Genomic DNA, 57,671 nt, shown 5'->3' with positions numbered 1-57,671 from the left:
CAATCGCCTTATTTGATACGTCAATAACTTGACAGTTTATTTTACTTACTACTTTCTCAAAGTGATCAATTTCTTCTTTAATACGATTGATATTTGCATATGTTGCTCCATCACTTAATCCAAGTGACTTTAATCGTTCTTTCCGAATATGATTTAACTTATCCGGTGTAATTTTCAATCCAAAACATTTTTCTTTTGCTACTTGATATAATTCTTCAGGCGGATCCACTTCTGGTACAAGTGGTACATTGGCAACTTTTAAGCGTTTATTATGTGCAAGATATTGTGAAAGTGGTGTTTTAGAAGTACGCGATACACCAATCAATACGATATCAGCTTTCAAAATGCCACGCGCATCTCTACCGTCATCGTATTTAACAGCAAACTCGATTGCTTCAATCTTTTTAAAATATTCTTCATCTAATCTACGTACAACACCAGGTTCATACCTTGGAACTTGCCCTGTAATCTCTTCAATTTGATCGATAAGAGGACCAATAATATCATAGGCCTCTACGCCCTCTTTTGCCGCTTCTGTTAGCATATATTGACGCATTTCTGGTTTTACTAACGTAAAACAAATAAGCGCTTGATTACTCTTTGCAATTGAAATTACTTCTTTTAATGTCCCTGCATCTTCCACATAGGGTACACGTCTAATATCAGGAGCAAATGGAAATTGTCCCATTGCAGCTCGAACAACTAAATCAGCCGTCTCTCCAACAGAATCAGATACGACATATACGATTTTATTATCCATTACATTACCTCACTTTAAACAAATTACACTTATTCATTGTTTACTAAATTGACAAATGCACGCGTAATGTTTGTTTTTGTAATTCGACCAACAACTTCTAACCCTTGTTTCATGTCTTTTACAACTGGCATTGCATCAATCTGTCTTTCTATTAATTCCATCGCAACATCATATAGAGAATCCTCCCTACGGCACATTGCAATATTAGGCATCCTTGTCATGATAATATTAACCGGAAGCGATGTTAAATCCTGCTTTCCTAAGCTTGCACGTAATAAATCTTTACGAGAAACTACCCCAACTAAAAGCGTCGCTTGCTCAACAACAAACAAAGTACCCACATCTTCTAAAAACATAGTACAAATCGCATCGTATACAGAAATATTTTTATCAACTACAACCGGTCTAGATTGATAATCTTGTACTTTAACTTTCTTAACAGCTTCTGATAACAACTGTCCCCCAGTTTTTCCTGTATAAAAATAACCGACACGTGGACGTGCTTCTAAATAACCTGCCATCGTTAAAATCGCTAAGTCTGGTCTTAAAGTTGCACGCGTTAAATTTAATTGTGCCGCAATTGATTCCCCAGTAATAGGACCGTGATCTTTTACAATCTGAATGATATGTTCTTGCCGTTTATTCAGTTCTATGATAATCACCACCTTCAATGCAAAACGAAAAAAGTTATACTATCTCTTAAATATTATATACTAAATATGCTTTTTGAAAAAGAAAGTATGTAAAAAGGACCTATTTATGGTCCTCTTTATATTTGAAACTTATCAAGTTGTTCCAAAAAACGCCTTGTTTTCAAATAAATCCCACAATATTCATCGTAATATGTATTTAATACTGTACGCATTTGCCGCTTCGTTCCATCTTTGACAGAGACATTACCAAGGCGAGCTAAATCAAAATGATAAAAAAGACGCAATAATTTATGAACGGCCTCTCCTACCGGAATACGGTATGGATCTTGCTCTGCATGATGTGAGCACAGAAAACCGCCTTCTCTAACAGAGAAGGCGACAAAATCTGCTTCATGGTGACAAATTGCACATGTATCAAAGTACGGATGCATCCCAAGTACCGGAAGCATCTTCGTTTGATAAATTAAAGACAATACTTCAGGATCAACACCCTCACACATGTAGTGCAACGTTTGATATAACATTTCAAATAAGTACGGATTATGTTTCTTATCTTCAGTTGCTTTATCAGTCAATTCGACGATAAATGATGCATAAGCAGTTAAAAATATATCTTCACGAATTTCTTTCATAGATGAAATTATTTCACCTTGTTGCAAAGTGCCCAGTCCAGACCCCATTTGGATTAAAAAGTGACCATGTGTCATAAGTTGCGAAATAGATGCTAACCTACTTTTTGGTTTTTTCGCTCCTCTTGCCATTGCACTTACTTTCCCAAACTCACGTGAGAATATCGTAACAATTTTATTCGTTTCTCCGTAATCTGTTGTCCGGATAATAATTCCCTCAACTTTTTGAAACATGTTCGTCACCATCCAAGGTTTGAACAAAACGGGTCAAGAAATTGGAGAATCTAGATGTGCTAGCTCCTCTTCATGTTGATCCATCTCATCGTTTACGTCTTTTTCCATTTCCTTCAAAAGCAAATACGTCTCAATGCTTCCTGTCTTGGAGAAAAACTTCCAGGTAAAATCTAGCATAAGAATCCACCTTTCTCAGTAAGCGTAGCATATAAACCAATTTCTTTTGTTGTTATTAAAATGACCCGTTTTGTCCATTTTCATGTGAGAAAAATTTTTCCTAATTTGTATTAATACTCATCTTCACGGAAACCAAGATCGCGAAGCTGTGACATTTTATTACGCCAATCTTTTTGAACTTTTACCCATACTTCTAAGAATACTTTCGAACCGAGAAGTGCTTCAATATCAAAACGAGCGCGCTTTCCAACTTCTTTTAACATCTTCCCTTGTTTCCCGATGATAATTCCTTTTTGTGATGGACGTTCTACAATGATTGTTGCATTTACATAGACGGCTCCACCTTCACGCTTTTGAATCGCATCAATCACAACCGCCACCGAATGTGGTACTTCCTCACGTGTTAAATGAAGCACTTTTTCACGAATCAGTTCCGCAATGATAAATCGCTCTGGATGATCTGTTACCTGGTTCTCGGGATAGTATTGTGGTCCTTCTGGTAAATATTTTTTAATCGCCCCAATTAACGCCTCAACATTATTACCATCCAATGCAGAGATTGGTACAATTTCTGCAAATTCATGTAATTTACGATATTGATCAATTAATTCTAGCAATTGTTCTGGATGAACTTGGTCAATTTTATTGATTACTAAAAATACGGGTTGCTTTGTTTCTTTTAGTTTCTCAATAATAAATTCTTCACCACGACCAAACCCTTCAGCTGCATTGACCATAAATAATACAATGTCAACTTCTTTTAATGTCGTTTGTGCCATCTTCACCATAAAGTCGCCTAGTTTATGCTTCGGCTTATGTATTCCTGGCGTATCAATAAAGATAACTTGTGAATCATTTTCTGTGTATACACCTTGAATTTTATTACGAGTTGTTTGTGGTTTATCACTCATAATAGCAATTTTTTGACCGATAATACGATTTAAAAATGTCGACTTTCCAACATTCGGTCTGCCAATTATAGAGACAAAACCTGATTTATAACCTTTTCTATTCATGTAAATCCTCCGCTAAAAATGCTCCTGGTAACAATTCTCCGACTGTTGTCTCCTGAATGTCACCATGTAAATTTGATAAGTATACTTTCGTATCCTGTTTACATAATTCTATCATAACTTGACGGCACGCTCCACAAGGAGGTACTGGACGGTTTGTATCCGCTACAACCGCTATCGCTACAAATGCTTTATCTCCTTCAGAAATCGCTTTAAATAAAGCCGTTCTTTCTGCACAATTACATAATCCATATGATGCATTTTCAACATTACATCCACGGTATACTTTTCCATCTTCCGTTAATAATGCTGCACCTACTTGAAACTTAGAATATGGTACATACGCCTGTTTACGCGCTTCGATCGCTTCTTGAATTAATTCTTTGCTGTTCATGCCCTCGCATCCTTTCCGCTTTCAATTGTGAAAAGATAAAATGAAACTTTCATTAACGGCGTTCTTACCGCTACCAAAGCATAATAAAAGCTTCGGAATGCAACTATACCATATAAGGTAAAAAGATAATAGCACCAATTATGACAGCTATAACAGTAAATAATAGCACTGCACCAGCAGCAACATCCTTTGCAATTTTCGCAAATGGTTTAAAATCCGTTGTTACTAAATCAACTGTTTTTTCAACCGCCGTATTGACCATTTCCAAACTCATTACAATTCCAATTGTAATGAGTAATATGAGCCACTCTATTATCGTTACATGGAAATAAAAGCCGCAGCATATAACAATAACTGCGGCCAAAAAATGAATTTTCATATTTCGTTCGTGACGAAGACAAAAGTATATACCAGCTATAGCATATCCAAAACTCTTTATAAGTTTTCTTTTTCTCATCTACCTAATCCAAACGCCTCTAAAATTTCCTTTTGCTTTCCAAACATCTCTTTTTCATCTTCATCTGTCATATGATCATAACCAAGTAAATGCAGGAATCCATGTAACGCTAAAAATCCTAGTTCACGGTCAAAGGAATGCCCATATTCTTCAGCCTGTTCTTTCGCTCTTGGAATGGAAATAATAAGATCTCCTAACATACGTGGCATTTCTACCCCAACAATCTCCATCTCGCCTTCTCTCATATCTTCCATCGCAAAAGAAATAACATCTGTTGGTTGATCTTTATCACGATAATCACGATTAATTTCTTGAATACGTTCATTATCAACAAATGTAACAGAAAGCTCCGTTCCGTCTTCTACACTCTCTATTCGCGCAGCTTGCTCTAGCAAATCACGAATCATATTCACATATTCCTCTTTTACTTCTTCTGTTTCGTCAAAAAAATCTATTAATAAACTCATTCTGTCACCTTTTCTTCCGGTGGTTCCGGATATTTAATACGAGAATGGAAAATACCATTTAACGTTTCACATAAAGTTTTCCCAACAATTTGTAATTCTTTAAATGTTAAATTACATTCACTAAATTGTCCGTCCTGCAAACGATCTTTTATTATACTTTGTACTAAATTATTAATTTGATCGGGTGTTGGATGATTCATAGAACGCACTGCCGCTTCGACACTATCCGCAATCCCAACAATTGCAGACTCTTTTGATGTCGCTTTTGATCCTGGATAACGGAACATGTCTTCTGTATATTTCTCTTTATCTTCTTTAATTGCTTTATAGTAAAAATATTTAAGTAATGTCGTTCCATGATGTTGTCCAGCAATATCAATAATTTCTTGGGGAATATGATGTTCCTCTAACATCTTTACTCCATTTGTCACATGCGCAATAATAATGTCTCTGCTCGTTTCAGGATCTAATTTATCATGCGGGTTTTCAATCCCCATTTGGTTTTCTATAAAGAAGTGAGGCTGCAGTGTTTTCCCTATATCATGATAATACGCACCTACACGCGCTAAAACTCCATTTGCTCCAACAGCCTCACAAGCCGCCTCAGAAAGGTTGGCAACCATAACACTGTGATGATACGTTCCTGGCGCTTCTAGTAAAATTTTGCGAAGAAGCGGATGATTTGGGCTAGAGAGTTCCATAAGCTTCATACTTGATACAATTCCAAGCCCACTTTCTAAATACGGTAAAATTCCCATCGCTAAAACGGAAGAGATAATACCAGAGGCTGCCGCCATTAATAGTTGCGAGCCAATTTCAAGCGGTGAAAAATTCCCATTACGTAAAAGTAATAACGCAGCTAATAGAACTACATTTAAAACAGAAACAAGTATCCCCGCTTGCAAAATCATCGTTCGTCGATTTTTCTCTTTCAAAAAGATACTAACCGATAACGAGCTTAATAAAACATAAATACCTACACTATAATTTAGTGTACTTGTTACACCCTCATTAAACATGATACTCCCACATACGGAGAAAATTATACTTGTTATAAAAACAAAACGATCACCAATCATTAGCTTTACCAATATCGTTCCCATCGCAACTGGAACAACATACGCGATTCCTGCGTATTCCAATTTTTGAAACAAACTAATAATCTTCATCAAAACAACTGTAATTGCTACAATTGTTGTATACGCTAAAACATATGGTTTTTCTTCTCTTTTTAACTTTAAAAACGATTCAAATTGTTTATGCATAAAGAATAAGAGTATACCAATAACAATTGCTAATCCTACAAATGGCTGGAATGTATTTCCTTGCTCAAGAAGCCCCACTAATTTCAACTGATCGTATACTTCTCTTGTAATCGTGTCGCCTTCCTTCACAAGAATTTGTCCTTGAAGAATGTACACAGGCGCAACTGCATCTTCTGCTAACTTCTTCCGATCTTTGGTAGCAGTTGAATCATAGAAATAATTGGCTTCAATTGCATATTTCCCAAGCGCATTAAGCGCTTCTTTTAAATCGCTATTTACGTTAACATTGCGTATGTCATTGACGAATCGCTCTCTCGCATCATTTTCTTCATTCATTTTAATGTGTGTACTCATAATATTATTAATCGCTGTTACCATAGCATCTCTTGCCAACGTCAATTGATCTGGTTCAGCATTTACAAGCTGCAATAGCACGGAATCTGATAAACTTTTTGTTAAATCCGTAGGCAACTTCTTTTTTACTTTTTCCAATCGTTCTGCAGCCGAAATCTTTTTCTGTTCATCAGGACCGGCAGCCTTCGTCTCATTTTCCACTTCTTCTATCGCATCAAAGACAGAGTTTACAATATCCACTTTATTTTGCTTATATTCACTTCGATATGTATATTGATCTTCAACCTTTTGGGCAGCTTCTCTCTTCTTTTTATCCGTCGTTACTTTATCTTCGATTTTGATAGGAGAGTGGATTGTTTGTTTCGAAATAGATAGCATTTTAACATCTAGTTGCTCTGGTTTCACATTGTTCATTAGTGCAAAAAACAGTACCGCGCCTAATAAAATATAAGAAATCCAGCTTAGTTTTTTCGAATGTTGTATGTTACGAAACCACCTAGAAATTTCTTGAGATCTTGACATGATTTCAATACCTTCTCCTCTCCAGACATAAAGTGAAACTTTAAACAGCAGGAGTATTCTTTACCCCCACAAATTATTAATCTTTACCAATTCTTTTATGAACAGGTCTCTAAATTCGATTACCTACTTGTCCACCCTTTAATGATAGTAAAAAATAGGCTATTCGCCAACCCCTTCATCTATCCTTATCATACAAAAAGAAATGATCCTTACAAATAGGATCATTCCATTTTATCATATGCCTCGATAATCCGCTGCACAAGTGGATGTCTTACAACGTCAGATTGATCTAATGTAACAAACGAAAGCCCTGATACACCTGATAAAACATGTGCAGCAACTGAAAGTCCTGATTTTACACCCTTCGGCAAGTCAACTTGCGATGGATCACCTGTAACAACCATTTTCGAACTAAAACCGAGGCGAGTTAAAAACATTTTAATTTGAGCACCCGTTGTATTTTGGGCCTCATCTAAAATAACGAAAGAATCATCCAGCGTTCGCCCTCTCATATATGCAAGAGGTGCAATTTCAATCGTTCCCCTCTCCATCATACGCTGCGTATATTCTTGCCCAAGAATATCATGAAGCGCATCGTATAAAGGGCGTAAATAAGGATCTACTTTCTCTTTTAAATCCCCCGGTAAAAACCCTAAACTTTCTCCTGCTTCTACAGCTGGCCTTGTTAAAATAATCTTTTTTACATACCCTTGTTTTAAGGCTCGCACAGCCATTACCACCGCTAAATACGTCTTTCCTGTACCTGCAGGCCCTATTCCAAACACAATATCGTTCTTCTTTAGCGCATGAATATACTGCCTTTGGCCCATTGTCTTCACACGAATTGATTTACCTTTTGCTGTTTTAAAAATTTCCTCTTCATATAGCTCTTCAAATTGAGCTATTTTTCCTTGATGACCAAGCTGAATTGCATATGTAACATCTCGTTCAGAGATTGATACACCTTTGCGAATAACAGCAAGTAATTGCTGTAAGATTTTTTCTACGAGCGCTACAGCCTCATCCGTTCCAGATACACGAACAGCTTCTCCCCTAGTTACAATTGATACACCAAGTTCTCTTTCAATTACTTTTAAATGAGCATCATTTACTCCAAAAAGAGCAATTGCTTCGTTGTGATTTTCCAATTGTTGGTTCATTTCTACTAATTGTTCTGCCATTACTCAGTCTCCTTGAATATCGGATTCAGATATTGGTTGTGGTTCTGCAATATTTTCAATCACTGTATAATGTAATGTGACTTTTAGATGCCCCACCTCAACCTCTTTACGCAAAATCTCATCACTTACAATCATAGCATGTTCATCCAATTTTTTCTTTAGTTCTTTTTCAGCCATTTCTTTTGCAACCTTCATTGCTTGCTTTTCTGTATATTCACGATTCGCCTCTTCTTCTTCTCGGACGATTTCTTTTTCATAAGCAATTGGTAATGTAAATCCAAACAATTTCACATCATGCTTCACACTTTCAGTACGAGAGCGTTTATATTTATCATGTTGAAATCCCCATATTTTTATTTTAACACTTCCAAATCGCAGAAAATGTTCATTGTAAGAATTTCCCGTGTATACTTGAAATCGAGTGTTTAACGGAACGTTCACCTCAGATTTATACCATGTTTCTCCATATACAATTCCTTTAGCAGAAACAATCGTTGGATTATCTTCCTTTCCAAACATCCCCGACACAAGAAGTTGTCCCTTTTGCACATAATCGTTTTTCATTACAACCGGCTTCCCAGTTTCCACAAATGTTTGTTTTATTATCGCTTCTTTTTTCGCAATTAAATTTTGTGGTTTTCGCTCTTGCTCTTTCTCAGGCTCATTTTTTTCAACAATTTTAAAACGGTATGTTGTCCCCTTTATTTCCAAACCAGCCCACGTAATTGCATTAATATTATCTGTTAAATGTCGCTGAACATCCTCGACACTCGGCATTTGAAATTGCAGCCTTCCTTTTTTAATCCCCATTTTGTCCAATTCTTTCATCAAAATATATTCCGTTTCTGGTTTCGCTCCTGTAATCTCAATTTTCCAAACCATATTGGATAAAGCAATCATACCGAAAAAAAAGATAAGAAATCCAATTAGAAAGCCACTGTTTTTGAGCAAACGCTTATTCCAAAACGGAAAACCGAAACGGCCAATAAAATATAGCTTGCATTCATTTTTTCGATAGATTGGTCTTAACCGCTTCACATCGCGAAGCAACATACAAAATACTAATGTATCTTCTGTAATCTTTTTAACATCCCATACAAGCAAATTTCTGCGGACACACTCATTAATAAAGCGTTCCACTCCTCTACCTTCGATTCGAACTTTCACATACCCAACCCACCGTGTAAACCATTGATTTTTCATCGTCCGCCCCACTACCTTTCTCAAAAAGCACAGGTGTTACGTCACTATTCTAATCAGTGCTTTCCTCACCTTTTATCCTACAAATAGCTCGTACGAAACGAAATAAGAAGAAAACTTCACTTATGGAAGTTTCACTTCATGTTTCTTTTTTCTCATTTTCTAAAAATGTTACTTGTTCAATGATTCCTTCAAGTAAAAGTTCTTCTGGAAGAATTGTTTTAATAACAAATGATTGCCCTTTAATTAATAATTGACCATGTTTTAATAACAACCGTACCTCTTTATCTGTAAATACTAATAACCCTCGATGATTTTCTATATAAATATGTACTTGCCCGACAAGGGTAATACGAGGTAGATCCATTAGTACATCCACTGGAAGGTCTATCTGCTTTGTTAGCCAATTTTTCATTTGTAACAATTTCTTCATCTCCAAGACCCCCTCTCATCCCATATGTATGAAAAAAGAGCTTGTAATATCACGTCCAAACAGAAAAAAGCATAAAAAAGCGTCTCATTTTCCATGAGACGCTTTTTTATGCTAATAGCTGTGCAACCAGCTTATTCACTTGTGATCCGTCTGCTTTACCTTTTACTTTCGGCATAACAGCACTCATCACCTTACCCATATCCGCTTTAGAAGCAGCACCAACATCAGCAATCACTTGCTTAATTACGTTCGCAAGCTCTTCCTCTGTTAATTGCTCCGGCAAATACGTGTTTAAAATCTGAATTTCTCTTTGCAGTTTATCAACAAGGTCATCACGACCAGCTTTTTTAAATTCAAGGAGGGAGTCCTTATGCTGTTTTACTTCACGAGCTAAAACTGTTAATTCCTCTTCTTCAGTAAGAGTATGTTGCAGTTTAATACCTTCATTTTGCAAAGCAGCCTTAACCATACGAATGACGGTTAATTTTTCTTTTTGTTTATTCTTCATCGCTTGTTTCATATCATCGTTTAAACGACCGAGAAGACTCATAACTTACACCCTCTCTTAGAATTTACGCTTTCTTGCCGCTTCAGATTTCTTCTTACGTTTTACACTTGGTTTTTCATAAAACTCGCGCTTTCTTGCTTCAGCAAGTGTACCAGTTTTAGAAACCGATCTTTTAAAACGGCGAAGTGCATCCTCCAAAGACTCGTTTTTACGAACGACTGTTTTTGACATTCTCTTTCCCTCCCTCCGAAACATCACACTTACATACTAACTTCAGCATGCAAAAAGAAACACTTCTTCAGCATGTCTTTTACGATTATAATACATTTTATCACTTCAGGTCAACTATTTGACAGAATAAAAGAAGAGTAGATACCCTAGTTCTACAATTCTGATTGTGAATTATAACTGTTGTATATTATATATACGGATTAAAAGACTAATATAAAACCATTCCTTTTAAGTAAAAGAGAGGATCTGCTTATGAATAAAAGCGGACTTTTTTAGCCCTACATGCCATGTAAAAACAGAAGGAGAAAATAAGCCGAAGTCTCCTTCTGCTCTTGTCTATATCTAGCCCCAGCGACTAGAACAATCGGTCGTTTCACTCTTTCTTACGAGGCAAAAAGCACCTTGTAGGAAAGAGTTCCAACGTCCTCATGTTCTAAACGAGTCGCTTCCGCTTTTATGTTATCCAGTTCCAGTGCCCAGACCCTCGCGTCAAAGAACCTTCCGCACAAGAAAGAACCTTTGCCATTCGGGTCTAAACAGGGCACTTCCACTTTTATATCAATAATCAGTTGTTGCTGTTTTTCCACTTACTAGTGCTACGCCTGCACTTGTACCAATACGCGTTGCTCCTGCTTCTACCATTGCATCCATGTCTTGTCCGTTACGCACTCCACCTGAAGCTTTTACACCGATTTTTGGTCCAACTGTTTTTCTCATTAATGCTACATCTTCTACTGTTGCCCCACCTGTTGAAAAGCCAGTTGATGTTTTTACGAAGTCTACACCTGCTTTTACAGACAACTCACAAGCACGAATCTTTTCCTCTTCTGTTAGTAGGCATGTTTCAATAATAATTTTCACAAGCGCTTTTCCTTTTGCAGCTTCAACAACTGCACGAACATCACGCTCTACCAATTCGTCGTTTTTATCTTTTAATGCACCGATGTTAATTACCATATCCACTTCTGTTGCACCTTTTGCAATCGCATCCTGTGTTTCAAATGCTTTTGTTTCTGGTGTATTTGCCCCAAGCGGGAATCCGATTACTGTACAAACTTTTACATCTGTACCCTTTAATAATTCAGCTGCTGTTTCAACCCAAGTAGGATTTACACAGACAGAAGCAAAGTCATGTTTTTTTGCTTCTTCACATAATGTAACAATCGCTTCTTTTTTTGTATCCGGTTTTAATAATGTGTGGTCAATTAATTTTGCATAGTTCATTTTTCATATGCCCCTTTCTTCACTACACGGTTGTCTGACAACCATAACGGTTAGCATTATAGCATGAAATATTTCAACTTCCTATCTTAACTTCTCCAGCAAAGAAAAAAAGCATGCAAACCCTTTTCGTTTACATGCTTTCCTATTACGTTACGCGCTTGCTGATTCTTTCTTCACATCGTCTTCAAGAACACGAACAAATTGCGCTTCGTTATATGGGTATCCAGCTTTTGTAATTTTCACTTTGACTAGTTTACCAATTAATTCTTCAGATCCTTCAAATACAACTTTTAAGTAGTTATCTGTATAACCTACATATAGCCCTTCACGATCGCCGTCTTTGAAAGGTTCTTCTGGAATAATTTCAAGAACTTCTCCTTCAAATTGAGAAGCATATTCTTTCGCTAATTGATTTGATAATTCAATTAAACGGTGTACACGATCATTTTTTACTTCTTCAGGAATTTGATCCTCCATACGAGCTGCAGGTGTACCTGTTCGTTTTGAATAAGGGAAAACGTGCAGTTCAGAGAAACGGTTTTCTTTAATGAAATTGTATGTTTCCATAAATTCTTCTTCCGTTTCACCCGGGAAACCAACAATTACGTCTGATGTAATCGCAAGACCTGGCAATGCCTCTTTCAAACGATCTAAACGCTCTTGGAAAAATTCCATCGTATATTTACGGCGCATACGTTTTAATACAGTGTTAGATCCTGATTGCAACGGAATGTGCAAGTGACGCACAACTACTTCAGATTTATCTAATACTTCAATTACTTCGTCTGAAATTTGACTCGCTTCAATCGAAGAAATACGAAGGCGTTTCAAACCACTTACTTCTGCTTCCATATCACGAAGTAACCCAGCTAAATTGTAGTCTTTTATGTCTTCTCCATACCCACCTGTATGAATACCTGTTAAAACAATTTCTTTATATCCTGCATCAACTAATTGTTGCGCTTGATGGATAACTTCTTTTCCATCACGAGAGCGCATCAAACCACGTGCCCAAGGAATAATACAGAATGTACAAAAGTTATTGCAACCTTCTTGTATTTTTAAAGATGCACGTGTGCGATCAGTGAAATAAGGTACATCTAATTCTTCATATACACGTGTTTTCATAATGTTACGAACAGCATTAATCGGCTGACGTTCTTTACGGAACTCTTCGATATACCCTAGCATTTTCTCACGATCTTGCGTACCAACAACAATATCCACACCTGGGATTGCCATGATTTCTGCTGGAGATGTTTGTGCGTAACATCCCGTTACACAGATAACAGCGTCTGGATTTTGACGTACAGCACGTCTGATAACTTGACGGCTTTTTTTATCTCCAGTATTTGTTACTGTACATGTATTGATTACATACACATCAGCTTTCTTTTCATATTCAGTTCTTTCATAGCCACCTTGTTTAAACAATTGCCAAATTGCTTCTGTCTCATAGTGGTTTACTTTACAACCTAACGTATGGAACGCAACAGTTGCCATTGATCATCACCCCATCAATTCAAAATGATAAGAAGCAGCACTTAATGCATATAGCGGTGCCGTTTCTGTTCTTAAAATCCTTGGTCCTAAACTACATGGTAAAAATTTATATTCTCGAAGTGCGGAAATTTCATCTTCAGACAATCCACCTTCCGGGCCAAATACAATCAATAGTTTTTGGCCGTGTTCAAGTGTCGTTAAAGCCTTCGCAAAATTAGCTTTTTCACCTTGCTTTGCTTCCTCTTCATACGCCACAAGACAAACATCATAATCACTGCTCATCGCAAGCAATTGTTTAAATGATGCTGGAGCATGTACATCCGGAATTTCACTTCTATGCGATTGTTCCGCCGCTTCTTTCACAATTTTTTTCAAACGCTCAACTTTTTTATCTGCTTTTTTCGCATCCCATTTAACGATAGAACGAGATGCTTGAAATGGTAAAAACGCAGCTGCCCCAAGCTCAGTTCCTTTTTGAAAAATCAACTCAAGCTTGTCTCCTTTCGGCAGTCCACTTGCAATCGTCACAAACACTGGCAGTTCGCTTGACGCCTCTACCCATTCTACAATAGTACTATCCACAAATTCACTGGTAATTTCATCAATTGTACACATTGCTGTTTTCCCGTTAACACAACAATAAATGTGATCACCAGCTGACATGCGCATCACTCTTGCGATATGGTGTACATCATCACCTACAATACGAATACTTGCATCATTTACATACTTCTCTTCTACAAAATAACGTTGCATCTCATCACCTTAGCAAGGTTTCGTTCCTTTCGTAAGTCCATACTTACGAAAAGAACGAAACGTTATCATTTTAATATAACAAACGGCAAGTCCCTCACCTTTATAGCGAGAGACTCCTACGTTCATTATAAACATAAATTATATATTACGCATTTCGTGCAATGATTGCTACCCAATCTTCCATTTTTAACACTTCTTCAATTGTAAATCCAGCTTTTTCTAGAGCTTCAGAAATCGTTTTTTCTTTTGCTGCAATAATACCAGATGTAATAAATAGTCCACCCTGTTTTACAACTCGCGCCGCATCTTCAGGGAATAAAAGGATTATTTCCGCAAGTAAATTTGCTACAATCAAATCTACCGGACCTTCAATACCTTCTAACAAACTATTTTGTCCTACAGATACAACATCGTCCGTTTTATTTAAACGAACATTTATCTCTGCACTTTCAACTGCAACTGGATCTAGGTCGTATGCCTGAACAGATGCTGCACCTAATTTAGCTGCAGCAATACTTAATACACCAGAACCTGTTCCAACATCAATGACTGTATTACCTGGCTGAACCGTTTTTTCTAACGCACGGATGCACATCGTTGTTGTTGGATGCGTCCCTGTACCAAACGCCATACCTGGATCTAACTCAATAATTTTTTCATTTGGAGAAGCAGGTGTATATTCTTCCCATGTTGGCACAATTGTGAATGTATCAGAAATTTGAACTGGATGATAATATTTTTTCCAAGCAGTCGCCCAATCTTCCTCATCGACTTCATTAATCGTAATATTTCCTGTACCAATTTCGATGTCGAAAGATGGAAGTACATCAATAGATGATTTTACACTTGCAACCGTTTCATGTAAAGAATCCGTTTGCGGGAAGTATGCTTTTATTAACACGCCATCCTCTGGATATTCAGCTGGATTGAGCGCATAAATTTCACCATATTGTTGCTCCCGCTCTTTTGTTAACTCTGCCGGGTCTTCAATGGCTACACCACTAGCACCTGCTTCGTGTAAAATATGAGAGACAGCTTCTACAGCTTCCTCTGTTGTATGAATACTAATTTCTGACCATTTCACAATTTACCAACTCCATTTTTTATTTCCATTATTCCCCTTTGAAAGCTCGTTTAAGCTTTCCGAATAAGCTATCATCTTGATCTTCTTGTCCTGCAAATTCACGCAATAATTCTTTTTGATGCGATGTTAGTTTCGTCGGTACAACAACACGAACGACTACGTATTGATCACCTTGACCATATCCGCGTACATTTGGAGCTCCTTTTCCTTTTAAACGGAATTCCGTTCCAGTTTGTGTCCCTGCTGGAATTTTTAGTTTTACTTTCCCATGAACAGTTGGAACTTCTACTTCAGCACCAAGTGCGACTTGCGCAAATGTTAATGGCATTTCACAAATAATATGATCCCCATCACGCTCAAAGAATTCATGATTTCTTACATGAACAACAACATATAAGTCCCCAGCCGGGCCACCATTCACACCCGCTTCGCCTTTACCAGACACACGAATTTGTTGACCATTATCAATACCTGCTGGAATTTTAACGTTGATTTTTTTGCGCTTACGTACTTTTCCGGAGCCATGACATGTTGTACATTTCTCTTTAATCATTTGGCCTGTTCCTGAACAATGTTTACATGCTTGACGATTTACAATACGACCAAATGGTGTATTTTGTTCTACACTCACTTGACCTGTTCCTGAACAATGTTTACATGTTTCTTTTGAAGTTCCTGGTTTCGCTCCACTGCCATGACATGTATCACAAGGGTCTTCTACTGGAATTTCAACATTTAATTCCTTACCAAAAATCGCCTCTTCAAAGTCTAAAGTAACTTGATATTGCAAGTCAGCACCTTGGCGTGGCGCATTTGGATCACGGCGTCTACCGCCACCTCCGCCAAAGAATGAGCTAAAGATGTCTTCAAATCCGAATCCACCACCAAAGTCTCCACCGCCGAAACCGCCAAAACCTTGATTTGGATCCGCATGACCAAACTGATCGTACTGCGCACGTTTTTGATCATCACTTAATACTTCATATGCTTCTTGTACTTCTTTAAACTTTTCAATTGCATTTTCTTCTTTACTTACGTCTGGATGGTACTTTTTAGCCAAACGACGATACGCTTTTTTAATTTCATCTTTAGAAGCGCCTTTGCTAAGTCCAAGCACCTCATAATAGTCTCGTTTATTCATAAATTTGTAACCCCCGAATCTTTCACATAAACGTAATTTTAACACCGAAAGAAAGTGCTTTGCAACAAAGTTTCCTCACTTACAATATGCAAAGCCTAAAACTTAAGACCTTATTAAGAATGTCTTAACACAAATAACCATTTTTTTCTTATTCGTGAAAAAAGCCAAAGCCAAGGCACGCTTGACTTTGACTTTTTGTCATCTTACTTATTATATTTTACTGTATTACTTGTCTTCTTTTACTTCTTCAAACTCAGCGTCAACTACATTGTCTTTTTTCGCGCCAGCGTCTTGTGCTCCTTGTGCACCTTCCGCTTGCCCTGCAGCCGCTTGAGCTTGCTCATATAGTTTAACAGTTAATTGTTGTACGATTTCTTGAAGAGCATCTTTTTTCGCACGGATTTCATCAAGTTCATTTTTCTCGATTGCCGCTTGTAATGCTTCTTTCGCTTCTGTTGCTTTCGCTACTTCAGCCGCATCTACTTTACCTTCTAAATCTTTTACAACTTTGTCTGTTTGGAATACAAGTTGGTCAGCTTCGTTACGAAGTTCAACTTCTTCCTTACGTTTTTGGTCAGCATCAGCATTTGCTTCTGCTTCTTGTACCATACGATTTACTTCTTCATCAGAAAGACCTGAAGAAGATTGGATTGTAATAGCTTGCTCTTTGCTTGTTCCTAAGTCTTTCGCACGTACGTTAACAATACCGTTCGCATCGATATCGAATGTTACTTCGATTTGCGGAATACCGCGTGGTGCTGGCGGAAGGTCTGTTAATTGGAAACGACCTAATGTTTTGTTATCAGCTGACATTGGACGCTCACCTTGTAATACGTGAATGTCTACTGCAGGCTGGTTATCAGCAGCTGTTGAGAATACTTGTGATTTACTTGTTGGAATTGTAGTGTTACGCTCGATTAACTTTGTGAATACGCCACCCATAGTTTCAATACCTAAAGAAAGTGGAGTTACATCTAATAATAGAACGCCTTCTACATCACCAGTAAGTACGCCCCCTTGAACTGCAGCACCTAATGCTACAACTTCATCAGGGTTTACACCTTTATATGGCTCTTTACCAGTTTCACGTTTAATTGCTTCTTGTACAGCAGGGATACGAGTAGAACCACCAACAAGGATAACTTTATCTAATTCGCTTGGAGCAAAACCAGCGTCTTTTAATGCACGACGAGTTGGCTCTAATGTTCTTTCAACAAGATTAGCTGAAAGCTCTTCGAATTTCGCTCTTGTTAAGTTTAATTCTAAGTGTAATGGACCCGCAGCTCCAGCACTAATGAACGGTAATGAAATTTGTGTTTGCGTTACACCCGAAAGATCTTTTTTCGCTTTTTCAGCTGCATCTTTCAGACGTTGAAGTGCCATTTTATCTTGACTTAAGTCAATGTTGTTTTCTTTTTTGAATTCAGCTACTAAATGATCGATGATAACTTGGTCAAAGTCATCTCCACCAAGACGGTTGTCACCAGCAGTTGAAATAACTTCAAATGTTCCGTCTGCTAACTCAAGGATAGATACGTCAAATGTACCGCCACCTAAGTCGTATACTAGAATTTTTTGTTCTTCATCTTGTTTTTCTAAACCGTAAGCAAGTGCTGCTGCCGTTGGTTCGTTAATAATACGTTCTACTTCTAAACCAGCAATGCGACCAGCGTCTTTTGTTGCTTGGCGCTCTGCATCGTTGAAGTATGCTGGAACTGTAATAACAGCTTTCGTTACTGTTTCACCTAAATACGCTTCAGCAGAAGCTTTTAAGTTTTGTAAAATGATTGCAGAAATCTCTTGAGGCGTGTAATCTTTACCCTCAACTTCTACTTTGTAGTCTGTACCCATATGGCGTTTAACAGACATAATTGTATTTGGGTTTGTAATTGCTTGACGTTTTGCAACTTCCCCTACTTGACGCTCTTCATTTTTGAAAGCTACAACAGAAGGTGTTGTACGGTTTCCTTCTGGATTTGGGATAACCTTTGGTTCTCCACCTTCCATAACAGCTACACAAGAGTTTGTTGTACCTAAGTCAATACCGATAATTTTACTCATGGCGAATCCTCCTACTTTTATGTAAATTATTGATTTACTTTTACCATTGATGGGCGAATCACACGGTCTTTTAGTTTATAACCTTTTTGGAATTCTTCCACAACCGTATTTGATTCAAACTCACTGTCTTCTACTTGCATAACAGCTTGGTGTTCATGAGGATCAAACTGTTTACCAACAGCTTCAATCGCTTCAACACCTTCTTTTGTCATTGCTTCTAACAATTGACGATACACCATTTCCATACCTTGTAATAAGGACTTCATTTGCTCGTCAGTTGCTTCCACTTGCATCGCTCTTTCAAAGTTATCAAGAGCTGGCAAAATATCTGAAACAAGACTTTGTGCTCTATATTTTTCAGCAGCCTGTTTATCCATTTGAACACGGCGCTTATGATTTTCAAAATCAGCTTGTAGACGCAATGTACGACCTTCCGCTTCCGTCAGTTTCGCTTGCAATTCATCTACCTTTTCTTGTAAAAGAGCCGCTTCACTTTTTTCTTCTACTACAGTTTCTTCATTATTTTCTACTGTAATAGACTCCTCAGTTTGCGTTTCTTTCGCTTCTTCAACTACTTGTTCGTTACGCTCTTCCACAACTTTCACCTCCTTAAAAGGAACTAGAGCTCACGCTAGGCATGAGCATCCAAGCATAAATTTTATGTTACACACCAGCAATGATCCTATTCATTACTCGAGCGAATTTATTATTTTGATTTATGCACTCCGTTTAAACCATCTGTAAATTGTCTTGTAAACAATTGTAACAAACTAATTACACGAGAATATTGCATTCTCGTTGGGCCTAGGATTGCAATTGTTCCAAGCTGTTCTTCCCCAATAGAATACGTTGCAGAAATTAAACTACAATCTTCCATAGCAGTCGAAGAATTTTCTCGACCGATTTTCACTTGAATACCGACTTGTTTATGACGCAAAATATCATAAAACGCGGCTTCATTATCAATCATCGTCAGCAAGGAACGTACCTTTTGAATATCATGAAACTCCGGCTGCGAAAGCATATTAGCTTTCCCGCCAAAGTATATCTTTTCTGATAAAGGCACTTGAAATGTACCATCTAATATTTTTATTGCGCTATCATAATTATGGACATATCCACGGAGAACTGTCACAATCTCTTTTAAAATTTTATTGTGTAATTCTGCCATCGGTACACCAGATAGCTTTTCATTTAAAATATTAACCATCTTTTCTAAATCTGATAAATCAACAGATTCCGGAACGGTAATCGTTTTGCTTTGTACATGCCCTGTATCCGTTACAATAATCGCGACTGCTGTTTGGTGATCCAGCGGAACAATTTGTACATTTTTAAGTTTATTTGCACTCATTTTCGGCCCAAGAACTATAGCCGTATAATTTGTGAGTTCTGATAAAATTTGAGCTGATTGCTGGGCAACCTTTTCCGCTTCAAAAATTCTTTCAGCAAATAAATCTTTAATCTGCACAATCTCCTCATTTGGCAAGTTCTGTGGCGCTAAAAGATGATCCACATAAAATCGATACCCTTTTTCTGATGGAACCCGTCCAGAAGAACTGTGCGTTTTTTCAATAAATCCTAATTCTTCTAAATCTGCCATTTCATTTCGAATGGTAGCTGAACTAAATGTAATTTCATCCTTTTTAGCCAATGTTCTTGATCCAACAGGCTGCGCTGACCCAATAAAGTCATCAATAATTGTTTGTAAAATTAAGAGCTGACGTTCCGTAAGCATCTCATCATCACCTCTGTTAGCACTCTTTATCTCCGAGTGCTAAATCTATTACTAACTTACCAAAATTGACATTGAATTGTCAACGGAAACGTCACGAAATAGAGAAACTTTTTCACACTCACTAGACATTGCATTAATCAATTAAAAATGATTGAAATACTTCATTCCCTAATAACTTACCTTGTCTCGTCAAACAAACATAATCATCTTTGTTCTGAAGCAATCCATGTTCTTTCCCCTGTAACAACTGCTTCGCAAAGATTTCATCCATTTCTACACCAAACTTCTTCTGAAACCCTAGTTTGGACACACCCTTTGTTTTCCGAAGTCCTAAAAATAGTTCTTCTTCCATTCTTTCCTTGCTCGTCACTTCATGAACATCTAGATAAGGGAACCCCGTCTCATCAATTTTAGAAAAATATTGTTTCAATGGACCAACATTTTGGATTCGCTCTCCATTTACATAACTGTGAGCACCAGCTCCAAAACCATAATACTGTTCATTATTCCAGTATGTGAGATTATGTCTACTTTCATAGCCTTCTTTTGAGAAGTTACTAATTTCATACTGATGGTAACCATGTTTCTCCATCTCATCCATTACCATTTCATACATCTTCGCCTCATGGTCTTCACCAGGAAGCCTTAATTTCCCTTTATTCATTAAATTGTAAAAGACAGTTTTCGGTTCAACAATTAAAGAATACGCAGAGAAATGTTGAACACCGAGTGTGAAGGCGATATCTAATGTCTCTTTCACATCTTCAATTGTTTGTCCTGGTAATGCATAAATTAAATCAACATTAATATTCTTAAAACCAACTTCTTGCGCTTCACGAATTGCTACAAACGCATCTTCTCTCGTATGTTTACGTCCAATCTTCTCTAACAGTTCATCTCGAAACGTTTGCACGCCAAAACTAATTCGGTTCACACCGCCCTCTAATAGAACGTTCAATTTTTCTTTCGGTAAATCTCCCGGATTCGCTTCAAACGTTAATTCACAATTTGGAGCGAACGGGCGTAAACGGCGATTAATAATATCAAGAAGTTTTTTCGTCTGCTCCATATTTAATGCCGTCGGTGTCCCGCCCCCAACAAAAATTGTTTTCATATTTTCAAACGGTACCTTTTGCACCGTATTTATTATTTCTTTTTCTAAATACTCCAAATATTGAACAACAGGCTGGCGTTCAATAAATACTTTATTAAAATCACAATAGTGACAAATATGTTGACAAAATGGAATATGAATATATGCTGCTTGTACCAAAATATACTCCTACCTTTCTAAAAAGAAAACCTCCGCACTTCGGAGGCTTCTTTACTTCTGTAACGTGTTACGAATTTGTTCCATTCGCATTTTTCCCCAATCATACATCATTTCAACGATTGGTAAAAGCGTCATACCAAGTTCTGTCATAAAGTACTCTACACGAGGAGGTACTTCTGGATATACTGTCCGGCCAATGATTCCATCTTCAGCTAATTCTTTCAGTTGATTCGATAAAACTTTATGAGAAATATTAGGGAACAATCGTTGTAATTCGCTAAAACGGTGCGGTCCTTCAACCCCTAAATGCCATAAAATCACAACTTTCCACTTCCCACTGATAATCGAAAGTGTCAGTTCCTTTTCACAATTAAAATCTCCATTTTGTATTTTTTCTTGAATATCTTTTCTAATATTTTCAGACATCAATAGTCTCCTAACTTTGTATCCATGGTTACTGTTGTTCCTTACAATAAAAAGCATCCTCCTCATTGTAAAGGAGAGATGCAAAGATGTCTAAAAAAGTACTCCTACGTACAAAAAGAAGCCGCACAAACGGCTTCTTTTTTATTAGTTATCATCCATTTTTAATACAGCCATGAATGCTTCTTGTGGTACTTCTACAGAACCAACAGACTTCATACGTTTTTTACCTTCTTTTTGTTTATCAAGAAGTTTACGTTTACGCGAAATGTCACCACCGTAACATTTTGCAAGTACGTTTTTACGCATTGCTTTAATTGTAGAACGCGCTACAACTTTATTTCCAATTGTCGCCTGAATTGGCACTTCGAATTGTTGTCTTGGAATTAATTCTTTTAATTTTTCTACAATTACTTTACCACGATCATAAGCTGAATCACGATGTACAATGAATGATAAAGCATCGACTTGTTCATTATTTAATAAAATATCCATCTTCACAAGTCTAGACGGTTTGTAACCGATTAGCTCGTAATCAAATGACGCATACCCTTTCGTATTAGACTTCAATTGATCAAAGAAGTCGTATACGATTTCAGAAAGCGGGATCTCATATGTTAACGTAACACGTGTTTCATCTAAGTATTGCATATCAAGGAATGTACCACGTTTCCCTTGGCAAATTTCCATTACAGCCCCAACGTAATCATTCGGAACCATAATTGTTGCTTTTACAAACGGTTCCTCCACGCGATCGATTGTTTGAGGGTCTGGCATGTTAGATGGATTATCTACAATCATATCTTCTCCATTCGTTAAATACACTTTGTAAATAACGCTTGGCGCTGTTGTAATTAGGTCAATCTTGAATTCTCGTTCAATACGTTCTTGAATAATTTCCATGTGAAGTAAACCTAAGAATCCACAGCGGAAACCGAATCCTAATGCTTGTGATGTTTCTGGCTCAAATTCAAGAGCAGAATCATTCAATTCAAGTTTTTCTAATGCATCACGTAAATCGTTATAACGTGCGGAATCGATTGGATATAAACCACAGAATACCATTGGATTTAATTTACGATAACCTGGTAATGGCTCTGCCGCTGGACGTTTCGCATGTGTGATTGTATCACCAACTCGCGTGTCTCCTACATTTTTAATAGATGCTGCCAAGAATCCTACATCACCTACCGTTAACTCTTCACGTTGCGTTGTTTTCGGTGTGAATACACCTACTTCTGTTACCTCAAATTCTTTACCAGTTGCCATCATGCGTACTTTATCGCCAACTTTTACTGTCCCGTTTACAACACGGATATATGCGATTACTCCGCGGTATGGGTCATATAAAGAGTCAAAAATCATACATTGAAGTGGCCCTTCTGGGTCACCTTCTGGAGCTGGTACTTTTTCAACGATTTGTTCTAAAATGTCTTCAATACCGATGCCAGCTTTGGCAGAAGCAAGTACAGCTTCTGATGCATCTAAACCAATTACATCTTCTACTTCTTGACGAACGCGCTCTGGATCAGCACTTGGCAAATCGATTTTATTAATAACCGGTAAAATCTCTAAATTATTATCAAGCGCTAAATATACGTTCGCTAACGTTTGCGCTTCAATACCTTGCGCTGCATCAACAACAAGAATTGCACCTTCACAAGCCGCTAAACTACGAGATACTTCGTACGTAAAGTCGACATGTCCTGGTGTATCGATTAAGTGAAGCGTATATTCTTCTCCATTTTTTGCTGTGTACTTTAATTGAACTGCATTTAATTTAATTGTAATGCCACGCTCACGCTCTAAATCCATAGAGTCAAGTAATTGAGCTTTCATTTCCCGTTGTGTTAAAGCGTTTGTTTTCTCCAAAATACGGTCTGCTAACGTTGACTTTCCGTGGTCAATGTGAGCAATGATGGAGAAATTACGAATGTTAGACTGCCTTTTTGCTCTTTCTTCTTTATTCATCTATGTTCTCAACTCCTAATAGTCTCGCCAATATACACTAGCACTGATTATATCAATAGAGCAGCAAAGATTCAATGAAAACTCGCGCTGCTTATAAGACAAATCTTCCTCTCTTTATCTTATGCGAGCAAAGCTTGAGAGACAAACCTTTTTGCAACAAAAAAATGGTTGCCTTACAAAATAATAAGACAACCCCCTTTTTTATTTTCCCAATTGGTTAAAAATATCTTTTATTTTTCCAATTACTATATCTGTAGTAAACTTAGCGAAATTTCGAGTGAATGCTGTAATTCCAATCCCCATTCCCTCTACAACATTAAAACTTCTAAGACTTTCTAACTGTTTTTGTTTTTCATACGCCGAAAATATATCCCCTAAAACTTCTAGGTCAACATTTTTGCTCCCCGTCCCTGTCATCTGAGCAATTTGTTCATATGTTGGCTGTCGATAGCCTTTCATGCTTTTTAAACCATGATTAACGATTCCAAATCCGATTAACAGAAAAAAAAGAAACAGAACAACACAGCTTATACATTGAAGCGTAAACCGACTCACCTTAGTCCGTCCCTTCTCATCAATGTGTATATGCACCTGTATTATCTTGATCAATTTGATGATGAAGCGCTGCATTTAAGCCGCTTGCTATTACATTAGCCATGTCTTCAATAAATGCATCGACTTCTTTCGGCGTTACCATTAAATTATGACCAAGAGGGGCTAACACTTCATATATTAATTTTCGCTTTTCTTCATCTGCTAATGTACCTACTGCCCCTAAGAACATATTGCGGCTTTTTTCATCCGGCATATCTTCCTCTGTTAATTTTTTCTTTTCTCCAAATGTAAAACCAGCTGGCAATAAAGAGCGAGACGGTTTATCGCCTTCTCTCATTTCACGCCCAAAATGCTTTAAAATAAAATCAATTGTATCACTCGTAATCGAAACAGCATCTACAACCGTCGGAACTCCTATTGCAATCACAGGTATTCCGAGCGTTTCTTTGCTCAATTCTTTCCGTTTATTTCCTACACCTGATCCAGGATGAATTCCCGTATCTGAAATCTGTATTGTACTATTTACTCGTTCAATAGATCTAGCAGCAAGTGCATCAATCGCAATTACAAAGTCAGGTTTTGTCTTTTCAATGATGCCATAAATGACATCGCTCGTTTCGATCCCTGTAATCCCCATTACCCCTGGACGAATTGCACTAACAGGACGATATCCATCTTCTACACTTTCAGGCTGTAATTTAAAGAGATGACGCGTCACAAGCACATTTTCTACAACAATTGGACCAAGCGCATCTGGTGTGACATTCCAATTCCCTAATCCGACGATTAAACAGCTTGCCTCTTTAGATATTCCAATTTCTTCTAATAAATAAGAGAATTCTTTTGCAAAAATACGCTCTACTTTTTGTTGCAATTCTGTATCTTGCTGACGAATCCCTTGTACTTCAAGCGTTAAATAATTCCCAGGTTTTTTACCCATTGATTCAGAAGCAATTTCATCGATTATCACTTTCGTAATCGTAATCCCTTCTTCTTCACGCTCTTTTACAACAACACCTTGAATTCCTGTCTGTTCTTTTTGACGTTCTTGTAACATTTGATGTGCTTCTACTGCAAGGTCTGTTCTAACACTATATTTACTTAAATCTAATGGTTCTTTCATCCTATCTCCTCCGCAATTCATAGTAAATATAGTTAGATTCCCCAAAATTATATAGGGTCATTCTTTCCTTTACATGAAATTTCATCGATCTCGCTATTGCAATTCTCTTCTCCGTTTGATAGAATATCACTTGTTCTATGTAAGTATCGAGTCACTCGATCGCACCAGGGAGGTGAAAAGTATGGCAAACATCAAATCTGCTATCAAACGCGCTAAACTTAGCGAAGAGCGTCGTGCACATAACGCTTCTATCAAGTCTGACATGCGTACAGCTGTTAAAACTGTAGAAGCTTTAGTTACTAATAACGATCTTGAAAATGCTAAAGAAGCTTTCAAAACTGCTTCTAAAAAACTTGACAAAGCAGCTCGTAAAGGTCTTATCCACCAAAACGCTGCAGCTCGTCAAAAGTCTCGCTTAGCTAAACAAGTAAACGCGTAAGACGTTTAAAAACGATCCTTTTGGGTCGTTTTTTTATATACGAAAAAAGTTCATGCAGTAAACGGCATGAACTTTTTATTTTATTCAGCTATGACATTTTCAGCTAAAAACGTTCCTCAGTCCAGCTCTCCAATGCCCTGTAATTCTAAACAATTTACCTCTACTTTTATTGTACCCACCTTAACTAGCAGTAAAACCCCTAACCTCAAAATTCAGTAACCAAAAAGAAGTTAGATAGAGGCAATCGCCTATAAAATCCCGATTGGTTCAGCAAATAATCAGCGGGGATACCCCTCACTGATTAAAGTTTCACTTTATCAAATATGGTTTAAACGCATTAAGAAAAACTCTAAGACGAGTTTTTTATCCATTTTCCCCGTTTTCATACTGTAGTCCGCTTCAGCTAACTCTAAAATAACTTTTTTCAATTCTTCAAATGAGAAAAACTTCGTTTGATTCATCGCCAATTTTACCCTATATGGATGGACACCAATATGCGAAGCGATTTGATTTTGCCCATACCCCCGTTGTTGCAGTTCTTTTACTTGGTTGAGCAGGCGGAATTGACTCACTAATAATGCTAATAATTTTATCGGCTCCTCTTGCTGCGTAAATAATCCATCTAAAATTTGCATAGCGCCAGCAATATCTTTTTTCACTACTTTTTCTGTTAATGCAAACACATTTTGTTCAACAGATTTGGGTACAAGTTCCGCCACAAGCTTCGTTGTAACTTCTCCCCCCATTCCAACATAAAGGGTTAACTTATCCATTTCTTTCGCTAACATCGTTACATTGCTTCCTACAAGCTCTAACAATAGGTTAATAGCCATTTCCTCAATATGTACATGCACTTCTTCTGCGCGGGCCACAACCCATTTACGAACGTCCTGCACTTGCATTTCATTCGCTTCTACCACATCTGCTGTCTTCTTTAATAACTTTGTGATTTTTTTCCTCTCATCTAGTTTTTCATAAGGGGCTACAAATACAACAATTGTAAACGGAGAAGGCTCTGCAATGTACTCCTCTAAAATCTTTATATTTTGTTCTAATTTTTCTTTTTGTGATGTCAAAAACAACGGAGATTTAATTAATAAAATTTTACGTTCCCCAAAGAATGGAAGCGTTCGTGCATCTTCTATTACCTCTTCCAAATACGCTTCTTCTAAGTCATACGTTACAACGTTAAACTCACGATCTTCCTCAGCTAACGCTTCCGTTGTAATAAGCTTTATCGTTTCATTTATAAAGTAAGCTTCCGTTCCATATATTAAATAAAGCGGTGCAAACTGTTTCTTTTTAATTTTCTTATGTATATCACTCATACTTTTTCCTACTCCCTAACTTGGCAATATATCTCTATACTAATGTGCTACCTTTCGTTTTACAAGTACAAAGGAACAGGCTTAAACAACCCGTCCCTTTATCTATATAAAACGCCACGCAATAAGCCCCGGGATTCTTATCGGTGTGCGGTAACCACCTTGCCGTTATTATTTACAACGACTGGATAAGTATAATTGTTAACTGTTAACATGCTTGGAAATCAATTTTTTATCTTCTACTCACATAAGATTTAGCCCCTACTTATACACATATCTCCTTTATTTATCTTCATATGGAAATTGTAGATTTTTTTCTGACAATATCTTATACTAAAATGGAATGTTGGGGAGGGATTCTAAATGAATGAATTTGAACAAAACGTTCAAAGTAAACGCAATGACGCTATTGACTCAGGGGTAGGTTTTATCGTCTCATTTGGTTTTTTCGCAACGCTTTTTATTATTGCAACAATTATTAAATTTATCGGTTCCTAAAGGTCGCTGCTCGCGGCCTTTCTTTTTTATTTTACTGTGCTTCATCATATGTGAGTTTACTTCGAAATGTTCCCTTTTCACCTTCAAAATCGTAGAAAATAGCACCTTGCTTGTCAGTTCGCCATATTTCAATTTCAAGTTCCAACAAACGTTCTAACACTCCCTGATGTGGATGCCCATATCGATTACGCTCTCCAGCTGAAATAATGGCCTTTTGAGGCTGAATAAGGTGTAAGAAGGCAGATGAAGACGACGTCTTACTACCATGATGTCCAACTTTCAAAATATCTGCTCGTAACTCTGGGTACTGCTTTATGATTCGCTGTTCACCTTTTTCTTCTAAATCCCCAGTAAACAGCCAAGTCAAACCGCCTAGCTTGGCCCATAATACGATAGATGAATCGTTATCGTTCCCCTCCTCTCCCCTTGGTGATAGCACCTCAAACACCGCTTCGTTTATTCTCCATCTAACCCCTTCTTCCACAAAATTTACCTTTATATTTTTTTGTTTTGCAATTTGTCTCAATTCTTTTTCAAGTACAGTATCTTCTCGTTTCTTTCCAAATACAATCTCCTCTATCACAATGGCGGATAGCAATTCTTTTGCCGCTCCCATATGATCTGTATCACCATGCGTCACAATCAACTTATCAATTTTTCGAATACCTTCTTTTTGTAAAAACGGTAGGAGAATATCGTGTCCAACAGAAAATTCATGTTTTTTCTTCTGCCATGCTTCCTTTTTTATAGGAATTGTTCCCCCAGTATCAATGAGATAAATCCCTTTGTCATACGGAAGGCGAATCAAAATTGCATCCCCTTGTCCAACATCAATAAAAGTCACACTTCCACTCGCACGAAAATAAGGTGAAACATAATGACCAATACATATAAAGAGAAAAAATCCGACAGCTATGGACAACATACATTTTTTGGCTGTTCTTTCCCACGCCACAAATATACCAGTAATACTAAAGCTATATAAGACAACGAGGAATAGAGATGCTTGTCCAAAAATAAGGCGAATAAACGGTAGATTTTCACAATACTGAAGGATCTCATTAGAAAATATTAAACATACTGATAATCCATGCGCCAACCATGTCGATACAAAGGGGACAAATAACGCACAAAGAAAAATAACAATACTACAGGGAAGCACAATACAAGATAGAAACGGAACATAGATAAGATTGAGGAAAATGCTATAAGGAGAAAAGTACCCAAAATGATAGAACAGAATTGGTGTACTAGCAAGTTGCGAAATAATAGAAAGATAGATTGTATTTCGAATGATACCATTGTCATGATGCAAAAGGCGCTTGGACGATAACAAAAGCGCAAAACTACCAATAAAGGAAAATTGAAATCCAATATCAAAGACCATATAAGGATCATATATAAGCATCAGTATAGCCGTCGTACTAAGCGCATCTAAACTCGAAATACGAATAGTATGCATAAGTGCTAGCAATAACATAACACCTGTTACAGAAGCTCTTATGACGGATGGAGACGCTCCTGCTAAAAACATATAAAGCGGAATACAAACGACAAGAAAGATTGTCGTCATTTCCCTTGTCAGTCCGATTCTAAGTAAAAGAAAATAACAAATTGCCATTAATAATACAATGTGAGATCCAGAAATCGCCAATAGGTGAATGAGACCAAATTGTTGGTATTGTTCTTCTACTTCAAATGTCATCAGTTGCCGATCGCCAAACAATAATGCGTTCATAAAGGCTCCAGATTGTTCAGGAAACATCTCTGCAACTTTCGAAACCGCATTTTGGCGCAATAAAAAGACCCACTGTATGAACGTTAAAGAATGCTGCGTACAATTTGAAAGCTCTGTCGCTTCAAATATAAAATGAATCCTTTGTTTATGTAAATAGTCACGATAGTCAAAACCATGAAAATTCCGTGCTTCTGGCGGCACTTTCATTTCCCCTTGAAACGCACAAGTCATACCAATATGTAATTTTCGCAACTGTTCTTTTTGCTCCACCGTTTGAATTTTATACACGAATTGCAACATATCCTCATCATTGATTTTTATTTGAAAGGAGAGCCGATCACCATTTATAAGAGGAGTTGTTTGAATCACACCTTCTGTCACTTCAAAGTTTAATTCTTCAGGAGGTTGATTTTCCCATTCAACATATGAGGTATAAAAGTAACTACCAACGCATATTGCCATACAAAAAAAGAGGACTTGACGCGAAGTACGATATATACAAAATAAAATATAACAACCAAACGCACTAGCAGACCACAACTGAAACGAGGAACAGGCGATTGCAATCCCCATAACAAACGAGATTGCAATATAGCCCCATTGTCCACGCAACTTATACTCACCCCTTGTAGCGGATGTTCAAAAAATCCGGAGATAACTGTCACATGTCTTCGTTACGTCGCCAGTCCGGTACTTATGTAGTTCCATCTACACCCTGTATCCTCCTAGCTTCCGTGCCTTGAACTGCTCGGCTCTCTTCACCCTTCTTTTCGAACAAACACTTATAGCATTTCTTTTGCTTTAGCGAATACTTGTTGTAATTCATTCATTGTTAAATCGTCTTTTTCTAAAGATGAAAACAGTTCTTTTAATTGCAAATTACGCTCCTGTTGCTCTAACGATGTAATATCATATTCAAGCGGAACGTGTTTCACTGTTACATTTGCCTGTTCAAATAATTCCACAGCGTACGGATGATTTTTATAATCTCGGGCATAATAAACAGCTGTAATACCACTTTGAATAATAGCTTTACAACATTGCAGACAAGGAAAATGCGTAACATAAATTTCTGCATCTTCTGTTTTCACACCAAATTTTGCACATTGCAACAAGGCATTCATTTCAGCATGAATTGTACGAACACAATGATTATCAATGACGTAACAACCATCGTCTATACAATGAACACCTCCTTTAATCGAACCGTTATAACCACCAGCGATAATTCGCTTATCACGAACAATTGTCGCTCCTACCGCAAGCCTTGTGCATGTACTGCGCAGTGATAATAGATGGCTTTGTGTCATAAAATATTGATCCCAAGAAATTCGTTCCATATCTTCACCTACTTTTTCATCTACTTGTAGTGTAGCGAAAGAAGAAAAAGTTCGTCAATCCTTACTGAATAATTATTTTATCTTTTATTTTTTCAAGAGATTTCTCTCCGATACCATCCACCTCCAATAAATCTTCCATTTTTCGAAATGGTCCATGTTCTTCTCGATATTTCATAATATTTTCTGCTTTTCGAGGCCCAATTCCCGTTATTTTTTCAAGTTGCTCTTTTGAGGCAGCATTAATTTGAATTTTCCCTTCTTGCTCTGAAGATGGATTAGTTCCCTGGACTTGCTCTCCTTTTTTCGGAACATAAAGAAGCATTTGATCTTGCATGATTTGTGCTAAATTCACTTTTGTACGATCCGCTTCAGGCAAAAAACCTCCCGCTTTTTCAATCCCCTCTTTCACACGCGCGCCCATTCCCAGCTCATATACGCCTTCACGATGTACGGCTCCTTTTACATCAATTACTATTGTTTTCTTTTGTTCTTTTGACTCTATCGCTTTCAATGTACTTTTGTTCTCTTCACTCTTCGCATTCTGATTCACTTTCACGGTCGGTTGCTCGGCTTGCTGCTTTGTCTGCCACATAAAGAGGATAAATACAACCCCAATAGCTCCTAATAAAGCAAACCACTTCTTTTGAAAATTCTGCATGATTTTAATACCTCCAATTCATAAATTCACAACATAGTTCATATTGTTTAGGAGAAAGATGTTACGAAGGAGGGATGAAACATTGAACATAGGAATTATAGGGACAGGAAACATGGGGAAAATACTAATCGATGCATTTTTAGAAACCCGTGCTGTCAAACCTTCGTGCCTTACTATTGTGAATCGTACGCCTGCCAAAGCATATCATATAAAAGAGAAGTATCCTTCTGTTCATATAGCAAAAACTGTGCAAGAGGTAATCGGGCGCTCTCAACTTATTTTTATTTGCGTTAAACCTCTAGATATATATCCGATTTTGACAAAACATGCTGCTCACTTTACTGATGAGAAATGTTTAATTTCTATTACAAGCCCCATATCTGCAAATCAATTAGAGAAGATAGTCTCTTGCAATGTCGCACGTATTATTCCAAGCATCACAAACCGAGCATTCTCTGGCGCCTCACTATTTACATTCGGAAAAAACTGTTCGAAAGAATGGAAGCAAAAATTATTTCGTTTATTTAAAAATATTTCTACACCTATTGTAATTGGAGAAGATATTACTAGAGTCTCATCTGATATCGCAAGCTGCGGGCCTGCATTCTTCAGCTATTTACTACAACGTTTCATTGATGCTGCTGTTGACGAAACAAGTATTACTCATGAAGAAGCAACTACTTTGGCAAGTGAAATGATTATCGGGATGGGGAAATTACTAGAAAAAGAAATTTTCACATTACCAACTCTGCAAGAGAAAGTATGCGTAAAAGGCGGCGTTACAGGAGAAGGCATTCGGATTTTAGAAGATCACGTTGGGGATATGTTCCATAGATTATTCGAGCGCACACATGAAAAATATGATGAAGACTTAGAAGGCGTGGAGCAACAATTTAATAAACACACTTAACCAATACGCCACAATGCAATAAACTCCTCCTAAAACTCTTTATTTTTTTCTCGCCCTATTTTTCATCAAACTTTATTTTTATATTTTATAGGCATTACTTTTCTACTTTTCTATAAAGAAAATATCATATTCTAAACAAAACAAAAGCAACCTAATCGGTTGCTTTTGTTTTTATCCATTCTTTTTCGCCATAAAAAAGACACGTTCCGTTTGTTCCGTTACTTCCATTCGCTCAAAATCACCAGTAACACGAAGGACTGTAAAACCAGCTTCTCCAAGCCATTTCGTTAATAGTTCAACTGAATAGGCACGTTGCATATGACATTCATCAAAGCGATGGTATACGCCCTCCTCTGGATCCTGTACAAAGAAGGATAAGTCGTGTTCTACACTATCTGATTCTTCGCCAGGGAAACAGTTCCAAATAAGAGCTATTTCTTCCCCATTCACTGTGTACGTTTCATTTTGAAATACATGATGAATTTTATATAAAGTGTGCACATCAAATAAGAACAGACCACCTTGACGTAAGTGGTGAAATACTCGTCTGAACGTCTCTTGTATACCTTCTTCTTGCAATACGTAATTTAATGAATCACAAAAGATTGTTACACAATCAAATTCACCTGGAACATCCAATTCTCTCATATCTTGTTGGTAAAAAGGGACAAAATATCCTTCTCCCCCAAGTTTTTGTTGGGCAACTGTTAGCATTTCCTCTGAAAGATCGACACCAATCATGTCATAACCTTTTTTCAAAAGTGGAAGGGTTACATTCCCAGTCCCGCATGCTACATCTAGAATTTTCGCCTCTTTCATACCTGCCTGCTGTAGGCTTTCCTCTGTGAACTCAACCCATTTATCATACGGGACATCATTCATGAGTTCATCATACAACAATGCAAATTGCTCATATCTCATTGGCTTAACTCTTCTGTAATATCTTCACGTGGTACATCGCCCCATAGACGCTCTAAATTATAATGATCACGCTCATCTTTATGGAATACATGCGCAACTACATCCCCAAGATCCACTAGCACCCAACGCGCTTCATCGAAGCCTTCCATACGTTGTACGTCGATTTGGAACTCATGTGCTTTCGCTTTTATTTCACGTGCAATGGCTTGCACTTGTTTATCTGAATTTCCGTGACAAATAATAAAATAATCTGCAATTGGTGAAATACCTTGCATATTTAATACAACCATATCTTCTGCTCTTTTATCATCAGCTGCTTTTGCTGCTAACACTAATAACTCTTTATCGTTCATTCCGTAATTTCCTCCTTGATAACTGCGTTGTATGTTTGAAATGTTAACGGATAGATCGTTTGATCTTTTTCCATTAAAAATTGAATTGTGCGCTTTAATGCAAATAATAAAGCTTTATTTATATCTTCTCCTGCTAACTTCCGCGCTTCTTCCACACCAGGGAATTTACGGCCAGGTTCAATATAATCCGCCACATAAATAACCTTATCAAGCATTGTCATCTTTTCATGACCACTTGTATGATATGTAATAGCTTGCAAAATTTCTGGGTCCGTAATGCCGACTTCTTTTTCTACTAAGTATGCCCCAACTGGTGCATGCCATAACTCTTTGTTGTAGTGAAGTAAATCTTTCGGCAACTCTTCCCGCTTAATAATGTCTTCCATTTCTTGAATCGGTCTACATTTTGCATAATCATGGAATATAGCAGCTGTTTCTGCCTTTTTTTCATCCACACCATATAGCTTAGCCAGTTCGATTGCCGTTTCCATCACACCAATTGTATGTATATAACGCTTTTCATGCATTTGTTGTTTTACAATCTCAAGTGCTTTCTCACGATTCATACAGCCCATTCCTCTCGATATATACCTGTACTTGTTCTGGAAGCAAATATTTGCACGTTTTCTTCTCCTTATACCTCTTTCGCACTAAGGAGGAAGAAACAGCAAATTCCGGAATTTCTACTGTAACGATGTCATAAGGCGTACGTAATGTATACCCTGGCCTTGCAACCCCAACAAAAGTTACAAGTTGAAGTAATTTTTCAATGTTATACCATTTCGGTAAGTACTCCACCATATCTCCGCCAATAATAAAATGAAACTGCGCGTCCGGATGCTTCTTTGTTAATTGTAACATAGTGTCATATGTATAGGATGGACCTTCTCTTCTTAGCTCTTCTAAACAAACCGAGAAATACTCCTCTTTCCCAATTGCTAACTCTAGCATGTTTAATCGATTTTCCACACTTGTAATATTACGATCCTGTTTATGAGGTGGAATTTGATTCGGCAAAAACCATACTTCATCAAGCGCGAGTGCATCATACACCTCATTTGCAATTAACAAATGTCCATAATGAGGCGGATCAAACGTACCGCCAATGATTCCGATCTTTTTCAAACAAAACACCCTCCTCTAGTTCATAAGCAGTAATCTTTCCAAAACAACCTGAGGAAAGATTACTGCCCAATTCATGCGGAATAAAGTGAAACTTTAATNNGGCAGTTGATCCCACACCTACCTTCCTCGTTTCTCTCTAAATCTTGAGGTAGGGGTCTTACTGCCCGCAAATAGCGGGGTAAATTATGGAAACGACCTACATCACCCTAATTACTATTGTGGCAGTTTGATTTGTTTGTTTTCTCTTGATTCTTTATATAAAACAATTGTGCTTCCAATAACTTGAACAATTTCAGCTCTCGCACCTTTAGCTAGTTCTTCTGCAACTTCACGGCGATCAAATTCACAATTTTGTAGTACGCTCACTTTAAATAACTCACGAGCTTCTAACGCATCTGCAATTTGTTTTACCATATTTTCATTTACGCCGCCTTTTCCAACTTGAAAAATTGGTGTTAAATGATGTGCTTTTGCACGTAAAAATCTTTTTTGTTTTCCTGTTAACATATAGTTAGCCTCCAAGCTTTCTCATTACTAATTGTTTCATTCTTTCGATATTTGGCATACGTCCTGTCCACATTTCAAATGCAAGCGCTCCTTGGTAAACGAACATATCAATCCCATTTTGTACAATTGCTCCTTGCGCTTTCGCATCCTGCAAAAGCTTCGTCTCAAATGGGTTATAAATAATATCCGAAACAATCGTTCCTTGTTTCAAGGATTGAATTTGCAGTGGTGTACTTTGGACATGTGGATACATACCTATTGTTGTCGTATGAATGATAATATCATAATTCTTTTGTTTTTCTGTTGCTTGCTCTAGCGAAAGAGCATGTGATGTAATCTTCCCTTGACATCCAGCGATTAGTTGATTTGCCTTTTCCACTGTTCGATTGGCAATATCAATTTCTTTTACCCCTGCGTCTGCAAGCGAAAAATAGATAGCGCGACACGCCCCGCCGGCACCAAGTAATAAAATACGCTTTTGATCCAGCGGGTCTTTACTAATCGATTGCAAAGAACGAACATAACCAATTCCGTCAGTATTATAACCAATTAGTTTTTCGTCTCTCTGAACGACTGTATTCACAGCACCAATTTGTTTTGCTAATGGATCTATTTCATCCAAATATTTCATAATTGAAACCTTGTGGGGAGTCGTGACATTAAACCCCGATACTCCTAATGCCTTTAACCCTTTCACCGCTTCCCCTAGCGCCATTTCTTCTACAAGGAATGCATGATAATGAGCGTCTATACTACAGTTCTCAAATGCATCGTTATGCATAAGCGGCGACAACGAATGTCCTATTGGATTTCCGATTACACCATATAATTGTTTCATAAATCCCTCTCCATATTAAATTAAAGATTTACGTAATGAAACACTAACTCCTTTTGGTACATGGGCCACAATCTTTGCCCCAGATTCATTTACAGTAACCCATCCTAAACCAGAGAATACAACATCTGTTTTTGGCTCACGAATATTAAATTCGTATTTCACAAGCCCAGGCATATTTTCTATTTCTTCCGGAGTTGGTGGATTTAATAATTCCCCTGCATGTTTTTCATACAATTCGTCTGCTTTTTCAAGCTTTGTACGATGAATTGGTAGACGATTTGAGAAATGGCAAGTGAACGCACGACGACCACCGCTAATATAATCAAAACGTGCTAATCCGCCGAAGAATAATGTTTGTTCTTCATTTAATTGAAATACCATTGGCTTAATTTCTTTTGTCGGTGTAATCAGCTTTAAGCTTTGTTTTCCCACGTAATGCGCCATTTGATGGTGATTAATAATACCTGGTGTGTCATATAAAGATGATTTTTCATCTAATGGAATATCAATTAAATCAAGCGTTGTCCCTGGGAAATGAGATGTTGTAATCACATTTTCAGTTTCTTCACTAAATTCTTTAATCATGCGATTAATAAATGTAGATTTACCAACATTCGTACACCCAACAACATATACATCTTTACCATCGCGATACTGTTCAATCGCCTCAGCAAGTTCACGGATTCCTTGTCCTTTTGCTGCACTAATTAAAAAGATACCTTCCGGTTTTAATCCAAGTTGCTTTGCGCTATAACGCATCCAATGTTTTACTTTATCATGCTTTACTGACTTTGGAATTAAATCCGATTTATTTCCAACAAGCAATACTTTGTTATTCCCTACAAAACGATGCAAACCTGGTAACCAGCTACCATTGAAATCAAAAATATCTACAATTTTGACCACAAGTGCATCCGATTGTCCAATTCCATTTAAAATACGGAGGAAATCATCGTCTGTTAAAGACACATCTTGAATTTCATTATAATTCTTTAAACGAAAACAACGTTGACAAATTACTTGTTCTTTCTCTAAAGATGAAACTGGTGCATACCCAACCTCATTTTTATTTTCTGTTTGAATTTCTACACCGCAACCAATACATTTAATTGTTTCAGTCAAACTTTATTCCTCCCAGTTAATTAAACCTTTTTTCTTCATATTCCTCATAATTCTTCTTTCAATCTTTCGATTAAAGCGCGTTACAAGTCCATCTGTTTGTGCTACTGGCACAACTAAAATTGTATATAAACCGACACGATTTCCACCTAATACATCCGTTAACAATTGATCGCCAATGACAACCACTTCATCCGCTGTTAATTTCATTTCTTGTATCGCACGCTTAAAAGCACGAACAAACGGTTTACGTGCGCTATGGATAAATGGAATGCCCAGTGGATCTGCAAAATCCTTTACACGTTGCTCATTATTATTCGAAACAACTGTTACTTGAATGCCCAGCTCTTTCATTTTTAAAAACCATTCCTCTAGCTTAGGTGTTGCATTTGGGCGATCCCATTCAATTAAAGTATTATCTAAATCAGTAATAATCCCTTTAATGCCACGTTTCTTTAAATCTTCTGGTTGAACATTATATACGTTTTTTACGTATTCATTTGGTAAAAATAATTTCAATTTCTTTCACCTCTTTGAGGAGTATTCATAAAATTTTTCGACAGCATTTTTCGATAACTCACTTGTGGATAACATTGTACACATTTTCCACATTTAATTATCAGTTAATTCTCAATTTATCAACAATTAACACACATCTTATCCACGACTATATGTGGATAAATAGCCGTTTGTGACTATCACATTTTTTTGGTACAGTAGATGCAACAAAGAACCTATCCTTATTATCGGAGGTGACTCACCTTGAAAACAAAACATATGGAACAGTTATCTACTGAGTTACTCACTGAGTCTTATTATAAAGCAAAAGAACTAAAATTAAATCCTGACTTCATTTTACTTATAAAACAAGAAATCATTCGACGATCATTAGAGGACAAGCTCGCCAAATCGTCTTGAGTACATATAGACTGCTGCTTCACCTGTAAAAAGAGCCATCCTCAAGATGGCTCTTTAATAAAATGAAACTTCCCTACATAGAACCATTTCATCTAGCACATACGCTCATCTAACTTCTTAGTGCCCTCACAATTTTGCAATACAACTTTACTGTCAGCTTTCATTAGGATATGCGAGTTGCAATTTTTTCACCAAGGCGAAGTTCTTGACCGCTCGTTAACGTTGAAACAACTTCAACCATCCCTTTTTCAAACAGTAAAACGACTGTGGAACCAAATGTAAAGTATGCCATCTCTTCACCTTTTTGAACAGTGTTTCTTTCATGAAGAAGTTCAATACTATTTACAAACATAGCTCCTACTTTTACAAGTGCCATATGTTGTCCTTCACTATCAACCTCTGTAATAGAACGATAATTCTTTGACAACGGCTCTTTTCCATATTTCATCCCTGCTGCGTTTACTGGAAATGATTTTCTTCCAAGTACAAATCGCTCTGTCACAGTACCTGAGAGTGGACTGTGAATACGATGATAATGGCTTGGACTTAAGTAAATAACCATGTATGTACCACCAGCATAACGCTTTGCTCGCTCTTCATTACCTAGCATATCCACAATCGAATAATGCTTGCCTTTAATAGCAAATGTTTTCGTTTCTTCAATAGGTCCATGATCAGCAAATACCCCATCAACAGGGCTAACAACACTTGATGCCGATGCATCTACTTCTCGTTTTCCTTCTTTCAACTTACGTGTAAATAGTTCATGCAGCGTGCGATACTCCTTTAAATCCTTTTCCATCTCATCCTGATTCAGTTGAAACACTTTCGCATAGGAAGAAATAATAATGGAACTTAAGCGAGACTGTGCAAATTTACGTAATATATAAGAAGTAAAACGACCGTTTGTAAGTTCGATCATAAGTCGATATAATGTACGTCGCAAATCGCGAAACCTCCTAATACGTCTTAATATAACAATTGCGTTTAGTTTGTCCTTCTTTTCTTTCTATATCATGCAGTGGAACGCCTGAAAATGTTTTTTACGTTCACTTATATAAAAAAGAAAAAATAGGTACGACTTCATTCTTAAATTCATTAGCACCTTCTAATATTACAGATAGAACTCGTCATTTTCAACAGTGAACGTATATTTCTTCCTATAGTTTCTTGTTTTTATTCTATTTTCGTCAAAGGAAAAAACGGCTGCACTCGAACTGCAGCCGCTTCGCGCACCTTATGTTTTCCCTTTCTTCTCCTTCTCTGCTCGAACAAATTCATGAAACATTTTCATCAGCGCTCGTTTCTCAATCCGTGACACGTAACTTCTTGAAATACCTAATGCTTTTGCAATTTCTCGTTGCGTTTTTTCCTTATCAAGACCGAGTCCGAACCTTTTTACAATGACTTCTTTCTCTCGTTCATCTAAAATATCGATATACTCTTTGATCTTTTCTAATTCCATGCTGAGCTGGATCATGTCAATGACGTCTTCTGATTCGGATTTTAAAATATCGATAAGTGATATTTCATTCCCTTCTTTGTCCTGTCCGATCGGATCATGAAGTGAAACATCTTTTTTTGTTTTCTTCAATACGCGCAAATGCATTAAAATTTCATTTTCAATACAACGAGCCGCATATGTCGCCAGCTTCGTCCCTTTCCCTGCTGAATAACTCTCAATTGCTTTAATAAGCCCAATCGTTCCGATGGAAATTAAATCTTCTGCATCTTCACCTGTGTTTTCAAATTTCTTAACAATATGAGCCACAAGCCGTAAATTATGTTCAATTAAAAGATTTCTCGCGTGAGCATCACCTTGCTCCATCAACTCTAAGTACTTTTTTTCATCATCTGATGATAATGGCTGTGGAAACGCATTGTTTTTAACATAAGAGACAAATACAAATACTTCACGAATCATGTATCCAATTGCGGCGAATAGACTCAAACCCTTCACCCCCGCCAAAATAGTGGTCTTTACTATATGTATGTGTGCGGGTGGTTCTTTGTGTCTGTACCCATTTAAGAATAGAAATGCATAAAAAAATTCTTGTGGCATAACCACAAGAATTTCTTAACACTTGTCCTATTTACTCCAAATTACCTCTCCCGTATGTGCATCAATATAGCGAATTTCTCATCTCATGAAAAAACAGCTAGATTTCTCTAGCTGCTTTACTTCGTTTCACGATGTAACGTCACTCGCTTTAATCGTGGACAATATTTTTTTAGTTCAATACGCTCTGGATTATTTCGCTTATTCTTCTTTGTAATATAATTACGATCACCGCATTCCGTACAAGCTAAAGTAATATTTACACGCATATGTAAGCCTCCTTTTCTTCAAAGATCGCAACTAAAACGTAATGATTACGATTTATATGTTAAACGCTATTATTTCTTTTGTCAATTGTGCAATTAAAAATATATTCCCCACTCCATTCAAAAGAAGTCCATCCTATATTAATGGCCGTAGTAGCACATTTTTTTACAATCACTCTAAAAAGACAAAAAACTGAAACAATTAGTTCATACGAAGTTCACATCAATCTATTACTATTAAAATTGTACATAATCAATTTACTAACAATCCAATGTATTGATATATGAATTTTAAATTAGAAAGGAGAGAAAAAAATGAAACCAAAGTACCGTTTTATGATTTCATCATTTGCAGCGTGTGCTTATATGATTTGGTATTTAGTATAAATAATCAACCTTATTTGCAAATATGAAAAGGTGTGTATATAAATGAAATATAATCAATCAACTGTTAACTATTGGAAGGCATTTGTATTACCTTATACATTCGCTTTAGAAGAGTTGAAGACAAAATTTGAAATTATGAACCGGGAAGCTCAATTTCTTGAGGACTATAACCCGTTTGAACATATAAAAACAAGATTAAAACAGCCTGATAGCATCGTTAAAAAACTTGAGCGTAAAAATTTAGCTCCAACAATTGAGAACGCGCAAACACATTTGCAAGATATTATTGGCATCCGGATTACCTGTTGCTTTGTGGAAGATATTTATCACTTAAAACAAGTCATTGCAAATCGTGAAGATATGGAAATTATAGAAACAAAAGACTACATTGCTAGCCCAAAACAAAACGGCTATAAAAGTTTGCATATGATTATTAAATATCCATTAGCACTAAATTCCGGCACAAAAGAAGTATTTGCAGAAATTCAATTACGAACACTCGCGATGGACTTTTGGGCAAGTTTGGAACATAAACTCTATTATAAATATGAAGGAAATATTCCGGATTATTTGAAAGATGAACTTCATGATGCAGCCATGAAAGCTGAAGAGCTTGATAATAAAATGGCAACTATTCGTCAAGATATCGATGACATTGAAGCATGCTCCAGTCAAATTTTATTACCATTATAAAAAGGTTCTCCTTATGCGAGAACCTTTCTTTATTTCTTTTCCACCTTCCGAACTTCTTCAATTTTCCAATGTTCTTCTTCTTTTCCAAGTGTGTACTGTACCTTTTTCTGAAGCGGTCTTCCACCCTCTATTTCTTTCTCCTCTGTTTCAACGACAACATAGTCCCTTTTGAAATTTTTCACCTTCACATTATTCAACTCAATTTTTTTATTTTCTCTTTGAAATGCAGCTTCCTTTTGTGTTCGTAAATCTTCAGCACCAACAATTTTGTCAGAGAATAGAGCCATATGTTGATCAAAGTTTTTTTCATTTGTCGTCTGTACAAAGGCCTCAATTACATGATGAATTTCTGTTTCTTCTTCTGGTGTTACTTGTATCTTTGGTTCCTGTTTCACCGTGACTTCTTTTTTCTCTGTTTCTTGATGGGATTGGCACCCTATTAACAACAAACCAGCTATCATAACAAATCCTATTTTCTTAGTGAAATTTTGCATTCAATATTCCTCCCAAAAAGAAAAAGCAAGGCGAAATGCCTCGCTTTACTCCGTAACTATTGTCTGCCTTTATTAGGGTCACCGCCACCAACAATATCGAAGACACGTTTTGCTATGTTTGTATTTTCTTGAACACCAGAGAATAGATATTTACCTGGTCCAAATGCATATACGTTCACATCTTCACCAGTATGCCCTCCTGTTGTCCAGCCTGTAAATGAACGTTTATTAAAGATTTCTTCAATCGCATTATCAATTTTCGTTACATCTTTTGATGGTGCAATATCATTTACAGATTTAATTTCCTCTGGTGTTAATTGTAAATCAATATACTTTTTCAACGTTTCTTCTACATTTGCACCTTTTGCAATTTCATTTGCCATAAAGTCTGGTGTACGTTTTGCTGCTTTAATTGCATCTGCATTAAAGTTATATTCACCGTTTGCACCAAGAGAGAATCCACCAGTAGCATGGTCCGCTGTTGCAACAACTAATGTATGTTTATCTTTCTTCGCAAATTCAATCGCTGCTTTGAACGCTTTCTCAAAGTCTTCCATTTCACTCATCGCACCAACAACATCATTATCATGTCCAGCCCAATCAATTTGACTACCTTCTACCATTAAGAAGAAACCTTTATTGTTTTTATTTAAACGATTGATTGCTGCATTTGTCATTTCTTCTAATGAAGGAGTTTTTTCATTACGATCAATCATTTTATCTAGGCCACCTGGTGCAAACAAGCCAAGAATTTGATCATTTTTATCCTTTAATAATTGCTCACGATCCGTTACATAACTATAACCCGATTTCTTAAATTCTTCTGTAAGATTACGATCTTTTCTTACAAAGTTATTTACACCACCGCCAAGTAGAACATCCACTTTATGTTTCCCATTAATTTTCTCATCAAAATAATCATTTGCAATTGCATCCATATTTTTACGGCTAATATCATGCGCTCCAAAAGCCGCTGGCGTCGCATGTGTAATTTCAGAAGTTGCAACTAAACCCGTTGATTTTCCTTGTTCTTTTGCTTGCTCAAGTACTGTTTTTACATCTGCTTTATCATTATCAACCGCAATAGCTGCGTTATATGTTTTTACGCCGGCTGACATCGCTGTTGCCGCTGATGCAGAATCAGTAATATTTTGATGCTCATCTTCTGGGTATGTTTTTTGTGTTCCTACAAGATGTTTATCAAATTCTGTTGATTCCATTTCAAATGTTTTCAGATTATCTTTCATATAACGATGAGCTGTCATATACGAAGGTCCCATGCCATCCCCAATTAAAACAATTACATTCTTAATCTTTGGATCACTTGCTTTTCCGTCCGCTTTAATTACATCTGAACGTGTTGCGCCCCACGTTACTACCGACGTAAGCGCTAACGATGTCACAACCGCAAATGGCCATGCTTTCTTCATAAACTTTTTCACTTTTTTGTCCCCCTAATAGGTTATTAGTTATTAAGTTCCCAATAACCAATTTAAAGGAAAACTATTAAGGAAAAGTTAGTTATGTGTAAATATTTTGTTAAGTAATGTAAATTTTCGTTATATTTTGTATATCTTTGTCCTGTATTATCAAAGCATATCTTCTTTACAAACTAGAAAAAAATAATGTGGGATGTAGTTTTATAAAAACTAATCTTAAAACTGCTAGAAAAGAATCTATTTTGATCACTCTTAATATGCTCCCCACTAGGTAGACACGTAAAAAATAAACATCTGTTTATCTAGGAGGCGTATTTTTTTATGATAAAATATTTTTATTAATGTGAGAAATGTGGTGATTCTACTTGGAAATACAGCAGTTAACTAAATCTCATATCCCTGATCTTCTCTCTCTTTGTAACGCTGTTGGATGGTTACAACATGAATCATTTATGAGGCAACAATTTGAAATGTATCTTTCGATCGGAACATTATTTGGGGGTATGAATCAAAACAAACTAGTTGCTTCTAGCGGGGTATTTTCTTTTGAACCTGGCTTTTCTTCCATCGGCATGTTAATCGTTCATCCTAATTTTCAAAAACAAGGAATCGGTCGTACCTTGCTCGATATTTGTGTAAAGCAAGCACCACCTTCTCTTCCTATTATGCTCATCGCAACCGATGCCGGCATACCTTTGTACCAAACATACGGATTCACGACAATTACAACGATCCATCGCTTTGAAAAATTTGTTACAAATCCATCTATGTCCCACACTCATTTGAAGGGAGTTGGACAACATGATCTTCAATCTCTCATTAACCTTGATCAAAACGTAACAAGTGCGCGTCGTCCAAAACTATATTCAATATTAATAGATAGGGCCACACTCTCATTTAAAATTGAAAGAAACCATAAGATAGAATCTTTTGCATTATGTATACAAAAAGGAGATACACTTTGCATTACCCCTCTTATCGCTCAGCATGGCGAAGACGCGATTCAATTATTACAGACTATTTGCAAGAGCTGGAATGGGACAATTCGTATCGATGTTCCACACTCACAATTTGCATTTCGAGCACATTTAGAATCCAATGGATTTCAAGAAACGCTACTTTCACCACTTATGATTAAAAATGGAAACCACCTATCTGGAAATCGCGACCTTTTATTTGCTATGATGGATGCAGCGTTATGTTAGAAAGGGGACACCTATTTGAAGCGGCTAAAATATGTTATGGTTAGTTGCCTTGCTCTCACATTATTAGTAAGTTGCAACGCTACCGAAAAACCAGTAGAAAAAGTGAAACAAGTAAAAAATACAATTGCAACAAAATTAAGTACCGATGAAAAAATGGTTGAGATAGACGGACAAACGATTTATTTCAAACAAATTGGAGATAAAAAGCCACCTTTACTGATGCTGCATGGATTTGGCGGATCTTCCAACGGTTTTAGCGATATTTATTCAGACTTAGCAAAAGATCATACCATCATTTCTGTTGATATTTTAGGCTTTGGTCATTCATCCAAGCCAATGGATTTTCATTATTCTTTTCCAAATCACGCCAATCTTTACTATAAGTTAATGAAAAAATTAGGCTATGACACATTTGCAGTACTTGGTCACTCTATGGGAGGAGAAATTTCTCTTAATTTAACATACCTATACCCGGCTGCAGTGACTCATCTCATATTAACTGATGCTACAGGGGCTATATCATTAACGAATAGAAATGCTTCACCTAAACCACAGTTACCAACTGATTTACATACCGTTTCCTCGATTACAGATTATGATGAAAGTAAAGTGAAATTTAAACGCAACGACACGGAGCATTATGATCAAATGAAAATGTGGCCTAGACGTCTTCGTATTAACGCAAGTGAAATTAAACTTCCAACTTTAATTATTTGGGGGAGAAATGATAGTAGTGTATCGTGGAAAGAAGGCGAAACTTATCATCAGTTTTTAAAAAATAGCACCTTCCATATTATCGAAAAAGGATACCATGCTCCTTTCCGCCAAGAACCAAAAGAATTTATGGGCTATGTCAAAGAATTCTTCGAGAAAAACCCAATCCAAACAACATAGTAACAAAAATGGGTATCTCACCTTTGAGATACCCATTTTATATATTAAGCAGCTTGCTTCTGTCGTTTTTGAGTTTTTGATCCTAATAATTTAGGTACAATCCAGCCATCAATTCCAATTTTCCCAGCATTCACGCCAGCAACTAAAATGAACATAGATAAAATAACCATTTGTGGATTCACACCTAGAGACCCACTAAACATATAGGAAAAGTTCATTACAAGGCCAAAAAAGACAGCTGTTTTCGTTAAACAACCTACAATTAAACCGATTCCAACTAGAATTTCTCCCCATGTTACAAGTATATTAAATAAGTCTACATTCGGAATTGCAAAGTCTTGTAAAAATGATGCCCACCAAGATTGTACTGCTGGTTGTGCTCCTTTTGACTTTTCAATCGCCCCTTGCAAATATCCTGTCGCGTCAAATCCTTTTCCCTGTAGTTTACCGATTCCAGCCATTAGCCACGTATACCCAAGATAAACACGGATAACTGCTAACACAAAAGAAACTGCTTTGTTTTCTCTTAAAAATTGAATAGCCATATCTTCCTCCTAAAGATGTAATTAAGTTAGTTACAGGTATTATCATAACATTAGTTACTTATTTTTCAAATGTTAATTATGAATAATCCATGACAGTTACATAGAATGTAAAAAACTAACATTTGTATAGTTACTTTTATTTCCCTGTAAAAACTTGAAGCTATCATAACATAATTGATAACGGTTTTCATTAAGAAAGTGTGAAAAAATTGTGTGGTAAATGTGAAACGTGCTTATCCTATATTCGGATAAACACGTTATTTTTTCACTAATATAAGCTAAATGCCCACCTAATACTTCTGCAATATTCAACACCTGTTTCTTCGATTCTATAAGTTTATTTCATACACACCTGTTTCTTCTAAAAAATCCTCTCTTGTTAGTACCTGCTTTTGCAGATACTGTCTATATGCTGTAATTGTTCCATCATGTGAGACGATACAGATTCTTTCTGTATGTAATGTATAACACCAATCGATGAATTCATCTGCTCTATCCCTAAATCTTTCCTCCGCCATTGTGTTTATGCCATTTTTCCATAAAACCTCATTGTTGCTTTTTTCTACAAAAAAGCTAGGGAATAACCCTTCAATTATCTGCTGATTTAACAACTGATCACACGGTAATGTTCTGCCGCCCTGCCGATACGGAAAAATACGTGGAGAAATATACGGATGGGTTATTTTACGGCAAACTACTTGCGAGCTCCATATTGCTGCAGTTTGTAATGTTCGAAGCGTGGGACTTGCGATTAATACATCATTTTCTTGTAATGGTAAACTACTTTGGAGTAACAGTGCCTGTTGTTCGCCTTCTTTCGTCAAAGGGGGATTCTCTAATTGCAAACTCTTAGGTAAATCTTGTGTATGTACTCCTTTACCATGTCTTATGAAAATAAGCTTCATCGTTTCATCCCTTTCACTACATAATAGACGTCTATGTGTTTCTATTGTTTTTTCATAATCTCTAGTCTTCCATATCCTCTTTCCAATCCCTTCTATTCATCTCAAATTCAATCAAGGCAAGGATGCTTAAATACAGAAAAAAATCATACATTTTTTTAATTTTCATCTTATGATTCTTTCCTAGATGGATATAGTAAAAAGGATAAAACAAAACATACAGGAGGAGTCATCAATGAGTAACTCAAACGATTTCTTAGACACAATACACAAAAAACAAGCAAAGGACGAGCAAAACAGAAAACATCAAGGCAAAGGAAATCCAGGAAAAAAGAAGCCGAATAAAACGCATAAATAATTGTGAAAAAGCCATCTAAAATATATTTTAGGTGGCTTCGTTTCATTCTTATTTAATAGAAATAACTTCCTCCCAATTCCATTTCTCATAATACGGCTGAGGAACATCTATATTTTCAATCCATTTCTTCGCTTTTGATCCATCTCCACTCGCCAACCACACATCTGCCTTTGTCCGATTAGAGCGCACCCATGTCAGTTGATTTTCACTTCTTATATAAACTGGATTGTAATCTCCATGTTTTTTTTGTGGAGTTGTAATTTGACGTTGCCGATTTGTTTGAATATTTACTTGGTATAAAGAAGGTAATGACCTTTTTTCTTCTTCATTTTCCCACTCCATTTCTTTTGCTCTTGAAAGGGTAATCAGTGTGTCATTATGCCATGTAAAATCCCAGTCGACATATCCTTTCGGAGTAAATTTTTCTTGCTGAAGAGCAGGTACTTCTTTAATTTTCAAATGTTTATTTTCTAGTGCAATCCTTCCACTTCCTTCAATATAAGCCAATATACTTCTCGATGGGGCCCATTGTATCCACTGGCTATTTAATAACATTTGATCTACTTTTTCAAAATAACTTCCATCCGCTTTCAAAAGGCAAAGTGTATTGCTATCAGCTGACCACGAAGCTGTTGGAACAGCTAAAAATGCAATCCACTTTCCATTTGGGGACCATTTGAAATCACTTGCAACATAAGCTAAAAAATCCTCCTGCATGCTCGGTAATGTATACAGATGCTTCATTTTATTTGGATTCATTCCAGCATCCTTTTGTACTTCGTATAGTTGCGCTCCTGTCCACCCCGTCGGAAGCAACTGAGCCTCCGATGAAACAAGAAATCTCTTCCCGTCCGGATACCATGCATAATCACCTACACCTGATGATACATTTTCAAACGTTGCATCCTTTTTCTCTACATCAAATGTATTTAATGTACCTGTAAATTCAAATGCAATTATATTTTCTACCGGCGACCATTGATAATTCGTTGCCTCTGTCTGAGACGGAGCAACTTGTTTTCCATCCGTAACGCGGTACAACTCAAGCTCTTTTTGTTCCTCACCTTTTGCATATGCAATCCACTTTCCATCATATGACCATTTAGGTTTTGTTATATACTCTCCCTTTGTTATTTGCTTTTCTTTTCCGTCGATTTTTATCCAGAGATCATGGTTACGAATGAAAGCAACTCGAATACCTTGTTTCTCAGCTTGAACATCAATTGTAACTTCGTGCAAGTAGCAAATACAAAATATAAAAATAAGCAGTTTTTTCCACATTTTTCTCTTTCATCCTCCCATAATTAATCTCCTTTATCATGCCCAGCTATTTACAATTTGAAAAGATTATAGCATTGACAACCTTTTAAATTTATTTTCATAAAAAACATAATTTATTGGAACGAATTTTAATTTTGAAGTCCTCCCTAGTAGAAACTTATATCTATGACTCAGGGAGCTGATGGTTGGTGTGAATTATAATTTTTCATCATGCTTTATACATGGAGAGAAAAACAAATTTTTCCGTTATCAGTCACTGAGATGTAAACATTTTCACTTATACATAGAATGGTCCTGCTACTTTTTCGCCCCTATCAAAATTTCCGATAGGGGCTTTTTTCTGTTTCTCAAAAAACAAATATTAAATAATTCCGAATCTTATGATAAAATTTTTATAAGCGCTTACAAAGAGGGAGGGATACACGCAAAAGGAACGATAGCAGTTTTTAGATACAAAAGGAGGATGTATAAATGACAAAGAAAACAGAAATTCCATCACATTTAAAACCATTCGTATCCACACAACATTACGATCAGTACACACCGGTTAATCACGCTGTGTGGCGTTACATTATGAGACAAAATCATAACTTTTTAAAAGATGTTGCTCATCCAGCCTATGTGAACGGGTTACAATCATCTGGTATTAATATAGATGCAATTCCAAAGGTTGAGGAAATGAATGAGTGCTTAGCACCGAGCGGCTGGGGCGCAGTAACGATTGACGGCCTTATTCCTGGTGTAGCATTCTTTGATTTCCAAGGACATGGTTTATTACCAATCGCAACAGATATTCGTAAAGTGGAAAACATTGAATACACGCCAGCACCTGATATCGTTCACGAAGCAGCTGGACATGCACCGATTTTACTTGACCCTACATATGCAAAGTATGTAAAACGATTTGGACAAATTGGGGCAAAAGCATTTTCAACGAAAGAAGAACACGAAGCTTTTGAAGCTGTGCGTACTTTAACAATCGTGAAAGAAAGCCCAACTTCTACACTAGAAGAAGTTGCAGCGGCCGAAAAAGAGGTTATCGAAAAGCAAAAGCTTGTTTCTGGCTTATCAGAAGCAGAACAAATTTCTCGTCTTTTTTGGTGGACGGTCGAGTACGGCTTAATCGGAGAGATTAATAATCCAAAAATTTATGGTGCAGGTCTTCTTTCTTCTGTCGGTGAAAGTAAACATTGCTTAACAGACGCTGTAGAAAAAGTTCCATTCTCAATTGAAGCTTGTACAAAAACGACATATGATGTTACGAAAATGCAACCACAGCTATTTGTTTGCGAATCATTCGAAGAATTAACAGAGGCGCTTGAAAAGTTCTCTGAAACAATGGCATTTAAAACAGGTGGTGCAGAGGGATTAGAAAAAGCAATTCGTTCTGAAAACAATGCAACTGCTGAATTAAGTAGCGGGTTACAAATTACAGGTACATTTGCAGAAAAGATTCAAAATGATGCAGGTACAGTCATTTACATGAGAACAAATACACCAACTGCATTAGCACTAAACAATAAACAATTGCAGGGTCATTCTACAAGTGTCCATCAAGATGGATTTGGTACGCCAGTTGGTTTATTAGAAGACAATATCTCACTCGAAGATTGCACTGATGAGGAGTTACAATCACTAGGCATTATCATCGGTAATCGCGTAGAACTATTCTTTGCCAGCGGTGTTCATGTAAAAGGAACAGTAACGGATATTGTGAAAAATAATGAAAAAATCGCTCTTATTTCATTTACAGATTGCACAGTAGTTTACAAAGATCGTCTATTATTTGATGCTTCATGGGGAGCGTTTGACATGGCAGTTGGAGCAAAAATCACTTCTGTATTCCCAGGCGCAGTAGATGCAGCTGCATTCTTCGGGATAAATGAAGAAGTAGAAGAAACACCAGCACCACTTACATTAACGGAGCTTGATCGTATGTATCAAACAGTTCGCGACATTCGAAATGAAGGCGTGTTACAAGATTCACACGTAGAACAATTAGTAGCCATTCAAGAGGTACTAAATAAGGTCTATACAAAAGAATGGTTACTTCGTCTTGAAATTGTAGAATTATTTTTAAAACACAACAAAGGACATGAAGCATCTACTGCATTACTAGAGCAGCTCTCTACTTTTACAGAAAACGAATCTGTAAAACGTTTGATTCATAATGGTGTTGCCCTACTCCCAATAAAGGATGTGAAAAATAATGCAACGACTAACGGATGAAGAAGTACACGAGGAATTAACAAAGCTAGATAAATGGACAGTGAAAGATGAAAAATGGATTGAAAGAAAATATATGTTTTCCGACTACTTAAAAGGTGTCGAATTCGTCTCTGAAGCCGCCAAACTATCAGAAGATTACAATCACCATCCATTTATCCTTATCCAGTATAAAGCAGTCATTATTACTTTGTCATCATGGAATGCAAAAGGCTTAACAAAACTTGACTTTGAACTTGCTAAACAGTTTGATGAACTTTTTTTACAAAACGAAAAGGCAATTATACGAAAGTAAAAAAGAGAAGCCTTTATTAGGCTTCTCCTTTTGTAAGGAAGTGAATACAGTGACCAAATGGATCCTCAACTTGTAATATTCCCTCTTTGTATGTCGCAACCGCACCAATATATTTTAAGCTTTCATACACTTGCTCTTTTTGTTTTTCATCTGCTAATACAATGGTGAAATATTTCAAACCAACGGAATTTTGCATTTGCGGCGGTACACCTTCGCCTTGCCATGTGTTTAAACCAACATGGTGATGATAACCGCCTGCTGAAACAAATAACGCACCGTTTCGAGCCGGAATTGTCACTTCAAATCCAAGTCCATCTACATAAAAACGTTTTGCTTCTTCTAAATCAGCAACATGTAAATGAATATGCCCCATTACTGTTCCACTTGGAAATCCATTCCACTCATTTCCTTGTTGTAATAATCCTTCGCCATCTAATGGGTTGCTAACAAACGGAAGCTCTCCCTTTTCATCACGCCACACTTCTCTTTGACGATCGTGATAAATTTCGATTCCATTTCCATCTGGGTCAGCTAAATAAATTGCTTCACTAAAGTAATGATCTGCCCCGCCGTGTAACGGATGCACTTTCTGCACAAGGTGAAGAAGAATGTTTGCTAAATCTTGTCTACTTGGTAGTAAGATTGCAAAGTGATATAGACCAGTGCGACTTCTTTGTTTTGGAAGAGCCTTTTCTTTCTCCTCGATTATAAGAAGTGGTTCATTATTTGCATTACCAAGTGTAGCAATATCCCCTTCTTCTTTTACCACTTTCAGTCGTAATACATCCGTATAAAATGCTAGAGACTGTTGTAAATTCGATACATATACATGCACAGCACCGAGTGTTGTATTGGGATGAAGTTGAAAGCTCATATTGTTATTCCCCCATTTCGATTAATCTTTTTTGAATACAGTTGCTTTTAAGAAATTATCTACAAAACCTTCAGCCTTAACAACGAATAAATAAAGGCCCATCGCTAATAATGCAAGGTCTAATTCGTATCCTGGATTCTTTCCATCACCTAATAAACCAGCAGACCATTTCACTTTTATAATTGCCCCAACTAAAATAAGTGCGAATAATAATCCAATATAACGTACACCTAAACCAATAATCAATAGTAGACCACCAACTAATTCTACTGTTGCTACACCGTATGCAAGAGCTCCAGGCAATCCAATACTTGTAAACCATCCTGCAATATTATCAATGCCCGATTGGAACTTTGCCAAACCATGCATAAAGAATGTTACCCCTAATACGATACGAATAATTAAATTACCAATATGTTGATTCATTTTATTCTCTCCTTTATAGTTTTGTTATACAAAACTTTTATTTACATTAAAAAACATACAATAAATTTTTTTATTCGTCAATCCATTTTTCTTGAGAAAAAATGAAAAATATTTGCTATGATACAAATAGTTGTCTATAAAAAGGAGCTTGATTCGTATGAATATCGGTTCTGCAATACGTGAAATTCGTCAACGCAGAGGCATAACGATTGCTCAGATTTGTGAAGGAACGGGACTTTCTAAAGGTTTTATGAGCCAAGTAGAGAATAATAAAACTTCTCCATCTATCTCAACTTTAGAAACAATTTCTAATTTTTTAAATGTCCCTCTCCCTTACTTATTACTTGAGCAGAAAGATCGTATGAAAGTTGTAAAAAAAGAAGAACGAAAATACAGTGTGTACGGAAAAGACGAACAAAAAATTGAGCATGTAGCTGAACAAGGCGGTCTTCGTTTATCTTTAGTAGAAATCCCAATTGGTTTCCCAAAAGAAAACACACCAAATGCTCATGAAGGTGAAGAATGTCATCTTGTTTTACGCGGGAAACTAGAAGTACAGCACGGGGAAGATATCGCAATTGTCAGCGAAGGAGATTCTTTCTCTTGGAGTGCATGCGTGCCGCATATTGTGCGTAATATTGGCGATGAGTCTGCATTATTACTTATCTCTAGTCATGCAGAAAATCGCAAACGTGTATATTAAATTGAAAAAAGCCTGTTTTTCAGTTTTGAAAACAGGCTTTTTGTATTATTCTCGTATAATTCCATAACTTGACCCTATCAATACTTCTTTTCCATTTTGATTACGATACACCAATTCTATCGATATCTTTTTATATCCTTCCATTTGTTCCATACTTATAAGAGTTACATCACAAGTAATTGTATCTCCAGTAAACACAGGTCTGATAAATTCACTTACCAATTCCCTTGCTATGTAGTGCAAATCCCCACCAATTTTCGTTCCGATACTTGCAGTTAATAAACCGTGTACCATTAAGCGCCCTTGCTCATCATGTTCCATATGATGTCTTCCTTTATCACCTGTAAGATGTGCAAATTCCAAAACCTCTTCTTCTGTAAATATTCTTTCATACCGAAACGTATCTCCTACTTTAATATTCATATTCATCCCCCTTTTTAAATTTCTGAATTTTCTTTATAATTTTAACATAAAAAAACTATAAAATGAATGATAGTTCATTTTATAGTTTTCACTCGCTATTTTATCTATGCCCCTGCTTTTTTGCTTCATGGTAACCATAATAAGTACACGTTCCATTTTGAGATAAATCCCGCACCTCAAAGCCGCAACTACGATAAAAATCAAAATTATTCGCAGATGTATGGGCAAACCAATCTCCATGTGGTAGTTTCTGCATACAAAGGGAAACGAGTTTCTTTCCTAATCCCTTTCCTCTATATTCACACTTCACAACTAAATCCATAATATTGGCAGCCATAATCTGATCAGAGATGACACGAACCATCGCAATCATTTCTTCATCATCCCAAATTGTAAAAGCCCATGTAGAGTTTTCAAATGCCATCGTAAATTTCTCAATTTGCCAAGATGGAATGCTATTGTTACTCCAGCCAGTGTCTTCAAACAAACTTTTAATTGCATAAGCTGGTACGCCTGTCGTTCCTTCGCGAATAATGAGTCCATTATGATAAATATACAATCTCATTCCCCCTTTTATTGTCATATACTATTCTTTAAAAGCTAAGTATTACCTCTTTAAAAGGAGAAAAAGATGGAGAGATTTTTATCCTGCTCTTTTAATTGCATATACAAGAACATCTATCCCATGGAATGATGCCGTTTTTTCATAACTCATTCCTGTTTTTCTAGCAACGAAAATAGAAGCAGGATGATCTGGATTAATAAGAGAAATGAGCTTCTTTAATCCTAACGCCTGAAAACCATAATCCCGAAAAGCTGTTGCTGCTTCCTTCGCATACCCTTTTCCCCAATATTCAGGAAGAACCCAATAACCAATTTCAATTTCCTCTTTACCATCTACTTGCTGCCGAACAAGCCCTGCGTGACCAATTGGGGTACTTGTACCCTTTTCAATCATTAAAAATAGTCCTAAGCCGTTTTTATAACTAGGAAGAACCCAACTTTCAAGGCTTCTCTTACACTGCACATATGTTTTAGGAGTGCCATTCCCAATATAGCGCATCACTTTCTCATTTCCCCATAAAGAAGCGTAAAAATCTAAATCGGTCATTGTATATTTGCGAAATTGTAAACGATCTGTATGGAACATATCCCCTATCTCCTTTGCCTACATACATTTCAGAATGTACAATATATGGTAACTTTTACATCTATTATAAAGTGAAACTTTAATCAGTGGGGATTTTCTTGATCCCCCACTGATTATTAGCCCTCNNAGCCGCTAGAGCTGGACCTCCTTTCTCTCTGAATCTTGAGGTGGGGCTCTTACTGCCCGCAAATAGCGGGATAAGCGAGGAAACATGAAATTTGTGGGAAATTCAGATTTCAATAGAGGTTAATAAAAATGCTACATTATTTAAATTTAATATATCTTAAAATTTTCATTTTGTTTGCTAAACATAGAAATAGCACCCTTTCAGGTGCTATTTCTATTAGTCTACTTTTAATTTAATTTCTTTCCCTGTCATACCACCACGCGCTTTTAATATTAAACCTTGCGCATCTTTTGGTACATCGAATACGATTTTACCTGTTTGTGTTAAACCAGGATTAAGTTGTTTTAAGAAAAAGTCTGTTTTTCCACCATTCGCAATATCAAAAGATGTTTGTCCTTGTGTAGAATATGTAAACTCACGGTCTTGATTATCTACTAATTTAAAACTATTAGCATCTACAGTGATAGCATCTTTTTGGTTATTTGTAATCGAAACTTCTACAACTTTAAAAATACCTTGTGCTTTTTCATTTACATATTCATTACCTACAGATTCTAATGACTCTACAGCACCAACAGCAATTTTCACCTTAGAAGATTCACCTTCTTTAGATAGCTCCTTCTTTGGCTCTTCTTTCTTTTGTTCTTCCTGTTTCGTTTCCTGTTTAACTTCTTGCTTAGGTTCAGTAGAAGTAGTTTTCGTTTCTTCTTTTTTATCATCATTGTTACCAGTAGCCGCAACTACAATAATTACAACGATAACCCAGAACCACCATTTTTTATAGAATGGTTTCTTCATATTTATTTCCTCCAATTATGTAAAATGTAAGATTTACTGGACGATCATAACAAATTTCATCACACTGCTTTGTCGTATTTTGTCGAATAAACATCATGTAAATTATGGTAATCTCACTTCCTCAGATTCGAATTATTCATATAAGTATTAACGAAAAAAAGCAGTAGACAAAGACTTGTCTACTGCATCCATATCATAACTAGTATAAAGAAAACTACAATTGAGGGGGTGTAGGCTTTTCAGTTATATACTAGATATTTATCTTGTTCTAACAACGGGCAAGAACTTTCCGTTCATAAATGACCTGAATTAGAACTTCATTCTATTACATTTTAATTGATAAAGATTATCATTGTCAATATAAAACGCATACATTTTCTACAGAATTTTATAAAATGCTACTTATAATTATCTTTAGGTTAGGTAAGTGTAACGTTTAATATTAAAAGGACCACAACATTTTAGACATATCTAAAATGTTGTGGTCCGATTTGTTTTCTATTTTTATTAACGCACCCGTTTGTTTAAGTAAATTTATTCACAAACTTTACCCTTTATTTAATTTTTTATCAAAAAGGAGAAACTGCAATGCTCTATTTTAAAACTGTCTCGGCCGAGGGAAATGCTTCCCATTGATTATATTTCGTTGTTATTGATGAAATAAACCAATACTCTCTAAATGGTTCTAGATGTTGCTTTGGGAAAAAGTTTGATTAAAACTTCTCACAATCCCTTATTTTACGGTAAATATGAATAAACCATTTTGAAAAAAGATTGATCAAAATGGTTTATTCTCTAGTTGATTTAAGTTTCAATTTTATAAAAAAGTTTGAACAAAACATCTATGCAAAGAATGATTGTTAATTCGCAGTAGGAGTATGCTGTGAAGCACTAAAAGGATAAAAACGAACATTCGTTTTTATCCTTTTATATAATTCTATTACTCTATAAAATTTCAGCAGAATATTGCATATACAAGAATCTCTTCAAGCACTCTAGAGGGAATCTCTCCACCCCGGTGACATGAAGTTAAATCCGATACCACCAGTAGATATTACCACATTATCAACTGTTAATTTTGTAATTTCTAAAAACTTCTTTTCAAACTCTTCTCTGTTGTACTTGTACATCGCTGAGTGGCATGACCATATTTGCGTTGAAGTATTTAACCAGTCTCCTAATTCCTTTAGTTTAGGGAAAGACTCAAATTGAATTGGTTCATCTAATTTCATGAATCTCACTTGATAGATAGTTGGGTTTAGCTTTTCTCCTATCCCTTTAAGACCATGTGCTTTTTTCTCATTTGAATGTGTCATAATAGCTCTCCCCCATCCTTTCTTCAAATTTTTGAATTCCAAAAATTATTTTCCTATTTTGATTATACAACAAAAGAAAGTAATAAAAAGATGTTATGGAATTAATAAAGGAATGAAAAAGAATAACTTTAGTTTGATAATGAACAGTTCGTAAAAACTCCTCATTAAAAATGAGGCTTTGCCCCCTTCAATCGCTATCTTTTAATCAAACTTTGTTTCAAAGCCACACTAGATTCTTTTCCACGGTTATAATCTTCTGCCCACTACCAAAATCTGCATATGAGGTCTCTGCTATTGCGGGATTATTATTAAAAAGCATTAGTAAAAATAAATTATGTAAATAAAAAGGATAATTAGCCATCATAATAGACTAACTATCCTATGAATTAATACCTTAATTTTAAAAAAGATACACTCTTTTCGTAGCATTTCATCTATCAATTTGATTCATATTCGTTCTCCTCTAATCTGTCACGTAACACTTTAACATGCTTAAAAAAGAAAAATGACATCCCTAAAAATAAAACGATAACACCCATCATCGCAAAGGATTGGACAGTTTCTCTTCCTTCATTCGGAATCAATAAACCGATCATTAAAAATGTGGCTAGTGCAAGAAGAACTTGACCGAAGCGAATATAATCTGCTATTTTCTGTTGTAATTCTTTCATACTTCTACCACTCCTCCCTCTCTCACTCTATCATATTCTAATAGCTTCCGAGGCAAGTAAATACAGCCAATGAGGGAGAAGTTTTCCAAAGAAAAAAGAGCCGCATTTCTTAGCAGCTCT

66 protein-coding genes (1 of these 66 only partly in view) are annotated in these 57,671 nt (G+C 36.5%); 11 read left to right on the top strand and 55 right to left on the bottom strand.

The features are described 5' to 3' along the window. The 27 genes from CN373_RS17085 to gpr all read right to left on the bottom strand — a co-directional run. Positions 1-760, bottom strand: partial view of a pyruvate, water dikinase regulatory protein gene (locus CN373_RS17085; RefSeq protein WP_000368932.1) — the 5' portion only. Its footprint begins 53 nt before the window's first position; only the first 760 of its 813 coding nucleotides appear in the window; its start codon is at positions 758-760; the stop codon falls past the left edge of the window. 29 nt (positions 761-789) lie between these two features. Then, entirely contained in the window at positions 790-1,422 is a 633-nt protein-coding gene (locus tag CN373_RS17080; protein WP_002057804.1) for a helix-turn-helix transcriptional regulator, read from the bottom strand. Between the two features lie 107 nt (positions 1,423-1,529). After that, entirely contained in the window at positions 1,530-2,276 is a 747-nt protein-coding gene (recO, locus tag CN373_RS17075; protein ID WP_000487003.1) for a DNA repair protein RecO, read from the bottom strand. 33 nt (positions 2,277-2,309) lie between these two features. Continuing rightward, positions 2,310-2,453, bottom strand: coding sequence for a YqzL family protein (locus CN373_RS17070; RefSeq protein WP_000883924.1), 144 nt, complete (start codon positions 2,451-2,453; stop codon positions 2,310-2,312). Between the two features lie 110 nt (positions 2,454-2,563). Continuing rightward, positions 2,564-3,469, bottom strand: coding sequence for a GTPase Era (gene era / locus CN373_RS17065; protein WP_001080232.1), 906 nt, complete (start codon positions 3,467-3,469; stop codon positions 2,564-2,566). Next, positions 3,462-3,860 (bottom strand): cytidine deaminase, encoded by a 399-nt coding sequence (locus CN373_RS17060; protein ID WP_001085019.1) that lies wholly within the window; start codon positions 3,858-3,860, stop codon positions 3,462-3,464. The genes era and CN373_RS17060 overlap by 8 nt, the downstream gene beginning before the upstream one ends. Before the next feature lie 103 nt (positions 3,861-3,963). Beyond that, positions 3,964-4,317 carry a diacylglycerol kinase family protein gene (locus CN373_RS17055; RefSeq protein WP_098359773.1) on the bottom strand — a complete coding sequence of 118 codons (354 nt, stop codon included), beginning with the start codon at positions 4,315-4,317 and terminating at the stop codon, positions 3,964-3,966. Beyond that, complete coding sequence (gene ybeY, locus CN373_RS17050; RefSeq protein WP_098359772.1) at positions 4,314-4,784, bottom strand: rRNA maturation RNase YbeY; 471 nt, start codon at positions 4,782-4,784, stop codon at positions 4,314-4,316. The genes CN373_RS17055 and ybeY overlap by 4 nt, the downstream gene beginning before the upstream one ends. Next, complete coding sequence (locus tag CN373_RS17045; RefSeq protein WP_000091518.1) at positions 4,781-6,925, bottom strand: HD family phosphohydrolase; 2,145 nt, start codon at positions 6,923-6,925, stop codon at positions 4,781-4,783. Before CN373_RS17045 ends, ybeY begins: the two co-directional genes overlap by 4 nt. 221 nt (positions 6,926-7,146) lie before the next feature. Then, positions 7,147-8,106, bottom strand: coding sequence for a PhoH family protein (locus CN373_RS17040; protein WP_000840502.1), 960 nt, complete (start codon positions 8,104-8,106; stop codon positions 7,147-7,149). Positions 8,107-8,109: 3 nt separating this feature from the next. Next, a complete protein-coding gene (yqfD, locus tag CN373_RS17035) occupies positions 8,110-9,309 on the bottom strand; it encodes a sporulation protein YqfD (RefSeq protein ID WP_000795989.1) in 1,200 nt (399 codons plus the stop codon). 136 nt (positions 9,310-9,445) lie between these two features. Then, entirely contained in the window at positions 9,446-9,739 is a 294-nt protein-coding gene (yqfC, locus tag CN373_RS17030; protein ID WP_002057789.1) for a sporulation protein YqfC, read from the bottom strand. 106 nt (positions 9,740-9,845) lie between these two features. Beyond that, positions 9,846-10,289 carry a GatB/YqeY domain-containing protein gene (locus CN373_RS17025; RefSeq protein WP_000054564.1) on the bottom strand — a complete coding sequence of 148 codons (444 nt, stop codon included), beginning with the start codon at positions 10,287-10,289 and terminating at the stop codon, positions 9,846-9,848. Between the two features lie 15 nt (positions 10,290-10,304). Further along, complete coding sequence (gene rpsU, locus CN373_RS17020; protein WP_000048061.1) at positions 10,305-10,478, bottom strand: 30S ribosomal protein S21; 174 nt, start codon at positions 10,476-10,478, stop codon at positions 10,305-10,307. A 558-nt stretch (positions 10,479-11,036) separates the two neighbouring features. Continuing rightward, positions 11,037-11,702, bottom strand: a complete 666-nt coding sequence (deoC, locus tag CN373_RS17010; RefSeq protein WP_001104932.1) for a deoxyribose-phosphate aldolase — start codon at positions 11,700-11,702, stop codon at positions 11,037-11,039. Between the two features lie 150 nt (positions 11,703-11,852). Continuing rightward, positions 11,853-13,205 carry a tRNA (N(6)-L-threonylcarbamoyladenosine(37)-C(2))-methylthiotransferase MtaB gene (gene mtaB / locus CN373_RS17005; protein WP_000246644.1) on the bottom strand — a complete coding sequence of 451 codons (1,353 nt, stop codon included), beginning with the start codon at positions 13,203-13,205 and terminating at the stop codon, positions 11,853-11,855. Between the two features lie 6 nt (positions 13,206-13,211). Then, entirely contained in the window at positions 13,212-13,961 is a 750-nt protein-coding gene (locus CN373_RS17000; protein ID WP_001190149.1) for a 16S rRNA (uracil(1498)-N(3))-methyltransferase, read from the bottom strand. Between the two features lie 145 nt (positions 13,962-14,106). Further along, complete coding sequence (gene prmA / locus CN373_RS16995) at positions 14,107-15,045, bottom strand: 50S ribosomal protein L11 methyltransferase (protein ID WP_000872094.1); 939 nt, start codon at positions 15,043-15,045, stop codon at positions 14,107-14,109. Positions 15,046-15,073: 28 nt separating this feature from the next. After that, positions 15,074-16,186, bottom strand: coding sequence for a chaperone protein DnaJ (gene dnaJ / locus CN373_RS16990; RefSeq protein ID WP_001042031.1), 1,113 nt, complete (start codon positions 16,184-16,186; stop codon positions 15,074-15,076). 225 nt (positions 16,187-16,411) lie between these two features. Then, entirely contained in the window at positions 16,412-18,247 is a 1,836-nt protein-coding gene (dnaK, locus tag CN373_RS16985; protein WP_000034696.1) for a chaperone protein DnaK, read from the bottom strand. Positions 18,248-18,273: 26 nt separating this feature from the next. After that, positions 18,274-18,843, bottom strand: a complete 570-nt coding sequence (grpE, locus tag CN373_RS16980) for a nucleotide exchange factor GrpE (protein ID WP_000392704.1) — start codon at positions 18,841-18,843, stop codon at positions 18,274-18,276. 110 nt (positions 18,844-18,953) lie between these two features. Then, positions 18,954-19,985 (bottom strand): heat-inducible transcriptional repressor HrcA, encoded by a 1,032-nt coding sequence (hrcA, locus tag CN373_RS16975; RefSeq protein ID WP_098359771.1) that lies wholly within the window; start codon positions 19,983-19,985, stop codon positions 18,954-18,956. 133 nt (positions 19,986-20,118) lie between these two features. After that, positions 20,119-21,258, bottom strand: a complete 1,140-nt coding sequence (hemW, locus tag CN373_RS16970; RefSeq protein ID WP_000249452.1) for a radical SAM family heme chaperone HemW — start codon at positions 21,256-21,258, stop codon at positions 20,119-20,121. A gap of 51 nt (positions 21,259-21,309) precedes the next feature. After that, the gene (locus CN373_RS16965; RefSeq protein WP_001293544.1) at positions 21,310-21,684 is read right to left on the bottom strand and encodes a winged helix-turn-helix transcriptional regulator; all 375 of its coding nucleotides are present in this window, start codon (positions 21,682-21,684) and stop codon (positions 21,310-21,312) included. 144 nt (positions 21,685-21,828) lie between these two features. Beyond that, positions 21,829-23,652, bottom strand: a complete 1,824-nt coding sequence (lepA, locus tag CN373_RS16960; RefSeq protein ID WP_098359770.1) for an elongation factor 4 — start codon at positions 23,650-23,652, stop codon at positions 21,829-21,831. Positions 23,653-23,853: 201 nt separating this feature from the next. After that, complete coding sequence (locus tag CN373_RS16955; RefSeq protein WP_000086100.1) at positions 23,854-24,207, bottom strand: DUF3679 domain-containing protein; 354 nt, start codon at positions 24,205-24,207, stop codon at positions 23,854-23,856. Positions 24,208-24,226: 19 nt separating this feature from the next. Next, entirely contained in the window at positions 24,227-25,330 is a 1,104-nt protein-coding gene (gene gpr / locus CN373_RS16950) for a GPR endopeptidase (RefSeq protein ID WP_000662640.1), read from the bottom strand. 181 nt (positions 25,331-25,511) lie between these two features. On the opposite strand from gpr, the gene rpsT reads away from it, so the two are divergent. Beyond that, positions 25,512-25,769, top strand: a complete 258-nt coding sequence (rpsT, locus tag CN373_RS16945; RefSeq protein WP_001274013.1) for a 30S ribosomal protein S20 — start codon at positions 25,512-25,514, stop codon at positions 25,767-25,769. Positions 25,770-26,086: 317 nt separating this feature from the next. On the opposite strand, the gene holA is transcribed toward rpsT, so the two are convergent. After that, on the bottom strand, positions 26,087-27,097 hold the full coding sequence (gene holA / locus CN373_RS16940) for a DNA polymerase III subunit delta (protein ID WP_098359769.1): 1,011 nt from the start codon (positions 27,095-27,097) through the stop codon (positions 26,087-26,089). A gap of 360 nt (positions 27,098-27,457) precedes the next feature. Here holA and CN373_RS16935 point away from each other — a divergent pair, with 360 nt between their 5' ends. Further along, positions 27,458-27,592 carry a YqzM family protein gene (locus CN373_RS16935; protein ID WP_001001652.1) on the top strand — a complete coding sequence of 45 codons (135 nt, stop codon included), beginning with the start codon at positions 27,458-27,460 and terminating at the stop codon, positions 27,590-27,592. Positions 27,593-27,623: 31 nt separating this feature from the next. Here the strand turns inward: CN373_RS16935 and CN373_RS16930 are convergent, their stop codons facing one another. From CN373_RS16930 to CN373_RS16920, 3 genes are all read right to left on the bottom strand, one after another. Further along, on the bottom strand, positions 27,624-29,942 hold the full coding sequence (locus tag CN373_RS16930; RefSeq protein WP_098359768.1) for a DNA internalization-related competence protein ComEC/Rec2: 2,319 nt from the start codon (positions 29,940-29,942) through the stop codon (positions 27,624-27,626). A 170-nt stretch (positions 29,943-30,112) separates the two neighbouring features. Next, a complete protein-coding gene (locus tag CN373_RS16925; RefSeq protein ID WP_098359767.1) occupies positions 30,113-30,670 on the bottom strand; it encodes a ComE operon protein 2 in 558 nt (185 codons plus the stop codon). A 61-nt stretch (positions 30,671-30,731) separates the two neighbouring features. Then, complete coding sequence (locus CN373_RS16920; protein ID WP_033664261.1) at positions 30,732-31,331, bottom strand: helix-hairpin-helix domain-containing protein; 600 nt, start codon at positions 31,329-31,331, stop codon at positions 30,732-30,734. A gap of 79 nt (positions 31,332-31,410) precedes the next feature. Here CN373_RS16920 and comER point away from each other — a divergent pair, with 79 nt between their 5' ends. Next, positions 31,411-32,238: a late competence protein ComER gene (gene comER / locus CN373_RS16915; protein ID WP_001020535.1), complete on the top strand. Its 828-nt coding sequence runs from the start codon at positions 31,411-31,413 to the stop codon at positions 32,236-32,238. A gap of 171 nt (positions 32,239-32,409) precedes the next feature. Here the strand turns inward: comER and CN373_RS16910 are convergent, their stop codons facing one another. The 8 genes from CN373_RS16910 to CN373_RS16875 form a co-directional block, all read right to left on the bottom strand. Continuing rightward, the gene (locus CN373_RS16910; protein ID WP_098359766.1) at positions 32,410-33,159 is read right to left on the bottom strand and encodes a class I SAM-dependent DNA methyltransferase; all 750 of its coding nucleotides are present in this window, start codon (positions 33,157-33,159) and stop codon (positions 32,410-32,412) included. Continuing rightward, positions 33,156-33,512, bottom strand: coding sequence for a ribosome silencing factor (gene rsfS / locus CN373_RS16905; protein ID WP_000998192.1), 357 nt, complete (start codon positions 33,510-33,512; stop codon positions 33,156-33,158). Before rsfS ends, CN373_RS16910 begins: the two co-directional genes overlap by 4 nt. After that, complete coding sequence (gene yqeK / locus CN373_RS16900) at positions 33,509-34,078, bottom strand: bis(5'-nucleosyl)-tetraphosphatase (symmetrical) YqeK (protein WP_001078360.1); 570 nt, start codon at positions 34,076-34,078, stop codon at positions 33,509-33,511. The genes rsfS and yqeK overlap by 4 nt, the downstream gene beginning before the upstream one ends. After that, positions 34,068-34,637, bottom strand: a complete 570-nt coding sequence (locus CN373_RS16895) for a nicotinate-nucleotide adenylyltransferase (RefSeq protein ID WP_000719445.1) — start codon at positions 34,635-34,637, stop codon at positions 34,068-34,070. Before CN373_RS16895 ends, yqeK begins: the two co-directional genes overlap by 11 nt. Positions 34,638-34,850: 213 nt before the next feature. Then, positions 34,851-35,144 carry a ribosome assembly RNA-binding protein YhbY gene (yhbY, locus tag CN373_RS16890; RefSeq protein WP_000955222.1) on the bottom strand — a complete coding sequence of 98 codons (294 nt, stop codon included), beginning with the start codon at positions 35,142-35,144 and terminating at the stop codon, positions 34,851-34,853. Positions 35,145-35,148: 4 nt separating this feature from the next. After that, positions 35,149-35,982: a shikimate dehydrogenase gene (gene aroE / locus CN373_RS16885; RefSeq protein ID WP_098359765.1), complete on the bottom strand. Its 834-nt coding sequence runs from the start codon at positions 35,980-35,982 to the stop codon at positions 35,149-35,151. Positions 35,983-35,997: 15 nt separating this feature from the next. Then, entirely contained in the window at positions 35,998-37,104 is a 1,107-nt protein-coding gene (yqeH, locus tag CN373_RS16880) for a ribosome biogenesis GTPase YqeH (protein ID WP_000140808.1), read from the bottom strand. Between the two features lie 3 nt (positions 37,105-37,107). After that, positions 37,108-37,620 (bottom strand): YqeG family HAD IIIA-type phosphatase, encoded by a 513-nt coding sequence (locus CN373_RS16875; RefSeq protein ID WP_000765317.1) that lies wholly within the window; start codon positions 37,618-37,620, stop codon positions 37,108-37,110. A gap of 243 nt (positions 37,621-37,863) precedes the next feature. Between CN373_RS16875 and CN373_RS16870 the strand changes: the two genes are divergently transcribed. Then, complete coding sequence (locus CN373_RS16870; protein ID WP_000850093.1) at positions 37,864-38,019, top strand: sporulation histidine kinase inhibitor Sda; 156 nt, start codon at positions 37,864-37,866, stop codon at positions 38,017-38,019. A gap of 163 nt (positions 38,020-38,182) precedes the next feature. Here the strand turns inward: CN373_RS16870 and CN373_RS16865 are convergent, their stop codons facing one another. From CN373_RS16865 to rpmG, 3 genes are all read right to left on the bottom strand, one after another. Further along, positions 38,183-38,965, bottom strand: coding sequence for a phosphatidylserine decarboxylase (locus tag CN373_RS16865; protein WP_001255012.1), 783 nt, complete (start codon positions 38,963-38,965; stop codon positions 38,183-38,185). Between the two features lie 291 nt (positions 38,966-39,256). Further along, the gene (sigK, locus tag CN373_RS16860) at positions 39,257-39,970 is read right to left on the bottom strand and encodes an RNA polymerase sporulation sigma factor SigK (RefSeq protein ID WP_000051380.1); all 714 of its coding nucleotides are present in this window, start codon (positions 39,968-39,970) and stop codon (positions 39,257-39,259) included. Between the two features lie 227 nt (positions 39,971-40,197). Beyond that, positions 40,198-40,347, bottom strand: a complete 150-nt coding sequence (gene rpmG, locus CN373_RS16855) for a 50S ribosomal protein L33 (protein ID WP_001265619.1) — start codon at positions 40,345-40,347, stop codon at positions 40,198-40,200. A 426-nt stretch (positions 40,348-40,773) separates the two neighbouring features. Between rpmG and CN373_RS16850 the strand changes: the two genes are divergently transcribed. Next, positions 40,774-41,424 carry a GTP pyrophosphokinase gene (locus CN373_RS16850; RefSeq protein WP_000876798.1) on the top strand — a complete coding sequence of 217 codons (651 nt, stop codon included), beginning with the start codon at positions 40,774-40,776 and terminating at the stop codon, positions 41,422-41,424. Positions 41,425-41,453: 29 nt separating this feature from the next. On the opposite strand, the gene CN373_RS16845 is transcribed toward CN373_RS16850, so the two are convergent. Together CN373_RS16845 and CN373_RS16840 are read right to left on the bottom strand one after the other, a co-directional pair. After that, complete coding sequence (locus tag CN373_RS16845; RefSeq protein WP_001179000.1) at positions 41,454-41,918, bottom strand: hypothetical protein; 465 nt, start codon at positions 41,916-41,918, stop codon at positions 41,454-41,456. Positions 41,919-41,974: 56 nt separating this feature from the next. Further along, positions 41,975-43,360, bottom strand: coding sequence for an alkaline phosphatase (locus CN373_RS16840; protein WP_098359764.1), 1,386 nt, complete (start codon positions 43,358-43,360; stop codon positions 41,975-41,977). 362 nt (positions 43,361-43,722) lie between these two features. Between CN373_RS16840 and CN373_RS16835 the strand changes: the two genes are divergently transcribed. Next, positions 43,723-44,562: a GNAT family N-acetyltransferase gene (locus CN373_RS16835; protein WP_000405484.1), complete on the top strand. Its 840-nt coding sequence runs from the start codon at positions 43,723-43,725 to the stop codon at positions 44,560-44,562. Between the two features lie 15 nt (positions 44,563-44,577). Next, the gene (locus CN373_RS16830; RefSeq protein WP_098359763.1) at positions 44,578-45,456 is read left to right on the top strand and encodes an alpha/beta fold hydrolase; all 879 of its coding nucleotides are present in this window, start codon (positions 44,578-44,580) and stop codon (positions 45,454-45,456) included. A gap of 44 nt (positions 45,457-45,500) precedes the next feature. Here CN373_RS16830 and CN373_RS16825 read toward each other — a convergent pair whose 3' ends face one another. Together CN373_RS16825 and CN373_RS16820 are read right to left on the bottom strand one after the other, a co-directional pair. After that, positions 45,501-46,001, bottom strand: coding sequence for a DoxX family protein (locus tag CN373_RS16825; RefSeq protein WP_098359762.1), 501 nt, complete (start codon positions 45,999-46,001; stop codon positions 45,501-45,503). Positions 46,002-46,330: 329 nt separating this feature from the next. Then, on the bottom strand, positions 46,331-46,906 hold the full coding sequence (locus CN373_RS16820) for a histidine phosphatase family protein (protein WP_000766559.1): 576 nt from the start codon (positions 46,904-46,906) through the stop codon (positions 46,331-46,333). 232 nt (positions 46,907-47,138) lie between these two features. Here CN373_RS16820 and CN373_RS16815 point away from each other — a divergent pair, with 232 nt between their 5' ends. Beyond that, the gene (locus CN373_RS16815) at positions 47,139-47,261 is read left to right on the top strand and encodes a DUF4023 domain-containing protein (RefSeq protein WP_098359761.1); all 123 of its coding nucleotides are present in this window, start codon (positions 47,139-47,141) and stop codon (positions 47,259-47,261) included. A 48-nt stretch (positions 47,262-47,309) separates the two neighbouring features. On the opposite strand, the gene CN373_RS16810 is transcribed toward CN373_RS16815, so the two are convergent. Then, complete coding sequence (locus tag CN373_RS16810) at positions 47,310-48,542, bottom strand: eIF2A-related protein (protein WP_000265638.1); 1,233 nt, start codon at positions 48,540-48,542, stop codon at positions 47,310-47,312. A 471-nt stretch (positions 48,543-49,013) separates the two neighbouring features. Here CN373_RS16810 and CN373_RS16800 point away from each other — a divergent pair, with 471 nt between their 5' ends. Beyond that, entirely contained in the window at positions 49,014-50,771 is a 1,758-nt protein-coding gene (locus CN373_RS16800) for an aromatic amino acid hydroxylase (RefSeq protein WP_098359759.1), read from the top strand. Then, the gene (locus tag CN373_RS16795) at positions 50,749-51,063 is read left to right on the top strand and encodes a 4a-hydroxytetrahydrobiopterin dehydratase (RefSeq protein ID WP_098359758.1); all 315 of its coding nucleotides are present in this window, start codon (positions 50,749-50,751) and stop codon (positions 51,061-51,063) included. The genes CN373_RS16800 and CN373_RS16795 overlap by 23 nt, the downstream gene beginning before the upstream one ends. A 16-nt stretch (positions 51,064-51,079) precedes the next feature. Here CN373_RS16795 and CN373_RS16790 read toward each other — a convergent pair whose 3' ends face one another. Together CN373_RS16790 and CN373_RS16785 are read right to left on the bottom strand one after the other, a co-directional pair. After that, complete coding sequence (locus tag CN373_RS16790; protein WP_000009858.1) at positions 51,080-51,937, bottom strand: VOC family protein; 858 nt, start codon at positions 51,935-51,937, stop codon at positions 51,080-51,082. Between the two features lie 21 nt (positions 51,938-51,958). Next, positions 51,959-52,363 (bottom strand): DoxX family protein, encoded by a 405-nt coding sequence (locus tag CN373_RS16785; RefSeq protein ID WP_001071548.1) that lies wholly within the window; start codon positions 52,361-52,363, stop codon positions 51,959-51,961. Positions 52,364-52,520: 157 nt separating this feature from the next. Here CN373_RS16785 and CN373_RS16780 point away from each other — a divergent pair, with 157 nt between their 5' ends. After that, positions 52,521-53,066: a helix-turn-helix domain-containing protein gene (locus tag CN373_RS16780; RefSeq protein ID WP_001020703.1), complete on the top strand. Its 546-nt coding sequence runs from the start codon at positions 52,521-52,523 to the stop codon at positions 53,064-53,066. 45 nt (positions 53,067-53,111) lie between these two features. On the opposite strand, the gene CN373_RS16775 is transcribed toward CN373_RS16780, so the two are convergent. The 6 genes from CN373_RS16775 to CN373_RS16750 all read right to left on the bottom strand — a co-directional run bounded on the left by CN373_RS16775 (position 53,112) and on the right by CN373_RS16750 (position 57,551). Further along, positions 53,112-53,489 (bottom strand): enoyl-CoA hydratase, encoded by a 378-nt coding sequence (locus CN373_RS16775; protein ID WP_033664793.1) that lies wholly within the window; start codon positions 53,487-53,489, stop codon positions 53,112-53,114. A gap of 100 nt (positions 53,490-53,589) precedes the next feature. Then, positions 53,590-54,048 (bottom strand): GNAT family N-acetyltransferase, encoded by a 459-nt coding sequence (locus tag CN373_RS16770; RefSeq protein ID WP_098359757.1) that lies wholly within the window; start codon positions 54,046-54,048, stop codon positions 53,590-53,592. An 84-nt stretch (positions 54,049-54,132) separates the two neighbouring features. Beyond that, positions 54,133-54,639 (bottom strand): GNAT family N-acetyltransferase, encoded by a 507-nt coding sequence (locus tag CN373_RS16765; protein ID WP_098359756.1) that lies wholly within the window; start codon positions 54,637-54,639, stop codon positions 54,133-54,135. Between the two features lie 343 nt (positions 54,640-54,982). Beyond that, entirely contained in the window at positions 54,983-55,564 is a 582-nt protein-coding gene (locus CN373_RS16760) for a DUF4352 domain-containing protein (protein WP_000742858.1), read from the bottom strand. 995 nt (positions 55,565-56,559) lie between these two features. Next, positions 56,560-56,880 (bottom strand): DUF3884 family protein, encoded by a 321-nt coding sequence (locus CN373_RS16755; protein ID WP_000149812.1) that lies wholly within the window; start codon positions 56,878-56,880, stop codon positions 56,560-56,562. A 437-nt stretch (positions 56,881-57,317) separates the two neighbouring features. Continuing rightward, positions 57,318-57,551 carry a YrhC family protein gene (locus tag CN373_RS16750; protein WP_000661462.1) on the bottom strand — a complete coding sequence of 78 codons (234 nt, stop codon included), beginning with the start codon at positions 57,549-57,551 and terminating at the stop codon, positions 57,318-57,320. Between the last annotated feature and the right edge of the window lie 120 nt (positions 57,552-57,671).

Source organism: Bacillus cereus (assembly GCF_002561295.1).
In the GTDB taxonomy this organism is placed as follows: domain Bacteria; phylum Bacillota; class Bacilli; order Bacillales; family Bacillaceae_G; genus Bacillus_A; species Bacillus_A cereus_S.
This window is presented reverse-complemented; position numbering and strand designations above follow the sequence as displayed.

Excerpts from the sequence above, each read along its gene's own strand:
- recO (WP_000487003.1), bottom strand. The coding sequence starts at position 2,276 with ATGTTTCAAAAAGTTGAGGGAATTATTATCCGGACAACAGATTACGGA.
- CN373_RS17070 (WP_000883924.1), bottom strand. The coding sequence starts at position 2,453 with ATGCTAGATTTTACCTGGAAGTTTTTCTCCAAGACAGGAAGCATTGAG.
- era (WP_001080232.1), bottom strand. The coding sequence starts at position 3,469 with ATGAATAGAAAAGGTTATAAATCAGGTTTTGTCTCTATAATTGGCAGA.
- CN373_RS17060 (WP_001085019.1), bottom strand. The coding sequence starts at position 3,860 with ATGAACAGCAAAGAATTAATTCAAGAAGCGATCGAAGCGCGTAAACAG.
- CN373_RS17055 (WP_098359773.1), bottom strand. The coding sequence starts at position 4,317 with ATGAGAAAAAGAAAACTTATAAAGAGTTTTGGATATGCTATAGCTGGT.
- ybeY (WP_098359772.1), bottom strand. The coding sequence starts at position 4,784 with ATGAGTTTATTAATAGATTTTTTTGACGAAACAGAAGAAGTAAAAGAG.
- CN373_RS17045 (WP_000091518.1), bottom strand. The coding sequence starts at position 6,925 with ATGTCAAGATCTCAAGAAATTTCTAGGTGGTTTCGTAACATACAACAT.
- CN373_RS17040 (WP_000840502.1), bottom strand. The coding sequence starts at position 8,106 with ATGGCAGAACAATTAGTAGAAATGAACCAACAATTGGAAAATCACAAC.
- yqfD (WP_000795989.1), bottom strand. The coding sequence starts at position 9,309 with ATGAAAAATCAATGGTTTACACGGTGGGTTGGGTATGTGAAAGTTCGA.
- yqfC (WP_002057789.1), bottom strand. The coding sequence starts at position 9,739 with ATGAAGAAATTGTTACAAATGAAAAATTGGCTAACAAAGCAGATAGAC.
- CN373_RS17025 (WP_000054564.1), bottom strand. The coding sequence starts at position 10,289 with ATGAGTCTTCTCGGTCGTTTAAACGATGATATGAAACAAGCGATGAAG.
- rpsU (WP_000048061.1), bottom strand. The coding sequence starts at position 10,478 with ATGTCAAAAACAGTCGTTCGTAAAAACGAGTCTTTGGAGGATGCACTT.
- deoC (WP_001104932.1), bottom strand. The coding sequence starts at position 11,702 with ATGAACTATGCAAAATTAATTGACCACACATTATTAAAACCGGATACA.
- mtaB (WP_000246644.1), bottom strand. The coding sequence starts at position 13,205 with ATGGCAACTGTTGCGTTCCATACGTTAGGTTGTAAAGTAAACCACTAT.
- CN373_RS17000 (WP_001190149.1), bottom strand. The coding sequence starts at position 13,961 with ATGCAACGTTATTTTGTAGAAGAGAAGTATGTAAATGATGCAAGTATT.
- dnaJ (WP_001042031.1), bottom strand. The coding sequence starts at position 16,186 with ATGAATAAACGAGACTATTATGAGGTGCTTGGACTTAGCAAAGGCGCT.
- dnaK (WP_000034696.1), bottom strand. The coding sequence starts at position 18,247 with ATGAGTAAAATTATCGGTATTGACTTAGGTACAACAAACTCTTGTGTA.
- hrcA (WP_098359771.1), bottom strand. The coding sequence starts at position 19,985 with ATGCTTACGGAACGTCAGCTCTTAATTTTACAAACAATTATTGATGAC.
- CN373_RS16965 (WP_001293544.1), bottom strand. The coding sequence starts at position 21,684 with ATGTCTGAAAATATTAGAAAAGATATTCAAGAAAAAATACAAAATGGA.
- lepA (WP_098359770.1), bottom strand. The coding sequence starts at position 23,652 with ATGAATAAAGAAGAAAGAGCAAAAAGGCAGTCTAACATTCGTAATTTC.
- gpr (WP_000662640.1), bottom strand. The coding sequence starts at position 25,330 with ATGAAAGAACCATTAGATTTAAGTAAATATAGTGTTAGAACAGACCTT.
- rpsT (WP_001274013.1), top strand. The coding sequence starts at position 25,512 with ATGGCAAACATCAAATCTGCTATCAAACGCGCTAAACTTAGCGAAGAG.
- holA (WP_098359769.1), bottom strand. The coding sequence starts at position 27,097 with ATGAGTGATATACATAAGAAAATTAAAAAGAAACAGTTTGCACCGCTT.
- CN373_RS16935 (WP_001001652.1), top strand. The coding sequence starts at position 27,458 with ATGAATGAATTTGAACAAAACGTTCAAAGTAAACGCAATGACGCTATT.
- CN373_RS16925 (WP_098359767.1), bottom strand. The coding sequence starts at position 30,670 with ATGGAACGAATTTCTTGGGATCAATATTTTATGACACAAAGCCATCTA.
- CN373_RS16910 (WP_098359766.1), bottom strand. The coding sequence starts at position 33,159 with ATGAGATATGAGCAATTTGCATTGTTGTATGATGAACTCATGAATGAT.
- rsfS (WP_000998192.1), bottom strand. The coding sequence starts at position 33,512 with ATGAACGATAAAGAGTTATTAGTGTTAGCAGCAAAAGCAGCTGATGAT.
- yqeK (WP_001078360.1), bottom strand. The coding sequence starts at position 34,078 with ATGAATCGTGAGAAAGCACTTGAGATTGTAAAACAACAAATGCATGAA.
- yhbY (WP_000955222.1), bottom strand. The coding sequence starts at position 35,144 with ATGTTAACAGGAAAACAAAAAAGATTTTTACGTGCAAAAGCACATCAT.
- aroE (WP_098359765.1), bottom strand. The coding sequence starts at position 35,982 with ATGAAACAATTATATGGTGTAATCGGAAATCCAATAGGACATTCGTTG.
- rpmG (WP_001265619.1), bottom strand. The coding sequence starts at position 40,347 with ATGCGTGTAAATATTACTTTAGCTTGTACGGAATGCGGTGATCGTAAT.
- CN373_RS16850 (WP_000876798.1), top strand. The coding sequence starts at position 40,774 with ATGAAATATAATCAATCAACTGTTAACTATTGGAAGGCATTTGTATTA.
- CN373_RS16845 (WP_001179000.1), bottom strand. The coding sequence starts at position 41,918 with ATGCAAAATTTCACTAAGAAAATAGGATTTGTTATGATAGCTGGTTTG.
- CN373_RS16825 (WP_098359762.1), bottom strand. The coding sequence starts at position 46,001 with ATGGCTATTCAATTTTTAAGAGAAAACAAAGCAGTTTCTTTTGTGTTA.
- CN373_RS16820 (WP_000766559.1), bottom strand. The coding sequence starts at position 46,906 with ATGAAGCTTATTTTCATAAGACATGGTAAAGGAGTACATACACAAGAT.
- CN373_RS16815 (WP_098359761.1), top strand. The coding sequence starts at position 47,139 with ATGAGTAACTCAAACGATTTCTTAGACACAATACACAAAAAACAAGCA.
- CN373_RS16810 (WP_000265638.1), bottom strand. The coding sequence starts at position 48,542 with ATGTGGAAAAAACTGCTTATTTTTATATTTTGTATTTGCTACTTGCAC.
- CN373_RS16800 (WP_098359759.1), top strand. The coding sequence starts at position 49,014 with ATGACAAAGAAAACAGAAATTCCATCACATTTAAAACCATTCGTATCC.
- CN373_RS16790 (WP_000009858.1), bottom strand. The coding sequence starts at position 51,937 with ATGAGCTTTCAACTTCATCCCAATACAACACTCGGTGCTGTGCATGTA.
- CN373_RS16785 (WP_001071548.1), bottom strand. The coding sequence starts at position 52,363 with ATGAATCAACATATTGGTAATTTAATTATTCGTATCGTATTAGGGGTA.
- CN373_RS16780 (WP_001020703.1), top strand. The coding sequence starts at position 52,521 with ATGAATATCGGTTCTGCAATACGTGAAATTCGTCAACGCAGAGGCATA.
- CN373_RS16775 (WP_033664793.1), bottom strand. The coding sequence starts at position 53,489 with ATGAATATTAAAGTAGGAGATACGTTTCGGTATGAAAGAATATTTACA.
- CN373_RS16765 (WP_098359756.1), bottom strand. The coding sequence starts at position 54,639 with ATGTTCCATACAGATCGTTTACAATTTCGCAAATATACAATGACCGAT.
- CN373_RS16760 (WP_000742858.1), bottom strand. The coding sequence starts at position 55,564 with ATGAAGAAACCATTCTATAAAAAATGGTGGTTCTGGGTTATCGTTGTA.
- CN373_RS16755 (WP_000149812.1), bottom strand. The coding sequence starts at position 56,880 with ATGACACATTCAAATGAGAAAAAAGCACATGGTCTTAAAGGGATAGGA.
- CN373_RS16750 (WP_000661462.1), bottom strand. The coding sequence starts at position 57,551 with ATGAAAGAATTACAACAGAAAATAGCAGATTATATTCGCTTCGGTCAA.